The sequence below is a fragment of the Rhodoferax sp. XS2R6 genome, from assembly GCF_056521365.1.
Window position 1 is genome coordinate 1,288,266 of sequence record NZ_JBWMAY010000001.1, and the last position, 56,350, is coordinate 1,344,615.

Sequence of the window (56,350 nt, forward strand, 5' to 3'; positions counted from 1 at the left end):
CCGTACCCAAAGCCGACTTTGTGGTGATGAACCCCACCCACTTTGCGGTGGCTATCCGTTATGACGAGAAAACCATGCATGCACCTCGGGTGGTGTCCAAGGGTGCCGACCTACTGGCCATGAAGATCCGGGATGTGGCCAAGCAACATTCGGTGCCAGTGCTGCAGTCCCCCATGCTGGCCCGCGCACTGTATGCCAACGCAGAACTGGACCAGGACATCCCCTCCGCGCTCTACACCGCCGTGGCGCAAGTGCTTGCCTATGTCTACCGCGTGCGTGTCGCATTGCGCGGCGAAGGCAGCATGCCGCAGGACGTGCCCCAACCTTATGTCCCCCCTGAACTGGATCCCCAGTCCAACACCCTGAAGGCGACCACCGCATGAACGCGCAAATCAAATCGCTGCAACAGTGGCTGGGCAATAACTCCACCGCCTTCCAGGGTGCAGCCGCCCCCATGCTGGTCGTGGCCATTCTGGCCATGATGGTGCTGCCCCTGCCACCTCTGTTGTTGGATGCATTTTTCACCATCAACATCGCCGTGGCGCTGATGGTGATGATGGTGGCAGCCTATATGGTTCGCCCGTTGGACTTTGCCGCCTTTCCGTCAGTCCTGTTGCTCACAACCTTGATGCGCCTGTCGCTCAACGTGGCCTCTACGCGGGTGGTGCTGCTCGAAGGCCATACCGGACCGGGTGCCGCCGGTGCCGTGATTGAGGCCTTTGGCCACTTTCTGATTGGCGGCAACTTTGCAGTCGGTCTGATCGTTTTTGCAATTCTCGTCGTGATCAACTTTGTGGTGGTGACCAAAGGCTCCGAGCGGATTGCCGAAGTGTCAGCCCGCTTTACCTTGGACGCGATGCCCGGAAAGCAGATGGCGGTGGATGCAGACCTGAACGCGGGCCTGATTGACGAAAAGGAAGCGAAACGCCGCCGCGCCGAAATTGGCGAAGAGGCCGAGTTTTTTGGCTCCATGGACGGTGCATCCAAGTTTGTACGCGGTGATGCGGTGGCCGGCATTTTGATTTTGCTGATCAACATCTTTGGCGGCTTCGCCATCGGCATCCTGCAACACGACCTGAGCGCCAGCCAGGCGGCCAACTCCTACATCCTGCTGGCGGTTGGTGACGCTCTGGTTGCCCAGATCCCTGGCCTGCTGATCTCGGTGGCTGCGGCCATGGTGGTCTCGCGCGTGGGCAAGGACAAGGACATCGGCAAACAGATTGTCGGGCAGATGTTTGTATCGCCCCAGGTTTTGGGTGTCACAGCCGTCATCATGTTCATCCTGGGCATCATTCCCAACATGCCGCACTTGGTGTTTTTGAGCATTGCCGCAGTGCTGGCCTATGGCGCCTGGGTCTTGGCCCACAAGCCGATTCCCGTGGATCCACAGACCCAGGCACCGCCGCCCGTGGGTGACGGTGAAGCGTCCTGGGATGACCTGCAACCCGTGGATCAGCTGGGACTGGAATTGGGCTACCGCCTCATTGCACTGGTCGACAAAACCCGCCAAGGTGACCTGCTCAATCGCATCAAAGGTGTACGCCGCAAGTTTGCGCAAGAAGTGGGCTTCCTGCCCCCTGCCGTCCATGTGCGTGACAACCTGGAGCTCAAACCCAGTGCCTACCGCATTACCCTGCGCGGCGTCATTGTGGGTGAAGGCGAGGCGTTTCCCGGCATGTACCTGGCGATCAACCCCGGCGGCATTACCACCCCGCTGATAGGCACTGCCACCACCGACCCCGCCTTTGGCTTGCCCGCCCACTGGATCGACGAACGCCAGAAGGAAGCGGCGCAAATGGCGGGATTTACGGTGGTTGATTCCGAGACTGTCATGGCCACCCATTTGTCACACTTGATGCAAGTTCAGGCCTCCAAGTTGCTGAGCCGAACAGAGACACAACAACTCGTGGAACACGTGGCAAAACTGGCCCCCAAACTGATCGAAGAAGTCGTACCTAAAATGGTCTCGGTCGCAGTTTTCCAAAAAGTATTGCAGCTGCTGCTGGACGAATCGGTGCACATCCGCGACATCCGGACCATCATCGAATCGATTGCCGAACACGCGACTGCGACCACCGACCCGGTCGAGCTGGCAAAACGCGTGCGTATTGCGTTGTCGCCCGCCATCGTGCAACAAATCTACGGTCCGACTCGGGAGCTCAACGTGATTGCCATTGACCCAGGCCTGGAGCGCCTGCTGGTACAGGCCCTGGGCAGCGCCTCCGGTCCTGCACTGGACCCCGGGGTGGCCGACATGCTGACCCGTACCGCAGCAGAAACCGCGCTCAAGCAGGAAGAAATCGGTGTCCCCGCCTGTCTGCTGGTACCTGACCCCATCCGCGGCGCCATCTCGCGCCTGGTGCGCCGTGTGGCGCCACGCCTGCAAGTGCTGGCCCACAGCGAAATTCCTGAAACCCACACCATCCGCATTGGTCCGATTCTCCGAGGTGCCACACCATGAACATCCAACGTTTTACCGCCGCAACCTCCCGCGAAGCCTTGGCCAAGGCCCGACTGGCCTTTGGCGAGGGCACGCTGATCCTGTCCAACCGTCCCACTGAGCATGGCGTGGAAGTGGTCGCGACCGCAGAGGACACCTTGGCCAGCCTGGATCGCGCAGTCGCGCCGGCATCCGGCAAACCCCAAACCGCACAGCGCCGCCCAAGCCCACCCGCAAGCTACCAAGAGGTCGCGAGCAAGGTGGAAGAAGACGCAGAGCAATTGGCCATGAGCACCTTGTCTTTTCAGGACTATGTGCGCGAGCGCATGCTGCGCCGCCGGCATGAAGCGGGACAAGGCGCAGCCCCGGAAACCCTGCCAGCTCCAGCGCCAGCAACCCCGGAGCGCCCGCGCCCCCCAGCGCTGACACAGCGCATTGCCGTTGATGTGGCACCAGCCGCACCCAGGCCAGTTGCCGTGCGCAAACCCCAAACCCTGCCCGCCACCGCAGCCGTGAGCAAAGGCGTGATGGATGAACTCCATGCCATGAAGGAACTGATTGAAGACCGTTTCAACACCCTTACTTGGCTGGGACAGGCGCGCCAGAACCCCATCCAGTCCAACATGATGCTCAAGATGATTCGCGCCGGGTACTCCCCAACCCTGGCGCGCGCTATCTTGGAACGGATGCCAGAGGATATGGATGCGGCGGAGTCGGTGCGCTGGGTGATGGATGTACTAGAACGTAACCTGCGTACCGATGCGGGAACGCCAGCCCTGCACGAAGAGGGTGGCGTATTTGCCCTGATCGGCGCCACGGGTGTAGGCAAAACCACCACCGCCGCCAAACTGGCGGGCTTGTGCGCACGTACCCACGGCCCCGGCAGTGTGGGGCTCATCACCCTGGACACCTACCGCGTAGGCGCCCACGAACAGCTGCGCGCCTACGGCAAGATGCTGGGCGTGGTAGCCCACTTGGCACACGACAAAGCGGCCCTGCAAGACCTGTTGGGCCTGCTGTCGAACAAGAAGATGGTGCTCATCGACACCACCGGCATCGCGCCGCGGGACCCACGCAAACGCGAACTCATGGAACTGCTGGACCTGCCCGCCATCAAACGGTTGCTCGTACTCAACGCCGGTGGCCATGGCGACACGCTGGACGAGGCCGTCAACTGCTTCAAAACCAACACCTCACAGCAAGCCATCTTCTCCAAGATTGACGAAGCCGTGAAGTTGGGCCCCGCCATTGACGCCGCCATTCGCCACCAGTTGCTGTTGCGCGGCATCACCACAGGCCAGCGGGTTCCGGAAGACTGGGAGTCCGCAGTGGCAGCCAAGCTGGTGCGCATGTCCATGCGCACCGCAGGTATCTCGGCCTACGACCCCAAGGTCAGCGACCTGGGCTTTTTCTTCAGCCAGCCCGCCAGCAGCAGCCAGGGTGCAGCCAAGGGGCGCATGGATGCTTGAACGCCCCAGCAACCAAGCAGCAGGCTTGTTGGACCTGGCGGTGACGCCAAGCCCCAAGCTCATGGCCATGGTCGCGCATGGCGACGAACAGGCAGAGCTGCCCTTGCTTTTGCGCCTGTGCGCCGCATTGGTAGGTTTTGGGTACCCCGTTGTCGTGCTGGACGGCACCGTGCGCGAGAGCACCGACAACCCCGGGCTGGAACAGTTGCTGGACTACAGCCATGCCCCCGATGCGCTATCAGACGCGCCCTCTTGGAGTGTTATTCCCGCGGCTTGGGGACTGCAGTCTCTGGCTCATAAACAGGCGCCCCACAGCCAGACCCTGACCGATACCGGCTGGATGTTCCCGCATGAAAGCGTAGTTATTGTTTACAGCACAGCGCAATCCTTGGTTCCCCTGCTCACAGGCAGCTCGGTGCGGCCTGTCCTGACCGTCTCAACGGCCAAGGCCTCGCTGCTAACCAGCTATTTGGCGCTCAAGCGTTTGTTGCTCAAAGGCAGGCTTGAGCCTACTATTGTGAATGTGCTCCCTGCCCCACATGCCGTATCCTCACAGCTTGGCATACAGACTGCGAGCAACGGCTTGCGTGACTACGCCAAGTATTTTTTGGATTACGAAGTGAATGCATTCACGATCCCCGCGCCCGGGGCAGATGACCGCCCCAGCGCCAGCACCGAGCGTCTGGCTTTGGGCCTGCTAGAAAACGCCATGCCCTTAGATGCTGCCTGGGCGCCCGCATCTGGCGCAGCACACCTGGGCAGTGCCCGCTTGGTGGGGAGACATTGATGTACACCGCCAAAGGCCAGCTAGACCGCAGCGCGCTGATCAAGCAGTACCAGCCCCTGGTGCGGCGTTTGGCCCACCACATGATGGCAAAACTGCCACCCAGCGTCGAGGTGGACGACTTGATCCAAGTCGGTCTGATCGGACTGTCTGATGCATTGACCCGGTACGAAGCGTCACAAGGGGTTCAGTTCGAGACCTTTGCCACGCAGCGCATTCGCGGCGCCATGCTCGATGAGCTGCGTGAAAACGACTGGATGTCGCGCGGCTCACGCAAGAGCCAAAAAGAAATTGAAGTGGCCCTGCGCCGCCTGGAACACAAATTGGGCCGCAGCCCTGCGGAGTCAGAAATTGCGGCGGAGCTGGGCATGAGCCTGGCCGACTACCAAAGCCTGCTGGGCAAGGTCCGTGGAACGCAGCTGGTCTACCTGGAAGATATGTCACGTCGCGATGACGATGACGACACCTTTTTGGACCGGCACGTGGCCGATTCCGATGCAGACCCCCTCAACATGCTGCGTGACCAGCGGCTGCGGGAATCGCTGGTGGCGGCCATCAAGACGCTACCCGAGCGTGAACAGTACATCATGAGCATGTACTACGAGCAGGACATGAACCTCAAGGAAATTGCTGCTGTGCTGGAGGTGACAGAGTCGCGCATCTGCCAACTGCACAGCCAATCCATCGCCCGCTTGCGGGCCAAGATGCGCTCCCACTGAGCGCGGCCACCTCAGGCGCTGAATGCCTGAAATCGTCCGGATGATTGGGTTCCGCGACCGTATGGCCCAGCGGCGGCGGCATACACCGGGGTGTGCAAGGCAGGAACCACCATATGCAGCGCCTGCTCCACCAGCGCCTGGCGACGCAGCATGTGCTCCCTCACCCGGGCCAGCCCCGCGCCCAAGGCACGCAAACGGGCCGCGTCGACCTCTTGCATATGGGCACCCAAAGGTTTCCACGGCGCCAACAAGGCATTGGCCTCCACAACCAGCGACTGGAACTGTTGGGCCTGGAGCGCCATGTCGTCGACCGCGCCGTCTTTCAGTGCCAACGACAAAAGACCCAGCTGCGACTCAAGCGCACTGAGCGTGGTTTTCAGGGTGGGTTGTGACATATCAGGTACCTCGCACTTCAATGAGTGCGCAGGTCCTGTTTACCGCGCGGAGCGGTTCAGCATTTCCTGCGCGTTGGACAACAATTTGTCGGCAATGGCTTCGGCGTTGACCACGTAGGTGCCATCCTGGATGGAGGCTTTCACGCTTGCCACTTTCTGGGTGTCGATGTCTGCCGACTCGCTGCGCTCGGTTTTCTCCAGCGAACGGGCCAACGTGGAAACGGTCACGGCCACGCCCGCCGCGCGAGTGCTTTGTGTCGCTTTGCTGGTAGCAGCAGTGCTCGCATTGGCGTTTTGGGCTGCTTTTTGGGCGGCACCAGACACCGTGGGCGACACGGAAGCGGGGATTTCTGGGGGTTGACCTATTTTCATCGCGTTCTCCAAAACTACGGTAGGCGTAGCCTCGTACAGTAGTTATCGGCCGCATCATGACTGACTTTAGGGTTTTTTGCACAAATAAAGCCGCTTAAAGCTCAATTTTGACTGTGCGTACATCCAGTACCACACCCGATGCGACGCGTCCGTTTTCCATCCGTACGCGGGCCAACTGACCCACAACGCCGGCTGACAGGGCTTGGGCCTGGCTGCTGACCTGAAAACCAGGCCCCTGTGCCAGCACCCGCACGGAGGCCCCGGCCTGAAATACCTGCGCCGGTTTGACCATCCCCTGCCGAAGGGTTTGCCCGGTACTGAGCAAGCGCGACGCCGTTTGCCCCACCCACAACGTGCGATCAGCCAGCACCGGACTGGCGTCTTCAGCCCAGTCCACCTCGGACTCCATCACGTCCGCCTCCGTCACCATCGCACCCGCAGCGACATGGCCACGCATGACCCAGGCTTTTCCGGTCGCCTTGACCACCAGGGGTAAGCTAATGTTCCAGCGCGTCACCCCGTCCACACAACGCAGGCCCACACGGCTGCGCCCCCACAAGCGGCTCCCTGCTGGCAAATGTGGCTCGATGTTGCCGCACACCGCCAAGCGCAAGCGGCTGTCCAGCGGCCCGACTTCGGCCTGCATGCGCAGATTCGCGCCGGGAGGCTGCGACTTCTGCACCGCCTCATTCACCCAGCGCTGAGCCTCAAGCCGCAAGGCTTCCAGACTTGCATCCTGCGCCTGCGCCCAAGGCAGCCCGGCACAGGCCAGTGCAAACACACCCAAACCACGCGCAAAGGCATGGTGTTTGAGCACAGAAAAAAGCGGCATGGTGAACTCCAGAGTGGAACCTGTGTGCCGCCCCGCACTACGACGGGGGCGGGACACCTCAGGCCATCACTATAGGTAGCAACACCCAACACGAGGGCTGCAAATATGCCCCATTCACCCCGCTATTCCGCGTCTAAAAAATTCAAGCTTTTCCCATAATTGCCGCACGCCCCAAGCCCTACACCCGTAGTGCAAGGACGCTCTTCGCTGAGGTATGCCATGTTCGCCAATCTGACCAACGCCCTGGACTTTCAATCGAAAGCTTTGGTGCTGCGCGCCGAACGCCAGCGGGTGATTGCCAGCAACATTGCCAACGCCGACACGCCCGGCTACACCGGACGCGACATCAATTTCAAACAAGCTATGGGCCAGGCCCTGGGTGATTCCGGCATGACACTGGCCCCCAGCACCAGCCAAAGCATGACTTCTGCGGGAACCACCCACACCCGCCACATTCCATTGCCCAGCAGCGCAGCAGACAGCTCTGGCGGCAGCGGCAAACTCGACTACACCGTGCAGACCCAACCTGCCATGGATGGCAACAGTGTGGACCTGGACCGCGAGCGGGCCAGTTTTGTTGACAACTCGGTGCGCTACGAAGCCACCCTTCGCTTTATTAACGGCTCTTCCCGGACGATCTTGAGCGCCATCCAGGGGCAATGAAGCGACCACCTGATCCACGAGGCCCACCATGTCCATGTTTTCTATCTTCAATGTGTCTGGCAGCGCGGTCAGCGCGCAATCCCAGCGTCTGAACGTGGTTGCCAGCAACCTGGCCAACGCCGACGCGGTAGCAGGGCCCGATGGGCAAGCCTACAAAAGCCGCCAGGTTATTTTTGAAACCGTTCCCATGGAATCCCCGGCGTCCTCGGGCGTCAAGGTCAGCTCCATCAAAGAGAGCAACGAGCCCTTCAAACGCGTGCACAACCCCATGCACCCCGCAGCGGACGCGGAGGGTTACATCACCCAATCCAACGTGAACCCGGTAGAAGAAATGGTCAACATGATCTCTGCCTCCCGCTCTTACCAAAACAATGTGGAAGTCATGAACACAGCCAAGACACTGCTGCTCAAGACCCTGCAAATGGGTCAATAAACCAGGAGACCACCATGGTTACCAGCGTCAGCTCCTCCACCGATGTCAACGCACTGGTCAACACCAGCAGCACCAGCAAACAAACCGACGCGGCCGCCCAGCAAGACCGCTTCCTGAAACTTCTGGTGGCCCAGCTGAACAACCAGGACCCCATGAACCCCATGGACAACGCCCAGATGACCAGCCAGATGGCGCAGATCAACACGGTCTCGGGCATCCAGCAGCTCAACGACACCATGAAGAGCATGTCCACCCAGTTCAGCGCCATGCAGGTGCTGCAGGGCGCATCGCTGGTGGGCAAAGGCGTGCTGATCGAGTCCAACACCCTCACCATCAAGGATGGTGTGGCAGCGGGTGCGGTAGACCTGGCCACCAAGGCGGACAAGGTGACCGTGCAAGTGTTGTCCCCTGGCGGGCAGGTGCTCGACAAGTTCGAACTGGGCGCCCAAGACGCTGGCATGCATGGTTTCCGGTGGGATGCATCCACCTACCAAGGCACGGGCGCCCCCACCTTCAAGGTCACGGCCACACTCAAGGGCGTCGCCGTCACCAACACGGCGCTGGCCCATGACACGGTAGTGGCCGTCGGGTCCAGCAACGGCAACATGACGCTGGAACTGGCAGGCCGCAACGCCGTGGCCTACACCGACGTCAAGTCGATTCTGTAACTCTCACCAACCGCACCCCAGAGGAAACACCATGAGCTTTCAAACAGGTCTCTCCGGCTTGAACGCCTCCAGCAAAAGTCTGGACGTGATTGGCAACAACATCGCCAACGCCAACACTGTCGGCATGAAATCGTCCCGCGCCGAGTTCGCCGACCTGGTGGCGTCATCGCTGGGTGCCGCCGGTGGCGCCTCCAAAGGTGCGGGCATCGGCGTGTCGGTGGCCACCATTGCACAGCAGTTCTCACAAGGCAACATCAACATCACCGGCAACAGCCTGGATGTCGCCATCAACGGCGGTGGCTTCTTCCAGGTCACCATGCCCGACGGATCGACCGCTTTCACCCGCGATGGCCAGTTCAAGCTGGACCGCGATGGCAACATCCTCACCAACACCGGCGCCAACGTGATGGGCTACCCCACCGACTTGCTGGGCAACGCCACCAGCGTGACCCCGCAAATCATCTCCATCCCCACAGGCGCCCCCATTCCGGCACAAGTTACGACGGAAATCACGGCTGAATTCAACCTGGATGCCCGTGCACGCGTCGCAGCAAGCGTCACCCCGCCCACGCCTATCAGCACCTACGGCACCTCCCTCACCGCCTTTGACTCCCAAGGTGTGGAAGTCCCAGTGAGCCTGTACTTTGTCAAAACCGGACCTGACCTGACCGCCAACCCCGCCGTCGCTACCGATACCTGGGAGGTCTTTGACTCCACCACCCTGGCGGCAGGCACAGCGGCCTTGGCTACCAACGCCGCCACCTACGCCACGCACAACGCCAACACCACCTGGAACACCGCCAACCCTGGCCCAGACCAGCGGGCCACGTTTGCCGCAGCAGGTACCGGTATTTATGGCGCAGATCCTCAATTGACCACTGTGGCCGCGGGCAGCCTGTTCCAGATGACATTCGATGTCAACGGTGGCCTGGTTACCCCCGCCGCACCACAGACATTGACACTGACCTCGCCCAACGTGGCGATCGGCCCCTTCAACGCCACGCTGGACCTGAGCGGCGCCACGCAATACGGCACGGCCTTCACCGTGTCCAACCTGACGCAAGATGGCTATACCGCTGGCGAACTGACCGGTATCAGCATCGATCCCTCGGGCGTCATCATGACCCGCTACTCCAACGGTGAAAGCCAGGCGCAGGGCAAGATTGCACTGGCAGACTTCCGCAACGTGCAAGGCCTGACCCCTACCGGCGGTGGCAACTGGGTGGAGACTTTTGCCTCCGGACAACCCGTATTGGGCGAGCCCGGCATCGGCAAGTTTGGCGAGCTGCGCGCTGGCGCGCTGGAAGACTCCAACGTCGACCTGACCGCCGAACTGGTCAACATGATGACCGCCCAGCGCAACTACCAGGCCAACGCCCAGACCATCAAGACGCAGGACCAGATCATGTCGACCCTGGTCAACCTGCGCTAACCGGAGCTAACGCACCATGGACCGTTTGATCTACACGGCGATGACGGGAGCCAATGCGGCTGCGAACCGCCAGGCGGTCCTGTCCAACAACCTTGCCAATGTCTCCACCAACGGCTTTCGGGCCCAGCTGGCCACCTACCGCGCCGTTCCATTGCGTGGAGAGGGGGCCACCACACGGGTTTTCGCCCTGGAAGCATCGGCCGGGCACTCCACCAAACCCGGCCCCGCCATGCGTACCGACCGCGCCCTCGATGCCATGGCACTGGGAGACGCCTGGTTCTCGGTGCAAGGCCTGGACGGCAACGAGGCTTACACCCGCAACGGCCACTTTGAAGTGAATCCCGAAGGTGTGCTGACCACGGGCAACGGACTGCAAGTGCTCTCCAGTGACGGCTCGGCCATCACCGTCCCGGCAGGGGCCGATGTGAGCATCAGCCCAGACGGCAACATCAGCGCCAAGATTGGCAACCAGCCCGCCAACAGCGTGGGCCGCCTGAAGCTGGTGGTACCCACCGCCGAAGACCCGCTCAAACGCGGAGACGATGGCCTGTTTCGCGCCTTGTCCGGTGAACCGCTCAACACCGAAGACACCGCGCGCGTACACCCCGGCATGCTGGAAGGGTCCAACGTCAACGCCATCGAAGCCATGGTGGGCATGATCCAGACCGCCCGCCAGTTCGAAGCACAAATGCGCCTGATGCAAACCGCCGAATCCAACGACCGCGCAGCCGGCCAACTGCTGAGCCTGCAAGGCTAAACCACCAGGAAAAGCTGTGAACCCCCGCGCTCATTCACATTCGCTGCCCCCCAAGGGGGCGCATGCCTCCTTTGAGGCGGCTCTACAGGAGACATAACATGATCAACTCGCTCTGGATCTCCAAAACCGGCATGGAAGCCCAGCAAATGCAGCTGGATGTCATTTCCAACAACCTGGCCAACGTGTCCACCAACGGTTTCAAAAAATCGCACGCGGTGTTTGAAGACCTGATGTACCAAAACCTGCGCCAGGTTGGCACCGCCGTGAATGAACAGGCGGTCCTTCCCACCGGCCTCCAAATCGGTCTGGGCGTACGCACGGTCGCCACCAGCCGCTCCTTCTCACAGGGCAATCTGCAGCAGTCCAGCAACAACCTGGATGTCGCCATCCAGGGCAACGGCTTCTTCCAGGTCACCATGTCCGACGGCACCGTGGGCTACACCCGCGATGGCGCCTTCCAGCTCGACAACCAGGGCCGCCTGGTCACCTCGGGCGGGCTGCCCGTGCTCAACGGCATCACCGTACCGGCCAATGCCACCAGCCTGGCCATTGCGCAAAACGGTGAAGTCACCGTTCAGGTCCCCGGCAACACGGCGCCCCAACCTGTGGGCACCATCACCCTGGCCAGCTTCATCAACCCCGCCGGCCTGGAACCCAAGGGCCAAAACCTGTATGCCGAAAGCGTCGCCTCGGGCCAGCCCAATGCCGGCAATGCTGGCGAGAACGGTCTAGGCGGCCTGATGCAAGGCTTTGTGGAAACGTCTAACGTGAACGTGGTACAGGAACTGGTGACCATGATCCAGACGCAACGCGCCTACGAGATGAATTCCAAGGCCATCCAGACTTCTGACCAGATGCTGCAGAAGCTCGGCCAGCTCTAACCCTGCGAGTTAAGCCATGACCCACACGCCCCAGGCCTGCACCGCGCTGCGTTCGCTGCGCACCACGGCCGTGACCGCTGCCGTTGTGCTACTGACCACCGCCTGCCAGCAACTGCCGCAAAAAGTCACCGTGGACTTTGCCGAGCCCCGTGTCGCGGCAGCCCCTGCCACCACACAAGTCGCAGCGCGGCCCAACACTGGCAGCCTGTACCAAACCGTGGCGTACCGCCCGGCCTTTGAAGACCGACGGGCACGCCAGGTGGGTGACACCGTCACCATCCAGATTGTGGAAAACGTAACCGCCAGCCAGAAGTCCACCTCCACCGTCAACCGCAACACCTCGGTCGATGGTGCCGTCACGGCACTGCCGTTCAACGACCTCTCCGGGCTGGCCAAATTCAACGTCGGGGCGACCACCAACAACAACTTCTCGGGCAAGGGTGGCACGGAGAGCGCCAACACCTTCGCTGGCTCCATCACCGCCACCGTGGTGGAACTGCTGCCCAACGGCCACATGGTGGTCACCGGTGAGAAGCAGATCGGTGTGAACCAGAACGTGGATGTGTTGCGCTTCTCCGGCACAGTGGACCCGCGCATGGTGCAACCCGGCAGCGTGATCAGCTCCACCCAAGTGGCCAATGTGCGCGTTGAATCGCGGGGTCGTGGCGCCCAGGGCGAAGCCCAGACAGTTGGCTGGTTATCCCGGTTCTTTTTAAACGTTAGCCCCTTCTAAAGATCTCCAGAATAGTGCCGAGGGGTAACAGGTCCAGTCGGACCGTCCCCGTTACCGACTCTGCACATGAAACACTGGAACCCAACAGCAATCACCTCCGGCCGCCGCTGGCTGGGCGGTCTGTGTGTGGCGCTTGTCATGGCAGGCAGCGGGCCGGCCATGGCCACGCGCATCAAAGAGGTCGCCTCCATCGAGGGCGTGCGCAGCAACCAGCTCACCGGCTTTGGGCTGGTGGTGGGCCTGGACGGCACGGGTGACCAGACCACCCAGATGCCCTACACCACCCAGGGCCTCAAAAACTACATGGAGCAGCTCGGCCTCACGCTCACCGCAGCGTCCCAAGCCCAGCTACAGATGAAAAACGTGGCTGCGGTGCTGGTCACTGCCCAACTCCCCGCCTTTGCGCGCCCAGGTCAGATGCTGGACATCAACGTCTCGTCGCTCGGCAACTCCAAATCCCTCAAGGGCGGCACCCTGATTGCCACCCCCCTCAAGGGCGCAGACGGTGAGGTATACGCCCTGGCCCAGGGCAACCTGATCGTGGCCGGTGCCGGTGCCGCCGCGGGCGGCAGCAAGGTGCAAGTCAACCACCTCAGCGCGGGCCGCATTCCGGACGGAGCCCAGGTGGAACGCAGCGTCCCCACCGCCTTGCAGGAAGGCACCACCATCAACCTGAGCCTGAGCGCCTCGGACTTTCAGACCGCCCGCAAAGTGGCCCAGTCCATCAACAACCGCTTTGGCAACAGCATTGCCCAAGCGCTGGACGGCCGCACCGTACAGGTCAAAGCGCCCACCAGCCCGAATGAGCGTGTGAATTTCATTGCCGAGATGGAAGAACTCACCGTGGAGAACTCGATCGCCGCGGCCAAGGTCATCATCAACTCCCGCACCGGCTCCATCGTGATGAACCAGGCCGTGACCCTGGGCCCCTGCGCGGTGGCGCACGGCAACCTGTCCATCAGCGTGTCCTCCACCCCGGTCATCAGCCAGCCCAATGCCTTGTCGGGCGGGCAAACCGTGGTCGGCGAAAAGGCCAACATCGACATCAAGCAGGAAGCTGGCAAGCTGATCCAGCTACCCGCAGCCACCCAGCTCACCGACGTAGTGAAGGCCCTCAACTCACTGGGCGCCACACCACAAGACCTGCTGGCCATTCTGCAAGCGATCAAGTCGGCCGGTGCGCTGAACGCGGAGCTGGAGGTCATCTGACATGGGCTACGGCAACAGTCTCGGAACGCCTTCACTGGGCAACATGCAAAGCCTGGCGGTAGACACCCAGTCGCTGGGCAACCTGAAGCTGCAAGCGGGCAAAAACTCGCCCGAGGCCATCAAGGAAACCGCCAAACAATTCGAGTCCCTGTTCATGCGCGAGCTGGTCAAAAGCATGCGCGAGGCCACCATGAAATCCGGCATGCTGGACAACCCTGGCAGCGACTTGGGGCAAGACCTGCTGGACCAGCAACTGGCCGTCAGCATGTCCGGCCAGCCCGGTGGCCTGTCGGACCTGATTGCGCAGCAGCTGACCCGCCAAATGGGCATCACCGCAGAACCTGGCACCGATGCCGCCACGCCCATACGCCCCCAAACACTGGGCAGTGCCACACCGTCCACCGCCCCACGGGCCACGGCTTCAGATGCCACCCTGCCACCGGTCAAGATCAAACGCACGCCCACCGAGAGCCAGGCCAGTTTTGTACGCCAGCACTCCGACGCAGCCAGCAAGGTCGAAAAGGCCACTGGCATTCCCGCCAGTTTCATGCTGGGCCAGGCGGGCCACGAAACCGGCTGGGGCCGCGCCCAGATCAAGACCAAAGGCGGCGGCAACTCCTTCAACCTGTTTGGCATCAAGGCCGGCGCCAGCTGGACTGGCAAGGTCGCCGAGGTCACCACCACCGAATACGTCAACGGCGTGGCACAGAAGCAGGTGGCCAAGTTCCGCGCCTACGACTCGTATGAAGACTCCTTCAAGGACTATGCCCGCATGATCTCCGAGAGCCCCCGCTACGCCAAAGCCCGGGCCCAAACAGGCTCGGCCCAGGCCTTTGCGACAGGCCTGCAAAAAGCCGGCTACGCGACCGACCCCGAGTACGCCGCCAAGCTGAGCCGCGCCATCAACACCACCCTGCACCTGCGCCGCCTGCAGGTGTAACCGGACGCCACCATGAGCATTCTCAACATCGGCACCCGTGCACTGCAAGCCAACCAGGTGGCGCTGCAGACGGCAGGCAACAACATTGCCAACGTCAATACGCCCGGCTACTCGCGTCAGACCGTCACACTGCAAACGGTGCAGGGCCAGTTCTCCGGTGGCGGCTACATCGGCAAGGGCGTGGATGTGCAAACCATCCAGCGCAACTTCAGCGCCTTCCTGACCCGCCAGTCCACATTGGCCAGCTCGGTGCAGTCGGCCGACGTCACCCGCTCCGACAAGCTCAGCCAGCTCGAAGGCATCTTCCCTGGTGGCACCAGCGGACTGGGGGCCGCCATCAGCGAGATGTTGAACGCGTTTTCGGACGTGGCCAGCGCCCCTACCGACCTGACCGCCCGCACCGTGGCGCTGACCCGGGTGGACGAAACTGCCTCGCGCATGCGCGCCGCCTCGCAGGCGCTGGACGACCTGCAACAGGGCGTGGACCAAGAGCTGCGCCAGAAGGCAGACGCCATCAACACCCTGGCCCGCGGCATTGCCGACGTGAATGACGAGATTGCCCGCGCCCAGGGCACCGGCCAACCGCCCAACGACCTGCTAGACCGCCGCGACCAACTGGTGCGCGAACTCAACCAGTACGTGCAAACCACCTCCATCCCGGCCGATGACGGCACGGTGGGTATTTTTCTGGCCAGCAGCCAGGCCCTGGTGTTGGGCACCACGGTGTCGCCCGTCTCCATCGTGAGCGATGACTTTGGTGACACTCTGAAAAACAAACTCGCCATCACCCGCAACGGCCTCACCGTGGTGTTGGATGAAAACGCGCTGGGCGGCGGCGAGGTGGCCGGCCTGCTGCGCTTTCAAAACAGTGACCTGGTGGAAGGCCGCAACCTGCTGGGGCGCCTGACCATGGCCGTGAGCACCGCCATGAACGCGCAACACCAACTGGGCCTGGACCTGGATGGCAACTTTGGCGGCAACCTGTTCACCCCGGCCACCTTCAATGGGCAAAACATTCGCCAGCCCGTGCCTCCGGCCACGCTGAACACCGGCACCGGCGGCCTCACCCTCGCCATCACCGACGTCAGCAAGTTCGCCGCGTCGGACTACGAGATCAACTTCAGCTCCGCCACCTCGGGCTCCATCACGCGCCGTTCCGACGGCCTGGTGGTCAGCTTTCCACAAACGCCCGCCCCCGCCTCCGGCGCCTTGGCCAATGTGGATGGGCTGGACATCTTCGTCTCGGGCACGCCCAACGTGGGCGACCGATTCCTGCTCAAACCCTTCAGCACCTCGGCCAGCAATATCGACAGCGTGTTCTCCACCCCGCGCAACCTGGCCGTAGCCAGCCCGATTGCGGGCTCCATGGGCAGCACCAACCAGGGCAGCCTCAAGCAAGTGTCCATCAGCGCGCGCACCCTGCCCATGTCGCTGGCCACGCCGGTGGTGTTTACCTTCACCGGCACCAACACCTACACCCGAAGCGACGAAACCCCGGTGGCCAACACCACTGTGTTCACCTACACGCCGGGCCAGGCCATTGAGGCCGAATACCCCAACAACTACCCCACGCTGCCGCCCACCTACAACGATCCGCTGACCGGCTGGACCTTTACCTTGCAAGGCTCGCCCAAGCCCGGCGACACCTTCACCGTCATCGACATCAAAGACCCGGCTTACGGCGTGGACTACAAGCTCAATGCAGGCAACGCCACCGCCATGATGAACCTGCGTGATATGGCCATGTTCGATGGCGCCGCCCTGACCGACGGCTACGCCAGCCTGATCTCGCAAATTGGCATCCGCAGCCAAAGCGCTGCCTATGCCGCCGAGGTGTCCAGCTCCATCGCCACCAACCTGGAGAAAGACCGCACTGGCGTATCGGGCGTGAACCTGGACGAAGAAGCTGCCAAACTGTTGCAGTACCAGCAGGCCTACCAGGCCTCGGCAAAAATGATCCAGATCGCGCAAAGCATTTTTGACACCCTGATGCAAGGCCTCAACCGCTGAGGCCCCGGAGGACGACCACCATGGCCACTTCTTTATCTCGCCTGGGCACCGCCAACACCTACGACCTGGCCATGCGCAACCTCACGGCGCGCCAGACCAAGCTGGCCGACCTGCAAGAAAACCTCACCTCGGGCAAACGCGTGGTGCGCCCCAGCGACGACCCCACCGGCGCCGCCCAGGCCGAGCGCTCGCTCACCCGCCTGGCCCGCATTGCCACCGACCAGCGCGCGCTGGAGGCACAAAAAAACTCCATCGCCTCGGCCGAAAGCACGCTGGGTGACATTACCAGCGCACTGCAGCGTTTTCGCGAACTCACCGTGTCGGCTGGCAACGGCAACAACACCGCCGCCGAACGCCGCACCATTGCCGTGGAACTGCAAGGCCTGCGCGAGCAGGTGCTCACCATGGCCAACCGCAAAGACAACAACGGCCTGCCTTTGTTTGCCGCCCTGGGCAGTGGCCAAGTGCCTTTTGCCGGCCCCAACTCGCCGCCCACCGACTACAGCTTTCTGGGGCTGCCCGGCCAGGCCGCCGCCAGCGAAAACGCCATTCCCGGCACGCTGGATGGCGAGAGCGCCTTCATGCTGCAAGGCCGCCGCGATGGCGCCTACAACGTCACCCTGTCCCAGATTCCGACCGACCGCACGCTGCAAACAGGCCCCGTCACGGTGGTCGACCCCACCCTGGTCAACGGCTCCAGCTACTCCATCACCATCGATGCCGTGTCTACTGTGGCTGGCACCACCACCGTCACTTACAGCGTGGCCGAAGGTCCACCCGTGGCCGGCCCCACCCAGTCGGGCCTGACCGCCTCTTTCCCGTCCAACCTGGCGCCCAGCTTCACCATCACGGCCATGCCCGGCCTGTCCATGACCGTGAACGGCCTGCCCGTGGCCGGCGACGCCATCACCATAGACACCAGCCCCAGCATCTTCAGCGTCATGGACGACGCCATCCGCGACATCGGCACCGCCGTCAATGCCAACGCCGCCTCACAAGCTGTAGCCCAGGCGCTGGGCAATCTGGACATCGGCATGGAGCGGGTATCGGCCGTGCGTGGCCAAGCCGGTGACCTGCTCAACCGCGCCGACCGCATCACCTCCACCCAAGAGTCGCGCAGCATCCAGCTGGAAGCCGACCGCTCGCGCGCCGAAGACCTGGACATGATCAAAGGCATTGCCGACTTCCAGAACCAGCAGACCGGCTATTCGGCCGCGCTGCAGTCCTATGCCCAGGTGCAAAAGCTGTCGCTGTTCAACTTCATTGGATAAGCCATGAGCAACTCCGTGCTGGGCAGCGTGACCATGGGCTACCAGCCTGTGTGGAACGCGTGGCGCCAGCGCTGCGCCACGCGCCTGGTGGTGGAGCCCCACCTCAGCGGTGCGGTGGACGCACAACACCTGCTGCACACCCTGCACGAACTCTGGCCCGCCAGCCTGGAGGCCCAGATCCTGGTGGTGCGCACACCCGCCTTGCTCAGCGACCTGCTGGACCACACCCCTGCCCAGAGCCTGTGGCTGGAAGTGCCCGACGCCTGGCTGGGCGACGCCCTGCTGGCGGGCCGCGTGCGTAAAGCCCAACAACGCGGGGTGCGCCTGCTCTGGCGCGGCGAAGCGGGCCAGCCACCGGCTGCCGAGTTGCAGGGCCTGTTTCACAAAACCCTGCGCAGCATCACCCCGCACGATGCCCTGGCCGCCCTACGCGCCGCATTGCAACGCAGCCATGACGGTGGCACTGCCGGCCCCGGTGCCTGGGTATCGCCCATCGTGCCCGGCGCCCTGTACGAAGGTCTGGCCAGCCAGGCCCTGGTGGAGCACGCACTGGACCACCAGGCCGTCTGGGGCGTGGCCGGTTGGCCCACCGAGGAAATGCTCTACGGCTACCGCTACAAACAAATCCAACCCGCGCGCCAGCTGCTGCTGGACCTGGTGCATGCCATCGACGCCGACGAATCGCTGGAAGCGCTGGAACACCGCATGGGCAACGAGCCGCTGCTGAGCTACCGCTTTCTGCGCTACGCCAACTCCGCCGCCCTGTCCTTGCGCACCGAAATCGGCAGCGTGCGCCAGGGCCTCATGACCCTGGGCTACAGCCGCCTGCGCGCCTGGCTCATGGAACAAATGCCCCACGCCAGCAGCGACGCCAACCTGCAACCCATCCGCGCCGCCATCGTGCTGCGCGCGCGCATCATGGAACGCTTGGCCGATGCGGGCATTGAAGACGAGCTGCGCCGCGAGGTATTTTTGTGCGGCATCTTTTCGCAGGTGGACCTGTTGCTGGGCGAAAACCTGGGCGCCGCCCTGCACCGCCTGCCCCTGCCCGGCCGCGTGGCCTCCGCCATCCTGGGCCAGACCGGCCCCTACGCCCCTTGGCTGGAAGCGGCCAGCGCCCTGGAGAGCGGCAACACCAAAGTCATCCGCGATGTCTGCCGCGCCCACGACCTGCAGGCCGACGAGGTCAACCGCGCCCTGCTGCGCTCGCTGGCTGGCTGCGCAAGCCTGAATTTCAAGCCTTTTAGGGCTCTGGCCCAGGCGGAATATGCGCAAGCAGCTATTAAATTAATAGCAAATCAAACTCAACGGAACACCGGGCGAAAAAACGTGCGCTCGTAGCTCACGATGCAACGTGTCTCTTCGGCATACCGAAACGCGGCCTGGCATTCGGCGTCGTGGAACGACTGCTGGCGGTAGGTCTCGTAGGCCGCAAGGCTGGGAAAGCTGAACATGGCCAGCGCGATATTGTTGGCGCCCTCGGACGGCAAGAAGTAGCCATGGTGCTGGCCACCAAAACGCTCCACCAGCGGAATCCACAGCTTGCCGTAGTGCTCGAACTCGGCCAGCTTGTAGGGGTCGATCACGTAGCGCAAATAACAGGTCACCATCTTTGTTTCCTCACATTCGGTTGTTACTTAGCCACCGACGTGGCCTTGCCCAGTTGTTCATCACGCAGCCGCGCAAAGGTCTTCCAGAACTGGGCCTCTTGCGTGCTGGCAAAGTTGATGCGCATCAGGCTGCTGGGCGTGCGCTGGGCGTGGAACAGCGCACCGGGCGCCAGCAGGTAACCCTCGTCCAGCATGCGCTGGCTCAGGGCGTCGGTGTCTACGCCGGTCTCCACCCAGCCAAACAGGCCCACCGGGTCGGACGCGAAGGTACAGCCATGGGCCAGCGCCAGTTTCACGCTGCGCGCACGGGCCCCATCCAGCTGGGTGCGGATGCGCTCAGCGTGGCGGCGCAGCTGGCCTTGGTCGATGCACCAGGCCAACGCCTTTTCCAGCAGCGCGGGCGTGGTCAAGGTAGACAGCAGCTTGGTGTCCAGCAGGCGCTCGGCTAGGTCTTTGGGGGCGGCCATGTAACCCACGCGCCAATTCGGCGCCAAAATTTTGGCAAAGCCGCCCACGTAGATGGTGCGCTGCAGGCCGTCCAGCGCACACAAGCGCGTGGAATGGTCGGGGGCAAAGTGGCTGTAGGTATCGTCTTCAACAATGTGAAAGTCGTGCTGGTTGGCCAGCTGCAGGATGCGGTAGGCACTGCTGGGCGAGAGGCAAAACCCCGTGGGGTTGTGGAACACGCTCACACTCACAAACAGCTTGGGGCGGTGCGCCTCGCAGTAACGCGCCATCACCTCCAGGTCCGGCCCCTCGGCACGGCGCGGCACCGGCAGGATACGCATGCCCAGCGAATCGAGCCGCGCGAATTCAATGGCCCAGCCGGGCTCTTCCACCATCACGTAGTCGCCCGCGCGCAGCAGCGTGCGACTCACCACGTCCAGCGCATTGGTGGCACCCACGGTGGTAATGATTTGCTCGGGCGCGGCGTGTACCGACAGACCGGCCAGCTTGGTGGACAGCGCGCGGCGCAGCCCGGTATCGCCGGCGGGCTCGCCGTATTGCAGCGAAAACGCATTCAGCGCCTCCACGCTGCAGCTGCGCCGCACCGCGGTGGCCAAAAAGGTGGACTGCAACCACTCTTTGGGCAACACGCCCATGCCGGGCTGGGGCTTGTTGCTCACGCCCTTGAACATGCCGCGGATCAGCGCCGTGGCGTTGAGCGGCGCGTAGCGCTGGGGCACGGTGAGCATCAGGTTGGCGACGCCATGCGCTCCCGATTCGATAGCAGCTTGCGCACTCCCCACGGCCACGGATGGCAATTCGCGCACATAAAAGCCGCGGTTCTTGCGCGCCTCTACCAAGCCCTGGGCCAGCAGCTGGTCGTACGCGCCCACCACGGTGGACGGGCTCACGCCCTGCTGCTGCGCACACAGGCGCACCGAGGGCAGGCGCGCGCCAGGCGCCAGCAGCCGGTCGCGGATACGCTGGGCAAACAGCGCCGCCAGTTGTTCGGCCAGGCTATGGGCCGCGGTTTTCATGAGCATGGGGTGTCCTCTGTGCTGGCCGTGCCAGCAATACAGTTTGGTTTCTGTTCACACAAACTGTACTGCAAGTGTGTTGTTTTTCCAAGTACAGTGAATCGCATGTTCACCACCTTTACCGCTGCCGAATTCACGGCGCTGCTGCTGCTCTCCACCGCGGCCAGCTTCACGCCGGGGCCCAACACCACGCTGTCCACCGCACTGGCGGCCAACCGAGGACTGCGTGGTGCGCTGCACTTTGTACTGGCCGTGCCGCTGGGCTGGGGCCTGCTGTTCACGCTGTGTGCGGGTGGCCTGGGTGCGCTGGTGGTGGCCTTGCCGCTGTTGCGCAGCGCCATCCAGTGGCTGGGCATAACCTACCTGCTGTGGCTGGCCGTCAAGCTCGCCCGCGCCAGCAGCCTGGGGGAGGCGGACGCGAGCCGCCTCAACGTCACCTTCTGGCAGGGTGTGGCGCTGCAGTTTCTCAACATCAAGGCCTGGATGCTGGGCCTGACGGTGACCGCCGGCTGGCTGGCCGGGCGCGAGGATGTGCTGGCGCGTTTTGCCATCACGCTACCGCTGATGCTGGCCTTTGGTTTCTTCAGCAACCTGCTCTACGCCGCCATTGGCTCCCTGCTGCGCGACTGGCTCAGTGGCCCGGTGGTGGCCGGTGTGGCCACAGCGCAGCGCCTGCGCTGGTTCAACCGCGGCATGGCTGCGGTGCTGGTGGCCACGGCCGCCTGGATGGGATCGTTATGACAACAACCAACCTCAAAAAGGGCCTGTGGCTGGGCCTCTTGGGCATCACCATTTTTGCCATGACCCTGCCCATGACACGCCTGGCCGTGGGCACGCCTGAAGCGCCGCTGATGTCGGGCCTGTTCATCGCCGTGGGCCGCGCCGTGGTGGCGGGCTTGCTGTCGGCGCTGTTCCTCTGGTGGGGCAAGGCGCCGCTGCCACCGCGCGACACCTGGGGCCCGCTGGTGCTGGTCGCTTTAGGTGTGGTGTTTGGGTTTCCCATCTTCACCTCCATCGCCATGCGCCATGTGGAGGCCGTGCACGCCAGCGTGATGGTGGGCGTGCTGCCCCTGGCCACCGCGGTGGTGGGCGCCTTTTTGAACCGGCAGCGTCCGTCTACCGGCTTCTGGGTCTGCGCACTGGCCGGCACGGCGTTGGTGGTGGCGTTTGCTGTTCTGCGCTCGGGCCACAGCGGCCTCTCACTGCAAACGGCGGATGTGCTCTTGCTGCTGGCCATGGCCTGTGCGGCCGTGGGCTACGGCCATGGCGGACGGCTCTCGCAGCGCATGCGGGCTGAGCATGTGATTTGCTGGGCGTTGTTGATTTCCTTGCCCATCAACCTGCCGCTGGCCGTGTGGCAGTTCCCCAGCGTGGCCCTGCCCGCCAGCGCCTGGGTGGCGTTTGCCTATGTGTCAGTGTTCTCCATGTGGCTGGGCTTTTTCGCCTGGTACAAAGGCCTGGCCCTGGGTGGCACCGTGCGCGTCAGCCAAGTGCAGCTGCTGCAGCCGTTTTTGGGCATGTTGTTTGCCGTGCCGCTGCTCGGTGAGCGGCTGGACGCGGTGACCGTGGGTTTTGGCGTCGCGGTGATTGCCACCGTCTTTATCGGCCGGCGCATGCCGGTGCAAACCTCTTTGAAAGCCGCCACGGCATGAACCACGAGCTGATGATCGCCGCCGCCCTGTTCCTGGTTGTGAGCTCCATCACGCCGGGCCCCAACAACACCATGCTCATGGCCTCGGGTGTGAACTTCGGCGTGCGCCGCTCGCTGCCGCACCTACTGGGTGTGCAGATCGGTTTCACCGTGATGCTGCTGTGCGTGGGCCTGGGCCTGCATGCGGTGCTGGACCGCTTTCCGGCGCTCTACCAGCTGATGCGCTGGGGCGGCGCGGCCTACCTGCTGTGGTTGGCCTGGAAACTGGCAACCGCCCGCCCGGCCAGCGCTGACCCCGAGGCACCCGCAGCGCAGCCGCTGGGTTTCTGGGGCGCGGCCGCCTTCCAGTGGATCAACCCCAAGGCTTGGGTGATGATCGTCACCGCCATGAGCGCCTACCTGCCACCCGACGCCAGCGTGCCCCAGGTGCTGCTGCTGGCGCTGATGTCGCTGGTACTGGGCAGCCCCTGCTCGGCGGTCTGGGTGGGGTTTGGCCAGGCCATGCGCGGCCTGCTGCAAGACCCGCTGCGCCTGCGCATTTTCAACATCACCATGGCGCTGGCCCTGGTGGCCTCGCTCTACCCTATGCTCATGCCTTGAACCTGATTTTTTGAGAGAAGACAACCATGACGAACTCCACCCACTGGACCCTGGCCGAACGTGCCGCCAAGATGAACCCCTCGGTGATCCGCGAGATCCTCAAAGTGACCGAAAAACCCGGCATCATCAGTTTTGCCGGCGGCCTGCCCAGCAGCAAAACCTTCCCCGTGGCCGAGTTTGAAGCCGCCTGCGCCAAGGTGCTCAAAGACGACCCGGCCGGTGCCCTGCAATACGCGGCCAGTGAAGGCTATGGCCCGCTGCGCGAACTGGTGGCCACGCAGCTGAAGGCGCAAAGCGCCGCAGCCGGGGTGACCTGGAACGTAGACCCCGCCCAGGTGCTGATCACCACCGGCTCACAGCAGGGCCTGGACTTGGTGGCCAAAATCCTCATCGACAAAAACAGCAAGGTGCTGGTGGAGTCCCCCACTTACCTGGGCGCCGTGATGGCTTTCACCCCCATGGAACCCAATGTGGTGAGCGTGGCCAGTGATGACGAAGGTGTGGACATTGCCGACCTGCGCGACAAGTCCCAAGACGCGCGCTTTCTGTATGTACTGCCCAACTTCCAAAACCCCACCGGCCGCAGCATGACCGAAGCACGCCGCGCCGCCCTGAGCGCCGAAGCTGCCCGCAGCGGCCTGCCGCTGATGGAAGACAACCCCTATGGCGACCTGTGGTTTGACCAGGCACCGCCCGCCCCGCTGACCGCACGCAACCCCGAGGGCGGCATTTACCTGGGGTCGTTTTCCAAGGTGCTGGCACCCGGCCTGCGCATGGGCTTTATCGTGGCGCCCAAGGCGGTGTACCCCAAGCTGCTGCAGGCCAAACAAGCGGCCGACCTGCACAGCCCTGGCTTCAACCAGCGCTTGATTTTTGAGGTGATGCAAAACGGTTTCCTGGACCGCCATGTGCCCACTATCCGCGCGCTCTACAAGTCGCAGCGCGATGCCATGCTGCAAGCACTGGCCCAGCATTTCCCCGAATCGCAGGGCCCGCACGCGGCCAACGCCGACAGCACCTTCACGTGGAACACCCCCGCGGGCGGCATGTTCCTGTGGGCACGCCTGCCAACCGGCATGAACGCGGTGGACCTGCTGCCCCACGCGGTGGACAAAGGCGTGGCCTTTGTGCCCGGGGCACCGTTTTATGCCGGCAACGCCGATGCGCGTTCCATGCGCCTGTCCTTCGTCACGCCCAGCGTGGAAGAAATCCACCGCGGTGTGGCCGCGCTGGCGGAAGCTATCCACGCCCAACGGAGCTGACCATGGCCGTGCACATCTGGGGGCGCCTGAGTTCGCTCAACGTGCGCAAGGTGGTGTGGGCCGCGCAAGAAACCGGCGTGGCCTTTACCCGCAGCGATGCGGGCATGGCTTACGGCGTGGTCAAAACCCCCGCGTACCTGGCCATGAACCCCAACGCCCTGGTGCCCACGCTGCAGGACGGCGACTTTGTCTTGTGGGAAAGCAACGCCATCGTGCGTTACCTGTGCGCCAAGTATGGCAATGAGCAGCTCTACCCCCAAGACTTGGCCGCACGCTTTGATGCCGAACGTTGGATGGACTGGCAACAAACCACGCTGAACCGCGACAGTGGCGGAGCCTTTGCGCAGTGGTTCCGCACCCCGGCCGAGCAGCGCGATGCCGCAGTGATCGCCCGCTCCACCGCCGCTACCGAGCCGGCCATGGCCCAACTCAACGACCACCTGGCCACCCTTGCCTATGTGGGCGGCGCGCATTTCAGCATGGCCGACATTCCCGCTGCCTGCGATGTGCACCGCTGGTTTGGCCTGCCCCAGCCCCGGCCGGCCTGGCCGCACCTCGAACGCTGGTTCGCCAGCGTCCTGGCCCGCCCGGCCACCCGCGGCGTGCTTGACCTTCCCCTTTCATAGTTCTCCTTACTTTCAGAAAGCCACCCGTGTCCCAACAGCGCCCCTTCGCCCAAGTCGATGTGTTCACCGCCCAGCCGTATCTGGGTAACCCCCTGGCCGTGGTACTGGACGGCGCGGGTGTGAGTGACGAGGCCATGCAGGCCTTTGCGCGCTGGACCAACTTGAGCGAGACGACGTTTTTGCTGCCGCCCACGGCCGAGGCGGCGGCGCAGGGCGCGGACTACCAGGTGCGCATCTTCACGCCCGGGCTGGAGCTGCCATTTGCTGGCCACCCCACGCTGGGCAGCTGCCACGCCTGGCTGGAGGCGGGTGGCAAGCCCAAGAACGCCAAACGCATCGTGCAGCAGTGCAAGGGCGGGCTGGTGCAAATCTGCCGCGATGGCACCCGCCTGGCGTTTGCCGCGCCAACCCTGCAACGCAAAAATCCCAGCCCCGGCCTGCTGGCCCAGGTGGCTGCCGCACTGGGCCTGAAGGCCGCGCAGGTGGTGGCCGCCCAGACGCTGAGCAATGGCACCGACTGGATGGGCATCCTGCTGGACGACCGCCAGACCGTGCTGCAACTGCAACCCGACCACCTGGCACTCAAACACCTGGGCATCAAGGTCGGCGTGGCCTCCATGCCCGCGGCCGCGACCACCCAGCATGGCGTCGCCAGCGAAATGGAAGTGCGCGCCTTTGCCCCCATGGAGGGTATTCAGGAAGACCCGGTGAGCGGTAGCCTGAACGGCAGCCTGGCGCAGTGGCTCATCGAAGACGAGTACATGCCCAAAAAGTACGTGGTGGCGCAGGGCACCTGCGTGCAGCGCGAAGGCCGCGTCCACATCGAGCAGGACAGCAGCGGCCAGGTCTGGGTGGGGGGTGACTCGGTCACCTGCATCCGCGGCACTGCCGCCCTCTAAATCCACACATCCCCTTCGGGAGTCCTCCAATGCGACTACGCCTTTTCAAGCAGGTGGACGTGTTCACCGCCCAGCCCTACCTGGGCAACCCCCTGGCCGTGGTGCTGGACGGCAGCGACCTCAGCACAGAAGCCATGCAAAGCTTTGCGCGCTGGACCAATCTGAGCGAGACCACCTTTCTGCTGCCGCCCAGCCCCGAGGCCGCGGCCCAGGGTGCGGACTACCGCGTGCGCATCTTCACGCCGGGTGACGAGCTGCCCTTTGCCGGCCACCCCACGCTGGGCAGCTGCCACGCTTGGCTGCAGGCGGGTGGCACGCCCCAAGCGCCGGATGTGATCGTGCAGGAGTGCGCCAAGGGCTTGGTGAAGCTGCGCCGCGACGGCACACGCCTGGCCTTTGCCGCGCCAAGTCTGCAACGCAGCGCCCCCGATGCCGCGCTGCTGGCGCAGGTTACGGCCGCGCTGGGCCTGCAGGCCCAGCAAATTCTGGCTGCACAGTGGCTCAACAACGGCCCCACCTGGCTGGGCTTGCTGCTGGACAGCATGGAGACGGTGCTGCAGTTGCAACCCGATGCCGCCGCCCTCAAAGGTTTGGTGCCTGGTGTGGGTGTAGCCGGCATGGACAGTGCGCCAGCAGCTCCTGATTTGATAGTGCGCAGCAACCGCGAGGCGCGGGCCTTTGGTGCCCGGGATGCCGCAGCGGCCTCTGGAGACGACGACACACCGTCCGTGGAAGTACGCTTTTTCGCGCCCGACATTGGCGTGCTGGAAGACCCGGTCACTGGCAGCTTCAACGCCAGCCTGGCGCAGTGGCTGATTGCCGACGGCGTTACGCCCCCGCGCTACGTAGCTGCCCAAGGCACCTGCATAGGCCGCGCCGGGCGCGTCACTATCGAACAAGACGATGCCGGCCAGGTCTGGGTCGGTGGCGATTCGGTCACCTGTATTGAAGGAAAGGTTTTGCTATGAACGCCCAGCTCCCCACCCTGCACGACATCGAAGCTGCCGCGCAAGTCATCTACCGCGAATTCGGCCCCACCCCGCAATACCGCTGGGGCCAACTCGCCAGCCTGCTGGGCACCACCTGCTGGGTCAAACACGAGAACCACACGCCGGTGGGTGCCTTCAAGATCCGCGGCGGCCTCACCTACTTTGACCAACTGGCCCAGCGCGGCGCGCTGCCGGCTGAGGTCATCAGTGCCACCCGCGGCAACCACGGCCAAAGCATCGGCTGGGCCGCACGCTCCCACGGCGTGCCCTGCACCATAGTCGTCCCCCATGGCAACTCGGTAGAAAAGAACGCCGCCATGCGCGCGCTGGGCGTTTCGCTCATCGAACACGGAACCGACTTTCAGGAGAGCCGCGAATACGCCATGGGCCTGGCCAAAGAGCGCGGTGCCCACATGGTGCCCAGCTTCCACCCCGACCTGCTGCGCGGCGTGGCCACCTACTGGTGGGAACTGCTCAAGGCCGCCCCCGCGCTGGATGTGATCTATGTGCCCATCGGCCAGGGCAGCGGTGTCTGCAGCGCCGTAGCCGCCAAACGCGCGCTGGGGCACCAAGCCCGCATCGTCGGTGTGGTCAGCGCCCACGCCACCACCTACGCGGATTCACTCAAGGCCGGCAAGGTCGTCGAAGCCCCAGTCACCACCCAGTTGGCCGACGGAATGGCCTGCCGCGTGGCCGACCCCGAAGCGCTGCACATCCTGATGGGAGAAATCGACCACATCGTGCAAGTGACGGATGCCGAAGTGGCCCAGGCCATGCGCGACATCTTCGCCTGCACCCACAACGTGGCCGAAGGCGCCGGCGCCGCCAGCTTTGCCGCGGCCATGCAGGAACGCGACACCCTGCGCGGCCAGACCGTGGGGATTACGTTGTGCGGGGGGAATGTGGATTCGGCGGTGTTTGCCGACGTGCTACAGAATTAGGAGCTGGTTGCGCAGCCTCCACAAGGGCCAGTGGCCATTTTTACCCCTAACGTGGTGCCGTAAACGCCGATAACTCTTCCGGCAGCTTGCCTGCCGCTTGTATTGACTGGCGCTTCCCACAAAACAAAAACATCGATCAGTTTCTTGCGCTTGCGGAGGAGTCCATATACGAACTGTTAGGCGGCACTGCGGCCACGACGCAGTGCAAGTGCCAAGCCTATAAGGAACCACACCGGACCGCCGACCACAAACATAAGATTCAGCAAGCGGTCAAAACCATCGGCTGATTGCCCCCAATGCCGAATGCCAAGAACAAACAGCCACGCTCCCCAACAACTGATCCCGACGCCTGCCAACCGTCGCAGCCATCCGCCAGCACGTACCAGCCTGGAACCATCGGGTATGGGCGCGGCCGTGTCGCCGGGCTCGCCACGAAGCAGCCCCCAGCACCCTGCCGCGCAGAGGACAAGCATGAGGCTCATGGCCCGGAACTGGGTCCATTCCGACTTGCCGTAAGGCCCGGGGTGGGGCCATGCGTACGACCCTTTGTAGGGTCCGAACAGGTGGATTACCAGCCCCACCGCGGCAATTCCGACGAACAGGCCCAGGCCCTCCATCCATAACCCCGGGGAATCCCGGCGCATCCGGCGCTCCAGCGCCGACCGTGGTCGAGGCGGAGATGACTTTGCACAAACGAACAATGCGAACGCGATGCTGGGCAAGAGCCAGCAAAGATAGACCGCCAAGTAGCCAACACTCCGCGGCGGACTGATGAGAACCCAGAGGTGCATCCCCGCGCCGAGGGCGAAGACCGTTGCGAATGCGATTCGTGGGCGCATGAAGAAGTGGTTTTTTTACAGCCTCAACGTTTGAGTTGAGTCGCAGACCGAGGCTTGCCGAGGGCTGTAGGTTCGAACGACTGGTTCGGCCTCACGCTCTGCGCGAATGACGGGCGACGTACTGTTGCAACACGCCATCCATCCGCGACTGCCAGCCCTCGCCAGTGGACTTGAAGTACGCCACCACCTCAGGGCTGTAGCGAACAGACACCAGCAACTTCTTGTTTTCAGACCTGGGACGACCACGCACCGCCTTGAGCGGAACCATGGCCTGCAATTGCTTGGGCGTCAGTGGCTGCGCATCAGGATCGGCTTTGGCCGCTGCCGTGATGGCTTTGTCTTCAGCCTCGGTCGGAATGACAACTGTTGGCCGCTTAGTAACTTTGGACATAGTGCTTCACCTCGCGTCGATTGGCTTTGCGCAAGCTGATGATCCTTCGGGCATCACCGCGATCCACAAACGCCACGTAGTACAGGATCCCGGTATCGGGTGCGAGAGCGATCATGCGCAACTCGCCGTACTCGTACCGATCATCAACCCACACCAGAGCCTCATCCCAGTCGAGCCCTGACGCCAGCGCAAGTGACAGGCCATGTTTCTCTTGATTGGAAGAATCTTTGGCTGGGTCAAATTCAATCCGCATGTTTAATTGTAGCTACATAAATAAAGCAAAACAAGCACTGAGAACTGCAGTCTTTGATGGGGCCGAAGGTGGGAGTGATCGGACGCCAAAGGCGGTCCACTCGAATGACGCAGATTGATCGACCATCATGGCCAACCGGGTTCACCCCACACCGATAGACGCCGATAACTCTTCCGGCTCTCTTGCAGCCGCTTGTATTGACTGGCGCATCGGTGACGCAGACTCCATGTCGGCACGGGACATTAACGATCCCACCTCAGATGCCGGATATACGACTGCAGGCGCTTCCCCAACAGCCAATACATCGGTCAGTTTCTTGCGCTTGTGGGGGAGTCCATATATGAGTTGTTAGACGTCAACTACTATGCAAAGAACCTATCAATCCCAAGCAGCGGACTAGATCTGTCCGAGTACATGGACTTTGACACGACGTATCCGACTATTGTGCATCTGGCCATGAGACATATCTGGTCGCTATGTCCAGATTGTTTGAGGCCAAGGTAAAGACCATTCAGACCATCTGTAATTTGATCTGCGGCTGAGCCTGTTTTTAATCTGTTGAGCCCGCCCTTGAAGCTGGATGCAGGAACACCTGTCCTTTGCACAAAATTTTGGATGAACTTGTAGTCGCTCAGGCTCGCAGCATCCAGTTCATATTCAATCACTTCATTAGTTGCGCCATAGTTTTTACACAACGCACCATAAAATCTACATCCGGCCATCATTAGTATGTGATTCAACCCGTGCTCGGCGGGCAGCTTGGATGCAAATTTTGAGAAGTTATCGGTGCCTGCGCCTGCACGATCAGCCGCCTCTAGCCAGAATATTTGCTCTTTTGCGGTAGGGTGTCCTGCAGCGGCTGCCTTGTAGTAGCAGTCAGCCGCGAAATCCACGTCGTACGGGCTGATGTAGCCACCGCCATTCAAAATAGCCAAATTGTGGAATGCGGACACATGCCCGGCTGTTGCTGCTTGCCTGAAGCGCTTGTCAGCCCCATAAAAATCGTTCTGCGAAAGACAGCGGACACCGTCTTCGTACGATCCTTCCATTTTCTTGTCGTCGCTTGTGAAGAACGGCTTGCCGAATAGAGCCATTTATGTTCCGATCAGATTGAGAGAATGTCTGGATTGACTTCTAACGCCGAGTTCATCGGCAGTTTTTAAGTTGCGGTTTTGTGGAATACTTTTGCGCAGCAAAACCACAAAGCCGCGACTTAAAAACTGTCCAGCACGCGGAGCGTGCGAGCTGCAACGATTTGTTATGCATTTTTACCTTGAACCCAATTAATTATTCTATTCTGGTAAATATCTTCCGTGCATGCTGGGACCGGATAATTATTTAAAGTAGATAATATTGTTGATATCAAAAAGTCACCGCTTGCGACTTTAGCAACCAAGGAAGAAACATTATTTTTAAAAAAAGTTTCATTAAGTTTTATGTCTAAACACCCTGTCATTCCAACTGAAAGACTATGAGCTATTTCATTTCTTGCCACACGCGCACTATGAAGTATAACTTTTTCGATATTTTCGATTGGAAGCGAATTTATGCTTTTATTCAATGTTGAGTATTCATTTAGCAGCTCATTTGCATAACTTTCAAATTCACCATCAGTTAATATAACTGCACATGATGTTTTTATTTTTAAAAATTTCGCTGCATGGCCACATAGATTGTCAAATCTTGTAGAAATTATTATGCAGCGCCCAAAAATAGCATGAAGTTCTTCTGTATTTTCAGTAATTTCAAAATCATCAATAAATATATCTGAATTCATGCTGCGACCATTAGTGCATAACTTGATATATGAGTGAAGCCTGTCTTATCAACAAAGTCGATTTGAATCATGATGGCACTCCCAAAAGTTGTAAGTCATGGATTTATAACCGAGCAACGATAGGTCACTGATGCAGCCACTGGATAAATTCAGGATAAGCCTGCAAAACCGCAGGATAAAACGCCCCCGCTGCTCAACACCGACGTAGCGCACTCGGCAAAGCCTTGACCCTATTGGCCCGCATCGCGCCACCGTTTGGTACAGCGTGGTCAAGCACCTGCTTTGGTGTTAACCGACCAACAACAACTCAGCTCGTAGTCCGCACCAGCCGCCGCATCAACACCGACGCCATGTCGCGGCGCACATCGACGATCAGGTGCACGAACACCGTGTCTCCGCGCACCTCGTAAATGATTCGGTTTTTGCCGGACAACACTTGGCGGTATTGCACCAGTTGCAAGGACTCCAATGCTTCGGGGATGCCGCCCAATAAGGGAAAGCGAGCCAGATGGCGTATCGCCTGCTTCAAGTCACTGTAGGTGGCTTGCCAGGTCGCCACCGAGAAGTTCTTCACCAGATACGCGCGCAACTCTTGCAGGTCCTGCTCCGCCGACGCGAGGAGGACGATCTTCATTCCGGGTCAGCCGCATCCAGACGGGCAAACACGTCCTCCGCATCACTGAACTTGCCTTGCTCAATCTCCCGGTTGCCCATGGCCAGCACTTTGAGCAGCGCCAGGGTTTCTTCGCGCTCTTGGTAGCTCTTCACATCCAAGACCACCAACGTGGCTTCCCCGTTCTGGGTGATGACCATAGGCTCGCGGCTTTCCGTCAATTCCTTGACGATCTGCGCAGCATGGCTTTTGAGGTAGCTAATAGGTTTGATGTGGGTGTGGAGTTGCATGGCGCGATGTCCTGAAACATTCGAATGGAGCTATCGGACCGATTTTAGTTCTTTTATGGTCCGACTCAATTGCTACTAAATTCATAGCTGCTGTCGCAAGCGCAACAAGCGCCAAGTGCCAATTCGGCTTAAATTCTCCCCATGGGAAATCTCTATTTGGTGCGGCACGGGCAGGCTTCGTTTGGAGCCGCAGACTACGACAACCTCAGCGAGCTGGGCCACCGGCAGAGCGTGCGGCTGGGGGAATACTTCGCACACAAGGGCTTGCAGTTTGAGGCGGTGATGGTGGGCACCCTGCGCCGCCACGCGCAGACCTGGGCCGGCATTGCCAAGGGCGCGGGGCTGGCGCACGAAGCGCTGGAATGGCCGGGTCTGAACGAGTACGACAGTGCGGCGGTGGTCCAGGCGATCCACCCTGCACCGCTGCCCAAGGCCGACACGCCCGAGATGTACCGCCACCACTTTCGCCTGCTGCGCGATGGCCTCACGCAGTGGATGAATGGCGTGGTGAGCCCGCAGGGCATGCCCAACTACCCCGACTTTGTGGAAGGCGTGACCAGCGCGCTGGACCATGTGCGCCAGCGGCACACGGGCAACGTGCTGATTGTGAGCAGCGGCGGGCCCATCTCCACCGCGGTGGGCCATGTGCTGGGCACCACGCCCGAGACGACGATTGAGCTGAACCTGCGCATCCGCAACAGCTCGGTCACCGAATTTGCCTACACCCCCAAGCGCCACATGCTAGTGACCTACAACACCTTGCCGCATCTGGACGATGCGCCCTACGCCGACTGGGTGACCTACTCCTGAACGACCGGGGCCTCGCCCCGCGCCGACTGGCACGGCTTGTGCTTTGAGGCCTCTGTTGGACCGCACAGAGGAAAACAATGCACCGATTCGGAACGAAGTGGGTAGCCCCGTGTTTGGGGATTTTGTTTTTGGCCTGGAGCCTGGCGGCTCCTGCACAAACAACGGCCAGCGGCACCGTGGCCGATGCGCCACCCGCCGCCGCACCAGCGCCTGCGGCAGCCCCGACCCCGGAGCCCCCCGTGGCCACGCCGGCGGCCGCAGCGCCCACACCCGATAGCGCACCGCCGGCCCCACCCGCACTCACCAAACCCGGCCTGGTAGCCCAAAGCAGCCTGAACGCGGCCGACACCGCCTGGATGATGACCAGCACCGCGCTGGTATTGCTGATGACGCTGCCCGGCATTGCCCTGTTTTATGGCGGCATGGTGCGCAAGAAGAGCGTGATCAACACCATGGCCAGTGTGGTGGCGATTGCGGCACTGGTAAGCCTGCTGTGGTTTGCGGTGGGTTACTCGCTGGCGTTTACGCCCGGCAGCACCTGGCTGGGCGGTACCGACCGGCTCTGGTTCACGGGTCTTAACTACATGAAGGATGCAGGTCAGGTGGCCGTGAGCCATATAGCGCCGAACATTCCCGAGTCGGTCTATGCCATGTTCCAGCTCACCTTTGCCATCATCACGGGCGCACTCATTGTGGGCGCCTTTGTAGAGCGCATGCGCTTCTCGGCCATGTTGTGGTTCATTGGCATGTGGTCCATCGTGGTCTACGCGCCTATTGCCCACTGGGTGTGGGAGCCCGGTGGCTGGCTGGTGCAAATGGGCGTGCTGGACTTTGCCGGTGGCTCGGTGGTGCACATCAACGCCGGCATGTCGGGCCTGGTGTGTGCCTACATGCTGGGCGCACGCAAGGGTTATGGCCGCGAGCCGTTTGAGCCCTTCAACCTGGGCCTGACCATGGCCGGCGCGGGCCTGCTGTGGGTAGGCTGGTTTGGGTTTAACGCTGGCTCGGCCGTGGCGTCTGACGGCCGTGCAGGCCTGGCCATGGCGGTCACCCACATTGCGGCGTCTGCCGGGGCCATGGCCTGGATGTTGGGCGAGTGGATCATGCGCGGGCGCCCTTCGCTGTTGGGCCTGTGCTCGGGTCTGGTGGCAGGCTTGGTGGCCATCACCCCCGCAGCGGGTTTTGTGACACCGGGTGCGGCGGTCATTTTTGGTGGCGTGGCGGGCCTGGCCTGTTACTGGGGTGCCACCGGGCTCAAGCGCATGCTCAATGCCGACGACTCGCTGGACGTGTTTGGCGTGCATGGCATTGGCGGCATTGTGGGCTCCTTGATGACGGGCTACTTTGCCAGCAAGAATATTTCAGGCGTCAGTGGCAGCGTGGCCACCCAGGCGCTGGGAGTGCTGGTGGTGTTGGTCTACAGCGGGCTCATGAGCTGGGCGCTGCTGTGGGTGACCAAGGTGATTGTGGGCCTGCGGGTGGACGAGAACTCCGAACTCACAGGCCTGGATGTATCCCAGCACCGGGAGCACATGGGAACCTGACGGTCAAACTCAAAGGAGTGTTGCATGTTGAACAGTGAAAAGCTGGCGATTGCCGCCCATTTGCACGTGCTGCTGCGCCGCAAGACCGGCCGCGTGACCGACACCGAATGGATGGCCAGCAACACCGAATATGCCGCCGAGATCGTGCGTTTTGCACGCGCCAGCGCCCAGGAAGATGGCCACGCCGACCTGGGTGAATGGGCGGCCAAACTGGAACTGGCCATGGTGCCGGCGCCACCACAGCGCCCGGCGCGCGAACGTTTGTTTGGTGTGATTGGCGGCAACACCAAACCTGCCCCCCTGCCTGGCGCCTCTGACTCACTCTTCGGCGCCAGCGACAACGAGGCGCACCGCTACATTCGCGGCATTCGTTAAGCCGCCGCGGGGCGATACTGATACAAACTCAGTGTTTACCCTATAAGCAAAAAAAGTATCAATGAATGCCCCCCCGCGCAGTAGTGGGGATGGGGTTCCGTTCGTAAGCTATGGGCATTGAATCGCCACAAGCAACAACGAATTGGAGACTGGCAATGGCCCCTTACCTGGAATTGGTCGGGATACAGGAACAAGAGTCCTTCAAGGTGTGGACACACGGCTACCCGTACGAGACGGTGCGCTGGCACTTCCACCCCGAGTACGAGCTCAACCTGATCACCCACACCTCAGGCCGCTTTTATGTGGGCGACCACACGGGCACCTTCGAGCCAGGCCAGTTGTACATGGTGGGCCCCAATGTGCCGCACAACTGGATCAGCGAAGTGCCGGACAACCAACCCGTGCCCGAGCGTTGTGTGGTGCTGCAGTTCTCCGGCAAAAGCATCATGGGTGGTATCGAGGCCTTCCCGGAGCTGGGCCAGCTGGAGCGCCTGCTGGCCGATTCGCAGCGCGGCATCCTGTTTTCCAAAGCAGCATCGACCAAGGCCGAGCCCCTGCTGAAGGAGCTGCTGCACGCCAAGGGTTTTCAGCGCGTGCACAAGTTCCTGTCGCTGCTGGAGCTGCTGGCCACGGCGCACGACAGCACGCTGCTGGCCACGCCCACCTTCCGGCCCGACCCGCAGGGTTACCAGTCGTCCACCATCAACCAGGTGCTGAGTTACCTGGCCGAACACCTGGAAGAACAGCTCAGCGAATCGGACCTGGCGCGTTACGCCGGCATGGAGCCCAGCGCGTTCTCGCGTTTCTTCCGCCGGCATACCGATGTGCCCTTCATCCAGTACCTGAACCGCCTGCGCATCAACAAGGCCTGCGAGATGCTGATCTCCAGCGACACGCCGATTACCGATGTTTGTTACGCCTGCGGGTTCAACAATGTCTCCAACTTCAACCGCCAGTTTCTGGCGCAGAAGAACATGCCACCGTCACGCTTCCGGCGTTACTACCGCCTGAACGACGACTGTGAGGCCATGGGCTAACGCCCCGGCGCCCCCCACCACCACCTGCTCTCCAAATTCGGCTGCCGCTGGCAGCCCGGGGAGCGCTTTGCCCGAATTTTTCTTAACCACTGTCTCACCATGAACCCAGATCGCACAGAAACACTCGCACTACACGGCAAAGTTGCCGCCATCACGGGCGCCGCCTCGGGCATAGGCCTGGAATGTGCACGCGCCATGCTGGATGCCGGTGCCACCGTGTTTCTGGTGGACCGCGCAACGGACCGGCTCGCCACGCTGTGTGCCGAGCTGGGCGAGCGCGCCATTCCGCTCACCGTGAACCTGCTGGACGCCGCCAGCGTGGCCACCATGGTGCCGGCCATTCTGGCGCGCGCTGGTCAGTTGGACATCTTCCACGCCAATGCCGGCGCCTACATCGGCGGCGACGTGAGCACGGGCGACCCCGACGCCTGGGACCGCATGCTCAACCTCAACATCAACGCCTGCTTCCGCTCCATCCAGGCGGTGCTGCCACACATGAAGGAACGCCGCACTGGCGACCTCATCGTCACCAGCTCCATCGCCGGCATCGTGCCCGTGGTGTGGGAGCCGATTTACACCGCCTCCAAATTCGCAGTGCAGGCCTTTGTGCACACCGTGCGCCGCCAAATTGCACCGCACGGCGTGCGCATCGGTGCGGTCGCCCCCGGCCCCGTGGTGACCGCGCTGCTGGACGACTGGCCCAAGGCCAAGATGGAAGAGGCCCTGGCCAATGGCAGCCTGATGCAGCCCAAGGAAGTGGCCGACTCGGTGATGTTCATGCTGACCCGCCCACGCAATGTGGTGATCCGCGACCTGGTGATCCTGCCGCTGAGCGTGGACCTGTGAACATGACCACCGCTGCTTACGTCATTGGTGTCGACATCGGCACCCAGAGCACCAAGGCCGTGCTGGTGAGCACCGCCGGTGCCATCGTGGCCCAGCACTCCCACGCCTACCAGGTGGAGACCCCCAAACCCCTGTGGGCCCAGCAGTGGCCCGATGTGTGGCTGGAAGCAGTAGAAATATGCATAAAAGGGGTTCTAGCCCGCACCAGCATTGCGCAAGCTGCTATCAAATCTGTATGCGTGAGCAGCCTGTATGGCGGCAGCGGCATCCCCGCGGACACGCAGGGCAAGGCCCTGTATCCCTGCCTGATCTGGATGGACCGCCGCGCCAACGACGAAGTGGCCTGGGTGCGCAAGCATGTGGACCTGGAACGCCTCTTTGATATCACCGGCAACGGCGTGGACAGCTACTACGGCTACACCAAGATTCTGTGGCTGCGCGAGAACGAGCCTGCCGTGTGGGCCCAAACCCAGCAGTTCCTGCCACCCAACAGTTATGTGAATGCGCGCCTGACCGGGCAGATGGCGGTGGACCACAGCTCGGCCGGCAACATCGGCGGCGTGTACGACGTGAAAGCCCGCACCTGGTCCGACGAGGCCTTACAGATGCTGGGCATTCCGCGCCACATGATGCCCAACCGCCTGGTCGAATCCAGCGATGTGGTGGGCCCGCTGCTGCCCCACTGGGCCGCGCGCCTGGGGCTGCAGGCCGGTACGCCGGTCGTAGCCGGGGGTGTGGACGCCGCCGTGGCCACGTTGGCCGCAGGCGCTGCCCAGCCCGGCAACCATGTGGCCATGATGGGCACCAGCATGTGCTGGGGCACCATCCGCCCCAGTGTGGACGCGCGCCACGGCCTGATCAGCATGCCGCACGTGTTCAACGGCGCCCAGGACCTGTATGTGTTTGGCGGCGCCATTGCCGCCGGGGCCTCGGTCACCTGGTTCCGCGAGACCTTTTGCCAGGCCGAGATTGCCGCCGCCAAAGCCCAGGGCGTGGACCCCCACAGCCTGCTGGAAAAAGACGCGGCGCCCCTGCCCCCGGGCAGTGACGGCCTGCTGTTCCTGCCCTACCTGATGGGGGAGCGCAGCCCCGTGTGGGATGCCAAGGCCAGCGGCGCCTTTATTGGCCTGGGCCTGCACCATGGCCGGCCCAACCTGTACCGCGCAGTGCTGGAGGGCGTGACCTACGCGCTGCGCCACAACATCGAAGCCGGCGTCAAAGGCCTGGACGGCATTGCCACGCTGGACGAACGCCTGGTGGTGGTTGGGGGCGCCAGCCACTCCAACCTCTGGATACAGATCATTGCCGACGTGACCGGCCGCCCGGTTTACACGCTGCAAGAAGACGTGGAAGCCTCGTTGGGTGCAGCCCTGCTGGCGGCCTATGGCGCCGGGCTCATCACCGCCGACGCGGTGCGCCAGGGCTGGGTCACGCCGGTGCCCCGCACCACCCCCAACCCACAGGCCCACGCGGCCTACAACAACCTGTTCGCCCAGTACGTGGACCTGTACCCCGCCCTCCAACCCGCCATGCACCGCCTGCGTGGCAGCCCTTTAGCCCCAACCTGAGGAGAATGCACCCCACCAACACCCCATGCCCCTGCCCCGCCTGTTTTTGTATTGCTTTGAGACACTAAATAAATTGGAGATGACCATGCAAGTAAGTACCTGGAAATTCACCCGCGCCGCCGCGCTCACCACCGTTGTCCTGGGCGCCAGCGCCCTGTACGCCCAAACCATTGCCCCGGCCAAGATTGCTTTCTTGATGCCCGACCAGTCGTCCACCCGCTACGAGCAGCACGACCGCCCCGGTTTCGTGGCCGAGATGAAAAAACTCTGCGCCGCCTGCGAAGTGCTGTACCAAAACGCCGACGGCGATGCCTCGCGCCAGCAGCAACAGTTCAACTCGGTCATCGCACAGGGTGCCAAGGCCATCGTGCTGGACCCGGTCGACTCCACCGCTGCCGCCTCGCTGGTGAAAGCCGCACAGGCCAAGGGCATCAAGGTGATTGCGTATGACCGCCCCATCCCTGCTGCCAAGGCCGACTTTTATGTGTCGTTCAACAACGAAGGCATTGGCAAGGCCATTGCCGATTCCCTGGTGGCCTACCTCAAGGCCAAAGGTGTGTCTCCCAACGACGTGGGCCTGCTGCAGATCAATGGATCCCCGACCGACGCGGCCGCTGGCCTGATCAAGAAGGGCATCCACTCCAGCCTGGACAACAGCGGCTACAAAATCCTGGCCGAGTACGACACGCCTGATTGGGTGCCCGCCAAAGCACAACAGTGGGCCAGCGGCCAGATCTCGCGTTTCGGCAAAAAGATTGTCGGCGTGGTGGCTGCCAACGACGGCACCGGCGGTGGTGCGATTGCCGCCTTCAAGGCCGCGGGCATGAACCCCGTGCCCCCCGTGTCCGGCAACGACGCCACCATCGCGGCGCTGCAGCTCATCATTGCGGGTGACCAGTTCAACACCATCTCCAAGCCCAGCGAAATTGTGGCCGCCGCTGCGGCGCAAGTGGCCGTGAAGCTGCTGGCCGGCGAAACGCCCAAGGCCGAGATGATGTTGTACGACACCCCCTCGCAACTGTTCACCCCTGCAGTGGTGACGGCGGCGAACCTGAAGGCCGAAATCATCGACAAGATGGTCAGCGGCAAGCCGATCCAGACCGCGGCCGAACTCTGCGTGGACCGTTATGCAGAAGGCTGCAAAAAACTCGGCATCACCAAGTAAACAAACACCATGACCGCACAACCATTGCAACAACCCACTCCCGCGCGCGAACTTGTCCTTAGTCTTCGTGGAGTCTCCAAGCGCTTCGGCGCTGTGGCAGCGCTGACCGATATCGATCTCGACGTCCATGCGGGAGAGGTCGTTGCCTTGGTTGGCGACAACGGTGCGGGCAAGTCCACCTTGGTCAAGATCCTGTCCGGGGTGCACCAGCCCACCGCGGGCACCATGACCTTTTGTGGGCAGCCTGTCAGCCTGGCCGATCCCGGTGCCTCTTTGGCGCTGGGTATCGCCACCGTATTCCAGGACCTGGCCCTGTGCGAGAACCTGGACGTGGTGGCCAATATTTTTCTGGGCAAAGAACTCAACCCCCTGCAACTGGACGATGTGAGCATGGAGGTCAAGGCCTGGAAACTGCTTAACGAGCTCTCGGCCCGCATCCCCAGCGTGCGCATTCCCGTGGCGTCGCTCTCGGGCGGCCAGCGCCAGACGGTGGCCATTGCCCGCTCGCTGCTGATGGAGCCCAAGCTCATCTTGCTGGACGAACCTACGGCCGCGCTGGGCGTGGCCCAAACTGCCGAGGTGTTGGACCTGATTGAACGTGTGCGCGACAAGGGTCTGGGCGTCGTCATGATCAGCCACAACATGGAAGACGTACGCGCCGTGGCCGACCGCATTGTGGTGCTGCGCCTGGGCAAGAACAACGGTGTCTTCGCCCCCGACGCCTCCAACCAGGAGCTGGTCAGTGCCATCACCGGTGCCTCTGACAACTCGGTGTCCCGCCGCTCCCACCGCCGCCAATCCCAATCCACCCCGACCGAGCACGCACAAGCATGACCACCCCAACTCCCTCCACCGCCCCCGCCAGCGCGCTGCTGGACCGCAGCGACGAGCGTTACCAGGTCGACAGCGGCATTGGCGGCGCCATCCGCACCTTCATTGACCGCGTGCGCTCCGGCGACCTCGGCTCGCTGCCCGTCATCGTGGGCCTGGCCATCATCTGGACGGTGTTCCAGAGCATCAACCCCATCTTCCTGTCCAGCACCAACCTGATCAACATGTTGTTCGATGCGTCCACCATCGGTGTGATCGCCCTGGGCATTGTGTGCATCTTGATGGTGGGCGAGATCGACCTGTCGGTCGGCTCGGTCAGCGGTTTTGCCTCCGCCATCGTGGGCGTGCTCTGGGTCAACCAGGGCTGGCCTGTGGGCCTGGCCATCGCCGCGGCGGTGGCCACCGGCGCCGTGATTGGTTTGCTCTACGCGCAGCTGTTCAACCGTTTTGGCATGCCCAGTTTTGTGTCCACCCTGGCCGGCCTGCTGGCCATTCTGGGTGCGCAGCTGTACATCCTGGGCGGCACCGGCTCCATCAACCTGCCGTACGGCTCGCCGCTGGTGAACCTGGGTCAGTCGCTTTTCATGCCGGCAGCTTTTGCCTACAGCGTGGTGCTGCTCGCCGGCATCGTGATGTTTGTGACGGGTTACCGCACTGCCGCACGCCGCCGTGCCGCCGGGTTGTCGGGCGAGTCCCTGGGGCATCTGCTGTTTCGCACCGTCACCCCCACGGTGGTGCTGGAGCTGATTGCGCTCTACTTCTACCAGGACCGCGGCATTCCCTGGCTGTTTGGCATCTTCATTGGTTTGGTGGTCGGCCTGAACTACCTGCTCACCCGCACCCAATGGGGCCGCATGGTCCACGCCGTGGGCGGTAACCGCGAAGCAGCACGCCGCGCTGGCATCAACGTGCGGGCCGTGTACTCCAGCGCCTTTGTGTTGTGCGCGGTACTGGCAGCCTTTGGCGGTGTGCTGGCTTCGGCCCGCCTGGCATCGGCCAGCCAGCAGGCCGGCACGGGCGACGTGAACCTCAACGCCATTGCCGCCGCGGTGATTGGTGGCACCAGCCTGTTTGGCGGGCGGGGCAGTGCCTACTCCGCGCTGCTGGGCATCATCGTGATCCAGTCCATCTCCAGCGGCCTGACCTTGCTGGATCTGTCATCCTCGCTGCGTTACATGATCACGGGCGCTGTGCTGGCGATTGCGGTCATCGTGGATTCGCTGGCCCGCCAGTCCCGCGTGTCCCACGGCCGCGCCTAAGCCATGCGGGGACCGGTGCGCGCTGTGGTGTTTGACATGGATGGCGTGTTGATTGACTCCGAGGTCATCTGGCGCCGCGTGCGCGCGGACTACGCCGCCGAGCGCGGCCAGCAGTGGACTGAGGCCGACCAGATGGACCTGCTGGGCCGCAGCACCCCCGACTGGTCCGCCCGCATGCGCCTGCGCCTGCAGATCACGCACCTGAGTGCAGCCGAGCTGGCACAGGAGATCGTGCAGCGTGTGCTGCTGGCGTTTGCCCAGGACCTGCCGCAACGCCCTGGTGCCGCGGCGGCGCTGCAAGCCCTGGCCGCGCGTTACCCGGTGGCGCTGGCCTCGGGTTCGCCACGCGTGTTGGTGGAGTGCGCGATGGCCAGCACCGGCTTTGGCCCATATTTCCAGAGCATCTTGTGTGGCGACGATGTGCAGCACGGCAAGCCCCACCCCGAGATTTACCTGCGCAGCCTGCAGCGCCTGGGCACCACGGGTGAGCATGCCGCGGGCATTGAAGACGCACCCAGCGGTCTGCGGGCCCTGCGCGCTGCGGGCATGTGGGCCATTGCCGCGCCCTGCCCGGAGTTTCCACTGGACGCTGCCACCCAAGCGCTGGCGCATGCACACATCAGCACGCTGCACGACCTGACCCCGGCCCTGGTGGATGCCCTCGGGGCCTGAGGGCTGCGGCGCTGCCACAATGGGCCGCATGTTGCGTCCCATGCCCCCTTCCCCCGCCCCCGGTACCACCCTGCTGTGCGCCCTGCTGGCCTGTCTGGCCTTGCCTGCGACTGGAGCCACAGCGCCGGCCCAGCCCCGCAAACTCACCAACAGCCTGGGCATGACGCTGGTGCGTATTCCCGCAGGCACCTTCCACATGGGCAGCGACGAGCCGCTGGCCCGCCTGCAGAAGGCCTACCCGCTGGCCGAGCGCGAGCGCCTGGAGGCCCTGAAGGACGAAGCCCCGGTGCACCGGGTGCGCATCAGCCGTGCGTTTTACGTGGGACAGACCGAGGTGACCGTGGGGCAATTCCGGCGTTTTGTGCAGGCCTCCAGCTACGTGCCGGAGTCCGAGGCGGACGGCACCGGCGGCTACGGTTACAACGCCGACTACGACCCTGAAAAAAGTGTGCGCGGCGATGCCTTTGAAGGTCGCGACCCGCGCTACAGCTGGCGCAACCCCGGCTTTGCACAGGACGACAAGCACCCGGTGGTCAACATCACCTGGAACGACGCACAGGCCCTGGCCCGGTGGCTGAGCCAGCAGGAAGGCCGCCACTACCGCCTGCCCACCGAGGCCGAATGGGAGTACGCAGCCCGTGCTGGCACCCGCACGCGTTACCACAGTGGTGACGACCCACGCGCGCTGCTGCAAGTGGCCAACACCTTTGACGCGAGCGCCAAACCGCTGTGGCCCAAGTTCGCAGCCAACGCCCTGTCGGGGGACGACGGTTTTACCTTCACCGCCCCGGTGGCCCGCTTCCGGCCCAATGCCTTTGGCCTGTATGACATGCACGGCAACGCCTGGGAGTGGACCAACGATTTATATGGCGAGGACTACTACGCACACTCCCCCGCCAAAGACCCGCAGGGGCCCAGCGAGGGCCATGTGTATGTGCGCCGCGGTGGCTCGTGGCACACCTGGTCGCTGTACGCGCGCTCCAGCTACCGCAACTGGAATTCACCCCAGACCCGCTACACCCTGGTGGGCATGCGGCTGGTGCTGGACGCGCCGAAGTAAGGCTTAGTTGCGCAGCGTGTCGGCCGGCAGCTGGTGGATCTCGGCTAGCGTTTGCGCCAGCGCGCGGCCTGCGGCGTCCAGCACGGCACGGCCTTTCTCGGCCGTAGCGGCCGCAGCATTGCCCACGGCACCGGCTGCGTTGTAGTCCTGCATCTGCCAGCCCAGCTTGGCGCTTTTGCCATTACCCAGAATGGCAAAATTTTTAGCGCGGTCTTCGGAGGTGGACGCAAAGTTTTGCGCCTGGGCCATGGCTACCTGCTCGGGCGCCAGTGCCAGCATCATCGAAGTTTCAATCTCACCCGCGTGGATGCCAAAGCGGTGCTCGTGCGCGCTGAACAGCACATTCACGTCTTCCCCGGCCGGGCCCGTCAGCGGCAGGCCAAACCAGTTCACGCTGTAGACCAACATGCCGAGCCGCGCGCGCAGGTCACGCGCCACCACGTCCAGCAGGCCGACCTGACCGCCATGCGAATTGAGCAGCACCAGTTTCTTCACACCCGTAGTGGCCACACTTTCGCCCAGCTCGGTCCACAGGCGAATGACAGTTTCGGCCTTCAGCGTCAGCGTGCCCGGAAAACGCGCATGTTCGGGGCTGAAACCCACCGCCTGGGTGGGCAAAAACAGGGCGGGCACGTCCGCCGGAATGTGGGGCACGGTGGCGGCTACTACGCCGTCCACCAGGGCAGTGTCCACCCGCAGCGGCAGGTGCGGGCCATGTTGCTCAGTGGCAGCCACGGGCAACACGGCGATGGTGGAGCTCAGGCGGCCATCGGTCTGGCACTGCCCAAAGTCGCGCGTGCTCCAGTCGGCCCAAAAACGGGAAGGGTTTTGCATGCGCCTATCTTAGGCCAGGCTAACGCGCCAGGGCTTCGGGCTCGGGCTGGTCAAACGCCACCACCGGGGCGCTGCGCGGCAACGCCATGCTGAAGGTGGCACCCTGGCCGGGGCTGCTGGCCACATGCACGGTGCCCCCCAGGGATTTGGTGACCAGGTTGTAGACGATGTTGAGGCCCAGGCCGCTGCCGCCCTGGCCCAGTTTGGTGGTGAAAAAGGGGTCAAACACGCGGGCCAGGTGCGCCTGCGGAATACCGGCCCCGTTGTCGCTGACCAGCAGGCGCACCGCACCGTCGTTGGTCAGGGCGGCGCTGACCTGCACCGTGCCGCGCTCCATGCCCTCAAAGGCGTGCAGCAGCGCGTTGTTGATCAGGTTGGTCAGCACCTGGCCCAGCGGGCCGGGGTAGCTGTCCATCACGATGCCCTCGGCAATGTCGCAGTCCACCTGGTGGTTGGATTTGCGGATGGTGGGCCCCAGGGTGAGCAGGATCTCACTGACCGTGGCCTGCAGGTCGAAGCTGCGGCGGTTCAGGCTGGTCTGGTCCACCGCCACCTGCTTGAAGCTGGACACCAGCTCGGCGGCGTGTTGCAAGCCGCGCATCAGAATGCCGGCCCCCTGCCGGGTGTTGCCCACAAACTCCTCCAGCCGGCTGCGCGTGAGGCCCTGGGCCATGCCATTGGCAAAGCTGTTGGCGTGGTCTTGCAAGGTGCTGGCCACGGTCAGGCTGTTGCCAATGGGCGTGTTGAGCTCGTGCGCAATGCCGGCCACCAGCGAACCCAGGGCCGACATTTTTTCGGCCCGCACCAGCTCGCCCTGGGCCGCGGTGAGCTGGGCCAGCGTGGCAGACAGCTCCTGGGTGCGCTCTTGCACACGGTGTTCCAGCGTGGCGTTGAGCTGCAGGATGTTTTCTTCGTAGCGGTGTTTGGCGGTAATGTCGTCAAACGCCATGATGAGCACACGCTCCCCGCCCAACACCACCATGCGGCCCGACAACTCGCACAACATCTCGGCCCGGGTCACGCCGTGCAGCATCCAGGCGCGGTAGCCCGTCAGCTCGCCGCGTTCTTGCAGGATGCGGTTGCCCTCTTCGCGCTGAGCCACGTCTTTCCAGATGCCGGTGCGCGCACCATTGGAGCCAATGGCCACCTCCCGGTCCAGCCCGAACACGCGCACCCAGGCGCTGTTCACATCCATGGTCTGGATATCGTCAGTGCCCACACGCGACACCGACATGGACACGGGTGAGGCGTCAAAAATCGCCTTGAACTTGGTTTGGCTCACACGCAGCGCCTCTTCGGTGCGCTCGCGTTCGGCCAGCTCCAGCTGCAGGGCCTGGGTTTTTTGCTCGCGCTCGGCCATCAGGGCGGCCAAGTCGGTGCGCATGGTGTCCAGCGCGTGGGCCAGCTCGCCCATCTCGTCCTTGCGCTGGGGTGACAGCGGTAACGCCAGCTCGCCGCGCGCTAGGCGGCGAGCGTCTTCACGCAGCTCCAGCAGGGGTTTGAGCACGCGGCGGTTGAACAGCGGCCAGATCACCAAAAAGGCCAGCGCCATTTGCAACACCAGCGCTAGGCCAAAACGCAGCAGGTCCTGGCGCATCTCGCGCTCAATACGCTGAGAGGTCATCTCCACCGTCAGGCGGCCCACCCGGGTGCCGTTGTAAATGATGTCGCGCTGGTCGCTCAGCGTGGTGCCTGGCGGCAAGGCATCGTTGTGCTTGCGCACAAACACATCCTGAAACTCGTCGGTCACGGTCACGCTCACCACATCGGGGTTGCGCATCACCGCGTCCACCAGTTCGCTGGCCACACCGCGGTCCAGGTTCCACACCGCCACCGCCATGCCGCGCGACAGCACCTCGGCGTACTGGCGCATGGGCGCCTCCACCCGCAGGGCCACCTCGGTCTTGAGCTTGGCAGTGACCTGGAAATACGCCAGAAACAGCGCCGGCAACAAAATGCCCAGCGCCACGCCCAGCATCAGCGTCTGGCGCAAGGACAGGACGGGGAAACGCGCTGCAAAACCGGCTGGCTGGGGCAAAACTGCTCACTCCCTGGTGATGAAAGCTATGGTGCTCTGGGCAAAGTATCAACGCCCACCTTGGCCCCGGTCAAGCAAAAGGCATGCGCAAGGCGCCCACTATGATGCGCGCATGTCTGCCCCGCGCCCCCGCAATGCCACCGGCGACTCCTTTTTTGCCTGGGAGGGGGACACCCTGGTCGTCAACATCCTGGGCAAACCCGCCGCCAGCAAAGACGCCATTGGCAAACCCAAAGGCACCCAACTCAAGGTGAGCGTGACCGCAGCGCCGCAGAACGGCAAAGCCACCGACCACATGGTGCGCTTTTTAGCACCCTTGTTTGGCGTGGCTGTGTCCGACATCACGGTGGTGTTTGGCCAGGGAAATGTGAACAAGCAGCTGCGCATCCATGCGCCCCGCAAGTTGCCTACTGTATTTACCGCCACCACCCCACCCGCTTGAACGCCCCCGGAACTATTGGGCTCGCCGCAGCTCCCACCCCGCAATGACCTTGTTTTCTTTCCGATCCCTTCGCCCCGCCCTTTGGCGCGCCAGAATCGCTCTCTTTTTAATAGCTGCTTGCGCAATATCCACGGGCTCTAGAGCCCAATTTGACACAAAAACCGGGGTTGCCACGGCGGTGGTACAGACCGAACAGGTGCGCGCCGAGCTGTTGGCCTACGCGCCCCAGGGCGTGGCGCCGGGCGCCCAGGTATGGCTGGGCCTGCAACTGCAGCACCAACCCCAGTGGCACACCTACTGGAAAAACCCCGGCGACTCCGGCCTGCCCACCACGCTGACCTGGACTCTGCCTGCGGGCGTGACGGCAGGCGACATTGCTTGGCCCACGCCGCACAAGATTGCTATTGGCAGCCTGGCCAACCTGGGCTTTGAAGGCACGGTGCTGCTGCCTGTGCCGCTGACGATTGCGCCCGACTTCCGCCCCAGCGGCTTGGCGCAGGACCTGGAGGTGCGCCTATCCGCCAGCTGGCTGGTGTGCCGCCAGGAGTGCATTCCGCAAGAGGGGGAATTTGCGCTGCGCCTGCCGCTGCGTGGCTCCACCGCGCTGCACCGGGCCAGTTTTGAGGCGGCCTGGGCCGCCGCCCCCAAGCCGTTTGCCGGCACGGTGCAGGCCACGGTGTCCAACACCGGCGTGGCGCTGCGCGTGAGCGGCTTGCCAGTCAGCTGGCGCGGCAAGGCCATCAACGCCTTCCCCGAAACCCACGAGCTGCTGCACACCCCCGCCCTGCCCGGGGAGGGTGATGGGGTGAAGTCCAGTGCCGCGGACCAAGCAGGCACCCAAGGCTGGCAAGACGGCGTGTGGACCGCCCAGGTGCCGCACTCGGCCCAGCGTTACACCAGCCCCAGCACTGTGGCCTGGGTGCTGGTGTTGGGCAACGAGCGCCTGCGTGCCGAGGCCGCCGTACAAGGCGCGTGGCCCGCCACCACCGCCCGCGCCGAAGTGCCCGCCGCGCTGCAGGCCGCATTGGCGGCCAACGCACAACAAGCCCAGACCAGCGCCCCTGCCGTGCCCGGCAGCCTGCTGTGGGTTCTGGCCACGGCGCTGCTGGGCGGGTTGATCCTCAACCTCATGCCCTGCGTGTTCCCGGTGCTGGCGATCAAGGTGCTGGGCTTTGCCACGCAGAGTGGCCAGTCACGCTCTGCCCAACGCGCACAGGGCCTGGCGTACACGGCCGGCGTGGTGCTGTCGTTTCTGGCGCTGGGCGGCCTGCTGCTGGCGCTGCGCGCGGGCGGTGAGCAGCTGGGTTGGGGCTTTCAGTTGCAGACGCCCGGCGTGATCGTGGCGCTGGCGCTGCTGTTCACACTGATTGCGCTGAACCTGGCCGGTTGGCTCAACGTGGGCAGCGTGCTGCCGCAGCGCCTGGCCACGCTGCAACTGCGCCACCCGGTGGCCGAGGCCTTCTTGTCTGGCGTGCTGGCGGTGGCGGTGGCCTCGCCCTGCACCGCGCCGTTCATGGGCGCGTCGCTGGGCTACGCCATCACGCTGCCAGGCGCGCAGGCACTGGCCATTTTTGCGGCGCTGGGCCTGGGCCTGGCGCTGCCCTATCTGCTGGCCAGTTGGGTGCCTGCGGTGGGCCGCTGGCTGCCCAAGCCCGGCGCGTGGATGGACACGCTGCGCCACTTGTTGGCCTTCCCGATGGCGGCCACGGTGGTGTGGTTGGTGTGGGTGCTGGGGCATTTGAGTGGGGTGGACGGCGCGGGCAGCCTGTTGTTGCTGATTCTGGGCGTGTGTATGGTGGTCTGGTCGCTGAACCTGCAAGGCCGCACGCGCACCCTGCTTGCTACCATTTCGATAGCTGCTTGCGCACTGTTTACTTGGGCTAGCGGCCCATATCTCTTGGGTTTTGCGGATGCCACGGTAGAAACCAGCGCCTCCACGGCCAGCGCCGACGGCTGGCAGCCTTGGGCGCCGGGCAGCGTGCAGGCCGCGCTGGCGCAGGGCAAGCCGGTGTTTGTGGACTTCACCGCGGCCTGGTGCATCACCTGCCAGGTGAACAAGAAAACCACGCTGGCCAACGCCGAGGTGCAGGCCGACCTGGCCGCCAAGCAGGTCACGCTGCTGCGCGCCGACTGGACCCGGCGCGACCCCGCCATCACCCAGGCGCTGCAGGCGCTGGGCCGCAGCGGCGTGCCGGTGTATGTGCTGTACGCGCCTGGCAAGGCCCCGGTGGTGATGTCCGAAATCCTGACGCCCGGCGAGCTGCGCCGCGCTATTGCCACCCTTTAAGACACCCCCATGAACGCCCCCCTGACCGAAGCCCAGACCATTGCCCAACTGGTGGCCCAGCCCCTGACCGTGGCCGTGGTGGGCCTGTCGCCCAAGCCCCACCGCGACAGTTTTGGCGTAGCGCAGTACATGCAAGCGCACGGTTGGCGCATCGTGCCCATCAACCCCAATGCCAGCGAGATCCTGGGCGAAAAGGCCTACCCCACGCTCACCGAGGCCGCACAACACACCCGCATTGACCTGGTCAACGTGTTCCGCAACAGCGACGACGTGCCGCCCGTGGTGGACGAGGCGATGGCTATTGGCGCGCCCGCCCTCTGGCTGCAGCTGGGCATAACGCACGAGTTGGCAGCGGCCCAGGCCCGCGCCGCCGGCCTGCTGGTAGTGCAAAACAAGTGCCTGAAGGTGGAGCACGCGCGCCACGACTGAGCCCGCCCGGGCCTTGCGCCAGCGCAAGGGAGTGCCTGGCCTGGCCTGCGACAATCGGTCTATGACCGACACCAACGCTTCCCTGTCTTTCGACACCCTGCACAACCCCACGTTTTTGCAAGCCTGCATGCGCCAGGCCACGCCCCACACCCCCGTGTGGCTGATGCGCCAGGCCGGCCGCTACCTGCCCGAGTACGTGGCGACGCGCGCCAAAGCCGGCAGCTTCATGGGCCTGGCCACCAACCGCGACTACGCCACCGAAGTGACCCTGCAGCCGCTGGACCGCTACCCGCTGGACGCGGCCATTTTGTTTAGCGACATCCTCACCGTGCCCGACGCCATGGGCCTGGGCCTGAGCTTTGCGCAGGGCGAAGGCCCCCGTTTTGCCAGCCCCATCAAGACCGAAGCCGATGTGGCCAAGCTGGAAGTGCCCGACATGGCCAAGCTGCAGTACGTGTTTGACGCGGTCAGCAGCATCCGCAAGGCGCTCACCCAGGACGGCAAAGGCCGCGTGCCGCTGATTGGTTTTTCCGGCAGCCCCTGGACGCTGGCCTGTTACATGGTCGAGGGCAAGGGCAGCGACGACTACCGCTTGGTCAAAACCATGCTCTACAGCCGCCCCGACCTGATGCACAAGATGCTGCAGATCAACGCTGACGCGGTGGCGGCCTACCTGAATGCACAAATTGATGCGGGCGCCCAGGCCGTGATGATTTTTGACAGCTGGGGCGGCGTGCTGGCAGATGGCGCATTCCAGCAGTTCAGCCTGGCCTACACCGCACGTGTGTTGGCCCAGCTCAAGCGCCATGGCGCCGACGGCAAGGTGGTGCCGCGCCTGGTGTTCACCAAAGGCGGTGGCCTGTGGTTGCAGGACATGAAGGCACTGGACTGCGACGTGCTGGGCCTGGACTGGACTGTGAACCTGGCCAAGGCGCGTGCGCTGGTGGGCGGTTTAGAAAATGGCCCCGGCAAGGCACTGCAAGGCAATATCGACCCCAACGTCCTGTTTGCGCCACCAGCTGCTATCCAAACCGAAGTGGCCAAGGTGCTGGACAGTTTTGGCGCGCCTTACCAAGGCAGCGGAACCGGTCCCACCCACATCTTCAACCTGGGACATGGCATCAGCCAGTACACCCCGCCCGAGCATGTGGCGGCGCTGGTGGAAGCGGTTCATTCCCACTCCAAACGCCTGCGTGGGTAATTTCTTTACCACGATTCATGCACCAAACCGAAGTTGTCCAAACTTACTTATGCACAAAAATGGGGGTCCTAGGGTTATCCCTTCCCCCACATGGGGGATGGCCGCTATCAAAGAAATAGCGCCCGTAAGTGCTTGATTCATAAGGAGTTTGAAGTTTGCTTTTTTTCTGGGCACCGCAAGCAAACCCTTGATTTACAAGGCTTCGGCCCCTGCGGGGCATAGATATCAACAAAGTTATCCACAGAAAACGTGAACGAACTGTAAAGTACTTTGAAATCAACCACTTAGGCTTTATTTCGCCAGTTCACATCAATAAATTACCCCAAGTGCCACGTCACCTCCCTTCCGCTGCTTTCGGCCCGGTGCCCACCCCATGAGCTGCTGGCTGCCCGTGCTGGTGAACACGCCCGCGCATGCCGCGCTGGGGCCGGTGCTGACCTACCAAAGTGAGCAGCCGCTCCCGGCCGGCACGCTGGTGCGTGTGCCCCTGGGCAACCGCGAAACCCTGGGCGTGGTGTGGAACAGCGGCGGGGCCGAGGCCACCGGCGAGTTCGACCCGAGCAAGGTGCGCGCGATTGCAGGCGCGCTAGAGGGCATTGCGCCGCTTTCGGCCCAGTGGCAACAACTGCTTACATTCACGGCCAGCTATTACCAGCGTTCGGCCGGCGAAGTGGCACTGGCCGCCCTGCCGCCGCAGCTGCGGGAGCTGAGCCCCGAGCAGATGGCGCGCCGCCTCAAGCGCAAGAAACCGGTGGAAGGCGCGACCGGCGCCGTGCTGGCCGCCCCGGTGCTGACGCCCGAGCAGGCCACGGTCATCAGCCAGATCGACGGCCACCCCGGGCCCTTCCTGCTGTTTGGCGCCACCGGCAGCGGCAAAACCGAGGTGTATTTGCACTGCGTGCACAAGCTGCTGGCGGCCGACCCGGATGCCCAGGCACTGGTCATGGTGCCCGAAATCAACCTCACGCCCCAGCTGGAAGAACGTTTCAAGGCGCGTTTTGCGCCGCTGTATGGCGAACACGCCGTGGTCAGCCTGCACAGCGGCATGACGAACCCGCAGCGGCTCAAGAGCTGGCTGGCCGCCCATGGCGGCGCGGCGCGTATTGTGCTGGGCACGCGCATGGCGGTGTTTGCCAGCTTGCCCAAGTTGCGCCTCATCGTGGTGGACGAGGAGCACGACCCCAGCTACAAAAGCAGCGAGGGTGCACGTTACTCCGCACGCGACCTGGCCGTGTACCGCGGCAAGCTCGAAGGCGCCCAGGTCATCCTCGGCTCGGCCACACCGTCGCTGGAGAGCTGGCACCACAGCCGCCCTTCTGAGGACGGCGGGCGCTACCTGCGCCTGCACATGCCCAGCCGCGTGGGCGAAGCCAGCAAGCTGCCGCTGGTGCGCCGGGTGGACATGAACCACCAGCCGCGCAAGGCGGTGTTTTCGCTGCCGCTGATCGACGCCATCAAGGAACGTGTGGCGCGCGGCGAGCAGTGCATGGTGTTTTTGAACCGGCGTGGTTACGCCCCGGTGCTGGCCTGCGACGACTGCGGCTGGAAAAGTGAATGCCCGCACTGCAGTGCCTTCCGCGTCTTCCACAAGATCGACCGCACGCTGCGCTGCCACCACTGCGGCTTTACCGAACGGGTGCCGCGCGCCTGCCCGGACTGCGGCAATGTGGACATTGCGCCCCTGGGCCGCGGCACCGAGCAGCTGGAGGAACACCTGGCCGAGCTGCTGGTGGACGTGCGGCGCGCCGGCTCGGTCACGCCACAAAACCCCAGGGGTGAGCACCTGCGCATTGCCCGCATCGACGCCGACTCCACCCGCCTGAAAGGCGCACTCGAAGAACAACTGGCCGCCGTGCACGCGGGCGATGTGGATGTGCTGGTGGGCACGCAGATGATTGCCAAGGGCCACGACTTCCGCCGCATCACGCTGGTGGCGGCGGTGAACCCCGACAACGCGCTGTTCAGCAGCGACTTCCGCGCGCCTGAACGCCTATTCAGCCTGCTCATGCAGGCGGCAGGCCGCGCCGGGCGCGATGCGTCGCTGGGTGCGCAGAGCGAGGTGTGGATACAGACCTTCCAGCCCACCCACCCGCTGTACGCCGCGCTCAAGCGCCACGACTACCCGGCTTTTGCCGAGCAACAGCTCAAAGAACGCGAACCGGCCGCCATGCCGCCCTTCAGCGCCCAGGCCCTGGTACGCGCCGACGCCAAAACGCAGGAAGCTGCGCAAGCGTTTTTGAACGCCGCAAGAACCTTCGCGCAAACCGAGATGCTGGAATGGGACGGCTGGGCCCCGCTGCTGGACCAGATCACCCTGTACCCCGCCGTGCCCATGACCATTCAGCGCATCGCCAATGTGGAACGCGCCCAGATGCTCATCGAGAGCCCCTCACGCGCAGCGCTGCAGCAGTTTCTGAACGGCTGGCAAAACGTGCTGCACGCCACGCGCAGCCAGCCCGAATGCAAAGGCCTGATCCGGTGGGCGATTGATGTGGACCCGCTGGCGATTTAGAGTCTTTTAGGGCTCTAGCCCTCGTGGAATATGCGCAAGCAGCTACTGTTTGTATAGCAAACTGCTAACGCCCGTCCGCACCTGGCCCGTAGGGCAAGGCCTGCTCATCCCGCACCTCGTGGGCTTGCACATCGACCACGTCCACCACCTCACCCGCTGGCGAAAACCCGCCACCGGTGGCGGGGCCTGTACCCCAGCCGCCGCGTTTGAACTGCTGGCGGGCTTGGTTGAAGTGCTGGAAGGTGGTCACAAACGCGGGTTTGCGGCCGGTGAGCAGGGCCTTGAGCAGCACAAACGCCAGGCTGAGCAGCGCCACACACAGCAGGCTCAGGGCAAACACGGCGGCGGCGACGATCAACAGCAGCTTGAGGGCCAGGCGGGTGATGGTGGAAACAAGATGGGAAAGTACGTCCATGCGCCTATTGTGCAGCGGCAGGCAAAGCCACCACCAAACCTGGGGGCAGCGCCATTTTTAAGCCAAATGGGCCTTCAGCCCTTGTGGAATATGCGCAAGCAGCTACCAAAACAGTAGCAATCAAATCCCCACCATCAAGGCCACAGCCCCGGAGAAGGTAAAAAATGCCGCCGCGGTGGAGACCAGGATGATACGAGCGATGCGGCCGTTGTCGGCGCCAAACCGCTCGGCCAAGAGCGACACATTGCTGGCGCTGGGCAGTGCGGCCAGCAGCACCAGCACGGTGAGGGCAAACTTGTCGATGGGCACACCCAGGCTCACGGCCGACACGCCCACCAGCAGCACCAGCAGCGGATGCAGAAACAGTTTGATGAGTGCTACGGGCACGTACTCCTGCCAGTGCACCTCGTGCGACTTGTCGTCCTTGGCCAGCATTTGGGAGCGGGCCAGCACTGCGCCAATGGTGAACAGCGCCACGGGCGAGGCTGCATCGGCCAGCAGGCCCACCGTGGCGACCACCGGCTTGGGAAACTCGATCTGCAGGGCCGACACCAGCGCGCCCAACAGAATAGACCAGGGCATGGGATTGGCCGCCACACCTTTGAGGGCGTTTTTGGCGGCCTGGGTGGCAGACACACCACCGGCGGCCGTACTCTGTCCCAGACGCGAGAGCGCAATACACAGCGAAGAGGTGAACACCATGTCCACCAAAATGGTGACGATGGCCGGGCCCGCGGCCTTGGCGCCCAAGAGTGCCACCAGCAGCGGCACGCCCATGAAACCGGTGTTGGGAAAGGCGCCCACCAGCGCGCCAAAGGCTGCATCGTTCCAGCCAATGCGACCGTGCAACGTGACGGCCACCACAAAACCCACCATAACAAGGGCGCACACCAGGTAGGTGAGCGCCACGTGCACGTCCAGCAGCTCGGTTATCGGCGTGCTGGCGCCAAAGCGGTACAGCATGCAAGGCAACGCAAAAAACAGCACAAAGCCGTTGAGCCCTGGAATGGCCGCCAGCGGCAACATACCGCGGCGGGCGGCGAGGTAGCCGCACAGCACCAGGGCAAAGAAGGGGAAGGTGACGGTCAGGATGTGCAGCACGGGCTCCATTGTGGCGGGGTTTGGGCGCCAGGCCTGCCACCGGGCTGACAAGCAAGGCACCCGGGGCACGGGTTTTGCTGACCCGTTAAGATGGCGCGCCGGCCCCATCCGAGTCCTTCCGGCCGCCTTACCCGGTACTCCTTTTCCCTTCTTGCGTTTGCCATGTCTGCCCCCTCCTCCCCCAGCGCCAACCACGGCATGAACCCCGCCCAGCAAGAGGCGGTGAATTACCTGCACGGGCCCTGCCTGGTGCTGGCCGGGGCCGGTTCGGGCAAAACGCGGGTGATCACCCACAAAATTGGCCGCCTCATGCAAATGGGCATGCCTGCCAACCGCATTGCCGCCATCACCTTCACCAACAAGGCCGCCGCCGAAATGCGCGAGCGTGCCAAAACGCTAATTGGCCGCGCCGCCAAGGACGTGCTGGTGTGCACCTTCCACGCTTTGGGCGTGCGCATGCTGCGCGAAGACGGTGCAGTGCTGGGCCTCAAGCCCCAGTTCAGCATTCTGGACAGTGACGACGTCACCAGCATCCTCAAGGATGCGGGCGGCACCGTGGACGCAGCCACCGCGCGCCAGTGGCAATGGATCATCAGTGCGTGGAAAAGCGCGGGGCTCACATCCACCGAAGCCCTGGCGCAGGCGGCGGATGACAACGAACGCATCATCGCCACGGTGATGGGGCGTTACGAAGAGCGGCTGACGGCCTACCAAAGCGTGGACTTTGACGACTTGATCAGCCTGCCCCTGAAACTGCTGCGCGACTACCCCGAGGTGCGCGAACGCTGGCAGGCCAAGCTGGGCCATGTGCTGGTGGACGAGTACCAAGACACCAACGCCACGCAATACGAGGTGCTGAAGTTGCTGGTGGGTGAGAAAGCACGCTTCACCGCGGTGGGCGACGACGACCAGTCCATCTACGGCTGGCGCGGCGCCACGCTGGACAACCTGAAAAAGCTGCCCGTGGACTTTCCCACGCTCAAGGTCATCAAGCTGGAGCAGAACTACCGCTCCACCAGCGCCATCCTGCGCGCGGCCAACAACGTGATTGGCCCCAACCCCAAGCTGTTTCCCAAGACGTTGTTCAGCGAACTGGGCGAAGGCGAGCCGGTGCGCGTGGTGGACGCCGACAACGAAGAACACGAGGCCGAACGCGCCGTGGCCCGCATCCAGAGCCTGCGCGCCGAAGGCCTGGCCGACATGCAGGGCAAGCAGTACAAGGAGTTCCGCGACTTTGCCGTGCTGTACCGCGCCAACCACCAGGCCAAGCCGTTCGAGAAGGCGCTGCGCAAAGCCGGCATCCCCTACAAGGTGTCGGGCGGGCAGAGCTTTTTTGACCGCGCCGAGATCCGCGACCTGTGCGCCTGGTTTCGCCTGTGGAGCAACAACGATGACGACCCGGCGTTTCTGCGCGCGGTGACCACGCCCAAACGCGGCATTGGCCATACCACGCTGGGCACGCTGGGCGTGTACGCCAGCCAGTACAAGCTGAGCCTATTTGAGGCGCTGTTTTCCTCGTCCCTGGCCGCGGCCCTGAGCGCCAAGGCGCTGGGCAGCCTGCACGAGTTTGGCCGCTACATCAACGACCTGGAGTTCCGCGCACGCCACACCGAAGGCGCCGAGGCCGCCACCGCCTTCATGGCCGAGTGGTTGAAGGAAATTGGCTACGAAAAACACCTGTATGACGGCGA

Annotated in this window: 57 protein-coding genes (2 of these 57 only partly in view); 42 read left to right on the forward strand and 15 right to left on the reverse strand. The window is 63.3% G+C overall.

The features are described from left to right. The 5 genes in view from AC097A_RS06125 to AC097A_RS06145 are tightly spaced (each overlapping or abutting the next) and all read left to right on the forward strand, a layout consistent with a single transcriptional unit that may run on beyond the window. Positions 1–383 carry the 3' end of an EscU/YscU/HrcU family type III secretion system export apparatus switch protein gene (locus tag AC097A_RS06125; protein WP_479620132.1) on the forward strand. The gene continues 772 nt to the left of window position 1, outside the view, so only the last 383 of its 1,155 coding nucleotides appear in the window; its start codon lies beyond the left edge, outside the window; its stop codon occupies positions 381–383. Continuing rightward, positions 380–2,461 (forward strand): flagellar biosynthesis protein FlhA, encoded by a 2,082-nt coding sequence (gene flhA / locus AC097A_RS06130; RefSeq protein WP_105261432.1) that lies wholly within the window; start codon positions 380–382, stop codon positions 2,459–2,461. The genes AC097A_RS06125 and flhA overlap by 4 nt, the downstream gene beginning before the upstream one ends. After that, on the forward strand, positions 2,458–3,909 hold the full coding sequence (gene flhF / locus AC097A_RS06135; RefSeq protein WP_479620133.1) for a flagellar biosynthesis protein FlhF: 1,452 nt from the start codon (positions 2,458–2,460) through the stop codon (positions 3,907–3,909). Before flhA ends, flhF begins: the two co-directional genes overlap by 4 nt. Continuing rightward, positions 3,902–4,696 carry a hypothetical protein gene (locus AC097A_RS06140; RefSeq protein ID WP_479620134.1) on the forward strand — a complete coding sequence of 265 codons (795 nt, stop codon included), beginning with the start codon at positions 3,902–3,904 and terminating at the stop codon, positions 4,694–4,696. The genes flhF and AC097A_RS06140 overlap by 8 nt, the downstream gene beginning before the upstream one ends. Then, positions 4,696–5,412, forward strand: coding sequence for an RNA polymerase sigma factor FliA (locus tag AC097A_RS06145; protein ID WP_105261435.1), 717 nt, complete (start codon positions 4,696–4,698; stop codon positions 5,410–5,412). The genes AC097A_RS06140 and AC097A_RS06145 overlap by 1 nt, the downstream gene beginning before the upstream one ends. 11 nt (positions 5,413–5,423) lie before the next feature. On the opposite strand, the gene AC097A_RS06150 is transcribed toward AC097A_RS06145, so the two are convergent. The 3 genes from AC097A_RS06150 to flgA all read right to left on the reverse strand — a co-directional run bounded on the left by AC097A_RS06150 (position 5,424) and on the right by flgA (position 7,011). After that, entirely contained in the window at positions 5,424–5,807 is a 384-nt protein-coding gene (locus tag AC097A_RS06150; RefSeq protein ID WP_105261436.1) for a hypothetical protein, read from the reverse strand. A gap of 39 nt (positions 5,808–5,846) precedes the next feature. Continuing rightward, positions 5,847–6,179 carry a flagellar biosynthesis anti-sigma factor FlgM gene (flgM, locus tag AC097A_RS06155; protein ID WP_105261437.1) on the reverse strand — a complete coding sequence of 111 codons (333 nt, stop codon included), beginning with the start codon at positions 6,177–6,179 and terminating at the stop codon, positions 5,847–5,849. A 94-nt stretch (positions 6,180–6,273) separates the two neighbouring features. Beyond that, positions 6,274–7,011: a flagellar basal body P-ring formation chaperone FlgA gene (gene flgA, locus AC097A_RS06160; protein WP_479620135.1), complete on the reverse strand. Its 738-nt coding sequence runs from the start codon at positions 7,009–7,011 to the stop codon at positions 6,274–6,276. Between the two features lie 219 nt (positions 7,012–7,230). Between flgA and flgB the strand changes: the two genes are divergently transcribed. The 12 genes from flgB to AC097A_RS06220 all read left to right on the forward strand — a co-directional run bounded on the left by flgB (position 7,231) and on the right by AC097A_RS06220 (position 19,349). Next, positions 7,231–7,674 carry a flagellar basal body rod protein FlgB gene (gene flgB, locus AC097A_RS06165; RefSeq protein WP_105261439.1) on the forward strand — a complete coding sequence of 148 codons (444 nt, stop codon included), beginning with the start codon at positions 7,231–7,233 and terminating at the stop codon, positions 7,672–7,674. A 28-nt stretch (positions 7,675–7,702) separates the two neighbouring features. Then, positions 7,703–8,107: a flagellar basal body rod protein FlgC gene (gene flgC / locus AC097A_RS06170; protein ID WP_105261440.1), complete on the forward strand. Its 405-nt coding sequence runs from the start codon at positions 7,703–7,705 to the stop codon at positions 8,105–8,107. A 14-nt stretch (positions 8,108–8,121) separates the two neighbouring features. Then, on the forward strand, positions 8,122–8,775 hold the full coding sequence (locus tag AC097A_RS06175) for a flagellar hook assembly protein FlgD (protein ID WP_105261441.1): 654 nt from the start codon (positions 8,122–8,124) through the stop codon (positions 8,773–8,775). Positions 8,776–8,806: 31 nt separating this feature from the next. Next, positions 8,807–10,207 (forward strand): flagellar hook protein FlgE, encoded by a 1,401-nt coding sequence (flgE, locus tag AC097A_RS06180; RefSeq protein ID WP_315847786.1) that lies wholly within the window; start codon positions 8,807–8,809, stop codon positions 10,205–10,207. Positions 10,208–10,223: 16 nt separating this feature from the next. Further along, complete coding sequence (locus AC097A_RS06185; protein WP_105261443.1) at positions 10,224–10,964, forward strand: flagellar basal body rod protein FlgF; 741 nt, start codon at positions 10,224–10,226, stop codon at positions 10,962–10,964. A gap of 98 nt (positions 10,965–11,062) precedes the next feature. Then, positions 11,063–11,845, forward strand: coding sequence for a flagellar basal-body rod protein FlgG (gene flgG, locus AC097A_RS06190; RefSeq protein ID WP_105261444.1), 783 nt, complete (start codon positions 11,063–11,065; stop codon positions 11,843–11,845). Between the two features lie 16 nt (positions 11,846–11,861). Next, positions 11,862–12,578, forward strand: a complete 717-nt coding sequence (locus AC097A_RS06195; protein WP_105261445.1) for a flagellar basal body L-ring protein FlgH — start codon at positions 11,862–11,864, stop codon at positions 12,576–12,578. Between the two features lie 66 nt (positions 12,579–12,644). Then, positions 12,645–13,787, forward strand: a complete 1,143-nt coding sequence (locus AC097A_RS06200; protein WP_479620136.1) for a flagellar basal body P-ring protein FlgI — start codon at positions 12,645–12,647, stop codon at positions 13,785–13,787. 1 nt (position 13,788) lies between these two features. Continuing rightward, entirely contained in the window at positions 13,789–14,727 is a 939-nt protein-coding gene (gene flgJ / locus AC097A_RS06205; RefSeq protein WP_479620137.1) for a flagellar assembly peptidoglycan hydrolase FlgJ, read from the forward strand. 12 nt (positions 14,728–14,739) lie between these two features. Continuing rightward, positions 14,740–16,737 (forward strand): flagellar hook-associated protein FlgK, encoded by a 1,998-nt coding sequence (gene flgK, locus AC097A_RS06210; protein WP_105261448.1) that lies wholly within the window; start codon positions 14,740–14,742, stop codon positions 16,735–16,737. A gap of 20 nt (positions 16,738–16,757) precedes the next feature. Beyond that, complete coding sequence (gene flgL / locus AC097A_RS06215) at positions 16,758–18,008, forward strand: flagellar hook-associated protein FlgL (protein WP_105261449.1); 1,251 nt, start codon at positions 16,758–16,760, stop codon at positions 18,006–18,008. A 3-nt stretch (positions 18,009–18,011) separates the two neighbouring features. Further along, positions 18,012–19,349 (forward strand): HDOD domain-containing protein, encoded by a 1,338-nt coding sequence (locus AC097A_RS06220; RefSeq protein ID WP_479620138.1) that lies wholly within the window; start codon positions 18,012–18,014, stop codon positions 19,347–19,349. On the opposite strand, the gene AC097A_RS06225 is transcribed toward AC097A_RS06220, so the two are convergent. Both AC097A_RS06225 and AC097A_RS06230 read right to left on the reverse strand, forming a co-directional pair. Next, positions 19,313–19,618, reverse strand: coding sequence for an NIPSNAP family protein (locus AC097A_RS06225; RefSeq protein WP_479620139.1), 306 nt, complete (start codon positions 19,616–19,618; stop codon positions 19,313–19,315). The two genes, AC097A_RS06220 and AC097A_RS06225, sit on opposite strands and share 37 nt — an antisense overlap. A gap of 23 nt (positions 19,619–19,641) precedes the next feature. After that, positions 19,642–21,108 carry an aminotransferase-like domain-containing protein gene (locus AC097A_RS06230; RefSeq protein WP_479620140.1) on the reverse strand — a complete coding sequence of 489 codons (1,467 nt, stop codon included), beginning with the start codon at positions 21,106–21,108 and terminating at the stop codon, positions 19,642–19,644. Positions 21,109–21,207: 99 nt separating this feature from the next. Here AC097A_RS06230 and AC097A_RS06235 point away from each other — a divergent pair, with 99 nt between their 5' ends. Genes AC097A_RS06235 through AC097A_RS06270 form a run of 8 tightly spaced genes read left to right on the forward strand, consistent with a single transcriptional unit; the run spans position 21,208 to position 28,070 of the window. After that, a complete protein-coding gene (locus tag AC097A_RS06235; protein WP_479620141.1) occupies positions 21,208–21,843 on the forward strand; it encodes a LysE family translocator in 636 nt (211 codons plus the stop codon). Next, on the forward strand, positions 21,840–22,754 hold the full coding sequence (locus AC097A_RS06240; RefSeq protein ID WP_479620142.1) for a DMT family transporter: 915 nt from the start codon (positions 21,840–21,842) through the stop codon (positions 22,752–22,754). The genes AC097A_RS06235 and AC097A_RS06240 overlap by 4 nt, the downstream gene beginning before the upstream one ends. Next, a complete protein-coding gene (locus AC097A_RS06245; protein WP_479620143.1) occupies positions 22,751–23,353 on the forward strand; it encodes a LysE family translocator in 603 nt (200 codons plus the stop codon). Before AC097A_RS06240 ends, AC097A_RS06245 begins: the two co-directional genes overlap by 4 nt. A 26-nt stretch (positions 23,354–23,379) precedes the next feature. Beyond that, the gene (locus tag AC097A_RS06250) at positions 23,380–24,615 is read left to right on the forward strand and encodes an aminotransferase-like domain-containing protein (protein ID WP_479620144.1); all 1,236 of its coding nucleotides are present in this window, start codon (positions 23,380–23,382) and stop codon (positions 24,613–24,615) included. A 2-nt stretch (positions 24,616–24,617) separates the two neighbouring features. Beyond that, positions 24,618–25,241 carry a glutathione S-transferase family protein gene (locus tag AC097A_RS06255; RefSeq protein ID WP_479620145.1) on the forward strand — a complete coding sequence of 208 codons (624 nt, stop codon included), beginning with the start codon at positions 24,618–24,620 and terminating at the stop codon, positions 25,239–25,241. Between the two features lie 26 nt (positions 25,242–25,267). After that, complete coding sequence (locus AC097A_RS06260) at positions 25,268–26,140, forward strand: PhzF family phenazine biosynthesis protein (RefSeq protein ID WP_479620146.1); 873 nt, start codon at positions 25,268–25,270, stop codon at positions 26,138–26,140. A 29-nt stretch (positions 26,141–26,169) separates the two neighbouring features. Then, positions 26,170–27,108: a PhzF family phenazine biosynthesis protein gene (locus AC097A_RS06265; RefSeq protein WP_479620147.1), complete on the forward strand. Its 939-nt coding sequence runs from the start codon at positions 26,170–26,172 to the stop codon at positions 27,106–27,108. After that, entirely contained in the window at positions 27,105–28,070 is a 966-nt protein-coding gene (locus AC097A_RS06270; protein WP_479620148.1) for a threonine dehydratase, read from the forward strand. Before AC097A_RS06265 ends, AC097A_RS06270 begins: the two co-directional genes overlap by 4 nt. 930 nt (positions 28,071–29,000) lie before the next feature. On the opposite strand, the gene AC097A_RS06275 is transcribed toward AC097A_RS06270, so the two are convergent. From AC097A_RS06275 to AC097A_RS06300, 6 genes are all read right to left on the reverse strand, one after another. Continuing rightward, on the reverse strand, positions 29,001–29,300 hold the full coding sequence (locus AC097A_RS06275; protein ID WP_479620149.1) for a BrnA antitoxin family protein: 300 nt from the start codon (positions 29,298–29,300) through the stop codon (positions 29,001–29,003). Next, positions 29,284–29,553 carry a BrnT family toxin gene (locus AC097A_RS06280; protein WP_479620150.1) on the reverse strand — a complete coding sequence of 90 codons (270 nt, stop codon included), beginning with the start codon at positions 29,551–29,553 and terminating at the stop codon, positions 29,284–29,286. The genes AC097A_RS06275 and AC097A_RS06280 overlap by 17 nt, the downstream gene beginning before the upstream one ends. A gap of 362 nt (positions 29,554–29,915) precedes the next feature. Beyond that, positions 29,916–30,647 (reverse strand): hypothetical protein, encoded by a 732-nt coding sequence (locus AC097A_RS06285; protein WP_479620151.1) that lies wholly within the window; start codon positions 30,645–30,647, stop codon positions 29,916–29,918. A 164-nt stretch (positions 30,648–30,811) separates the two neighbouring features. Further along, positions 30,812–31,330: a hypothetical protein gene (locus tag AC097A_RS06290; protein WP_479620152.1), complete on the reverse strand. Its 519-nt coding sequence runs from the start codon at positions 31,328–31,330 to the stop codon at positions 30,812–30,814. 307 nt (positions 31,331–31,637) lie between these two features. Continuing rightward, entirely contained in the window at positions 31,638–31,964 is a 327-nt protein-coding gene (locus AC097A_RS06295) for a type II toxin-antitoxin system RelE/ParE family toxin (protein WP_479620153.1), read from the reverse strand. After that, on the reverse strand, positions 31,961–32,233 hold the full coding sequence (locus AC097A_RS06300) for a type II toxin-antitoxin system prevent-host-death family antitoxin (RefSeq protein ID WP_315496665.1): 273 nt from the start codon (positions 32,231–32,233) through the stop codon (positions 31,961–31,963). The genes AC097A_RS06295 and AC097A_RS06300 overlap by 4 nt, the downstream gene beginning before the upstream one ends. Before the next feature lie 141 nt (positions 32,234–32,374). On the opposite strand from AC097A_RS06300, the gene AC097A_RS06305 reads away from it, so the two are divergent. The 11 genes from AC097A_RS06305 (at position 32,375) to AC097A_RS06355 (ending at position 43,400) form a co-directional block, all read left to right on the forward strand. Continuing rightward, a complete protein-coding gene (locus AC097A_RS06305) occupies positions 32,375–33,043 on the forward strand; it encodes a histidine phosphatase family protein (protein WP_479620154.1) in 669 nt (222 codons plus the stop codon). 77 nt (positions 33,044–33,120) lie between these two features. Beyond that, positions 33,121–34,587: an ammonium transporter gene (locus tag AC097A_RS06310; protein ID WP_479620155.1), complete on the forward strand. Its 1,467-nt coding sequence runs from the start codon at positions 33,121–33,123 to the stop codon at positions 34,585–34,587. 24 nt (positions 34,588–34,611) lie between these two features. After that, positions 34,612–34,962, forward strand: a complete 351-nt coding sequence (locus tag AC097A_RS06315; protein WP_236635345.1) for a hypothetical protein — start codon at positions 34,612–34,614, stop codon at positions 34,960–34,962. 155 nt (positions 34,963–35,117) lie between these two features. Then, positions 35,118–35,999: a helix-turn-helix domain-containing protein gene (locus AC097A_RS06320; RefSeq protein WP_479620156.1), complete on the forward strand. Its 882-nt coding sequence runs from the start codon at positions 35,118–35,120 to the stop codon at positions 35,997–35,999. A gap of 99 nt (positions 36,000–36,098) precedes the next feature. Then, complete coding sequence (locus AC097A_RS06325; RefSeq protein WP_479620157.1) at positions 36,099–36,845, forward strand: SDR family oxidoreductase; 747 nt, start codon at positions 36,099–36,101, stop codon at positions 36,843–36,845. 2 nt (positions 36,846–36,847) lie between these two features. Beyond that, the gene (locus AC097A_RS06330; RefSeq protein WP_479620158.1) at positions 36,848–38,413 is read left to right on the forward strand and encodes an FGGY-family carbohydrate kinase; all 1,566 of its coding nucleotides are present in this window, start codon (positions 36,848–36,850) and stop codon (positions 38,411–38,413) included. Between the two features lie 85 nt (positions 38,414–38,498). Further along, positions 38,499–39,578: an ABC transporter substrate-binding protein gene (locus tag AC097A_RS06335; RefSeq protein WP_479620159.1), complete on the forward strand. Its 1,080-nt coding sequence runs from the start codon at positions 38,499–38,501 to the stop codon at positions 39,576–39,578. A 9-nt stretch (positions 39,579–39,587) separates the two neighbouring features. Beyond that, positions 39,588–40,412 (forward strand): ATP-binding cassette domain-containing protein, encoded by an 825-nt coding sequence (locus tag AC097A_RS06340; RefSeq protein WP_479620160.1) that lies wholly within the window; start codon positions 39,588–39,590, stop codon positions 40,410–40,412. Beyond that, entirely contained in the window at positions 40,409–41,668 is a 1,260-nt protein-coding gene (locus AC097A_RS06345; protein ID WP_479620161.1) for a sugar ABC transporter permease, read from the forward strand. The genes AC097A_RS06340 and AC097A_RS06345 overlap by 4 nt, the downstream gene beginning before the upstream one ends. 3 nt (positions 41,669–41,671) lie before the next feature. Continuing rightward, positions 41,672–42,340 (forward strand): HAD family hydrolase, encoded by a 669-nt coding sequence (locus AC097A_RS06350; protein ID WP_479620162.1) that lies wholly within the window; start codon positions 41,672–41,674, stop codon positions 42,338–42,340. A gap of 40 nt (positions 42,341–42,380) precedes the next feature. After that, a complete protein-coding gene (locus AC097A_RS06355) occupies positions 42,381–43,400 on the forward strand; it encodes a formylglycine-generating enzyme family protein (RefSeq protein WP_479620163.1) in 1,020 nt (339 codons plus the stop codon). 3 nt (positions 43,401–43,403) lie between these two features. Here AC097A_RS06355 and AC097A_RS06360 read toward each other — a convergent pair whose 3' ends face one another. Then, positions 43,404–44,234 (reverse strand): creatininase family protein, encoded by an 831-nt coding sequence (locus AC097A_RS06360; protein WP_479620164.1) that lies wholly within the window; start codon positions 44,232–44,234, stop codon positions 43,404–43,406. Between the two features lie 19 nt (positions 44,235–44,253). Next, complete coding sequence (locus tag AC097A_RS06365) at positions 44,254–46,272, reverse strand: ATP-binding protein (RefSeq protein ID WP_479620165.1); 2,019 nt, start codon at positions 46,270–46,272, stop codon at positions 44,254–44,256. Between the two features lie 112 nt (positions 46,273–46,384). Between AC097A_RS06365 and AC097A_RS06370 the strand changes: the two genes are divergently transcribed. The 5 genes from AC097A_RS06370 (at position 46,385) to priA (ending at position 53,143) form a co-directional block, all read left to right on the forward strand. Further along, on the forward strand, positions 46,385–46,714 hold the full coding sequence (locus AC097A_RS06370; RefSeq protein ID WP_479620166.1) for a DUF167 domain-containing protein: 330 nt from the start codon (positions 46,385–46,387) through the stop codon (positions 46,712–46,714). Positions 46,715–46,757: 43 nt separating this feature from the next. Then, entirely contained in the window at positions 46,758–49,001 is a 2,244-nt protein-coding gene (locus AC097A_RS06375) for a protein-disulfide reductase DsbD family protein (protein WP_479620167.1), read from the forward strand. Between the two features lie 9 nt (positions 49,002–49,010). Beyond that, complete coding sequence (locus AC097A_RS06380) at positions 49,011–49,430, forward strand: CoA-binding protein (protein ID WP_479620168.1); 420 nt, start codon at positions 49,011–49,013, stop codon at positions 49,428–49,430. A gap of 82 nt (positions 49,431–49,512) precedes the next feature. Beyond that, entirely contained in the window at positions 49,513–50,631 is a 1,119-nt protein-coding gene (gene hemE, locus AC097A_RS06385) for a uroporphyrinogen decarboxylase (protein WP_479620207.1), read from the forward strand. A 373-nt stretch (positions 50,632–51,004) separates the two neighbouring features. Then, positions 51,005–53,143 (forward strand): replication restart helicase PriA, encoded by a 2,139-nt coding sequence (gene priA, locus AC097A_RS06390; RefSeq protein ID WP_479620169.1) that lies wholly within the window; start codon positions 51,005–51,007, stop codon positions 53,141–53,143. A 64-nt stretch (positions 53,144–53,207) separates the two neighbouring features. Here the strand turns inward: priA and AC097A_RS06395 are convergent, their stop codons facing one another. Next, entirely contained in the window at positions 53,208–53,558 is a 351-nt protein-coding gene (locus AC097A_RS06395; RefSeq protein ID WP_479620170.1) for a hypothetical protein, read from the reverse strand. Positions 53,559–53,678: 120 nt separating this feature from the next. Next, complete coding sequence (locus AC097A_RS06400) at positions 53,679–54,659, reverse strand: AEC family transporter (RefSeq protein WP_479620208.1); 981 nt, start codon at positions 54,657–54,659, stop codon at positions 53,679–53,681. Positions 54,660–54,821: 162 nt separating this feature from the next. Between AC097A_RS06400 and AC097A_RS06405 the strand changes: the two genes are divergently transcribed. Beyond that, positions 54,822–56,350 carry the 5' portion of an ATP-dependent helicase gene (locus AC097A_RS06405; protein WP_315849450.1) on the forward strand. It continues 607 nt past the right edge of the window, so only the first 1,529 of its 2,136 coding nucleotides appear in the window; it begins with the start codon at positions 54,822–54,824; its stop codon lies beyond the right edge, outside the window.

Coding starts and splice junctions, on each gene's coding strand:
- AC097A_RS06320 (WP_479620156.1), top strand. CDS start 35,118: ATGGCCCCTTACCTGGAATTGGTCGGGATACAGGAACAAGAGTCCTTC.
- AC097A_RS06300 (WP_315496665.1), bottom strand. CDS start 32,233: ATGCAACTCCACACCCACATCAAACCTATTAGCTACCTCAAAAGCCAT.
- AC097A_RS06345 (WP_479620161.1), top strand. CDS start 40,409: ATGACCACCCCAACTCCCTCCACCGCCCCCGCCAGCGCGCTGCTGGAC.
- flhF (WP_479620133.1), top strand. CDS start 2,458: ATGAACATCCAACGTTTTACCGCCGCAACCTCCCGCGAAGCCTTGGCC.
- AC097A_RS06175 (WP_105261441.1), top strand. CDS start 8,122: ATGGTTACCAGCGTCAGCTCCTCCACCGATGTCAACGCACTGGTCAAC.
- AC097A_RS06200 (WP_479620136.1), top strand. CDS start 12,645: ATGAAACACTGGAACCCAACAGCAATCACCTCCGGCCGCCGCTGGCTG.
- AC097A_RS06240 (WP_479620142.1), top strand. CDS start 21,840: ATGACAACAACCAACCTCAAAAAGGGCCTGTGGCTGGGCCTCTTGGGC.
- AC097A_RS06250 (WP_479620144.1), top strand. CDS start 23,380: ATGACGAACTCCACCCACTGGACCCTGGCCGAACGTGCCGCCAAGATG.
- AC097A_RS06280 (WP_479620150.1), bottom strand. CDS start 29,553: ATGCGGATTGAATTTGACCCAGCCAAAGATTCTTCCAATCAAGAGAAA.
- AC097A_RS06370 (WP_479620166.1), top strand. CDS start 46,385: ATGTCTGCCCCGCGCCCCCGCAATGCCACCGGCGACTCCTTTTTTGCC.
- AC097A_RS06310 (WP_479620155.1), top strand. CDS start 33,121: ATGCACCGATTCGGAACGAAGTGGGTAGCCCCGTGTTTGGGGATTTTG.
- AC097A_RS06360 (WP_479620164.1), bottom strand. CDS start 44,234: ATGCAAAACCCTTCCCGTTTTTGGGCCGACTGGAGCACGCGCGACTTT.
- AC097A_RS06145 (WP_105261435.1), top strand. CDS start 4,696: ATGTACACCGCCAAAGGCCAGCTAGACCGCAGCGCGCTGATCAAGCAG.
- AC097A_RS06380 (WP_479620168.1), top strand. CDS start 49,011: ATGAACGCCCCCCTGACCGAAGCCCAGACCATTGCCCAACTGGTGGCC.
- AC097A_RS06295 (WP_479620153.1), bottom strand. CDS start 31,964: ATGAAGATCGTCCTCCTCGCGTCGGCGGAGCAGGACCTGCAAGAGTTG.
- AC097A_RS06225 (WP_479620139.1), bottom strand. CDS start 19,618: ATGGTGACCTGTTATTTGCGCTACGTGATCGACCCCTACAAGCTGGCC.
- flgG (WP_105261444.1), top strand. CDS start 11,063: ATGATCAACTCGCTCTGGATCTCCAAAACCGGCATGGAAGCCCAGCAA.
- AC097A_RS06140 (WP_479620134.1), top strand. CDS start 3,902: ATGCTTGAACGCCCCAGCAACCAAGCAGCAGGCTTGTTGGACCTGGCG.
- flgK (WP_105261448.1), top strand. CDS start 14,740: ATGAGCATTCTCAACATCGGCACCCGTGCACTGCAAGCCAACCAGGTG.
- flgJ (WP_479620137.1), top strand. CDS start 13,789: ATGGGCTACGGCAACAGTCTCGGAACGCCTTCACTGGGCAACATGCAA.
- AC097A_RS06220 (WP_479620138.1), top strand. CDS start 18,012: ATGAGCAACTCCGTGCTGGGCAGCGTGACCATGGGCTACCAGCCTGTG.
- AC097A_RS06185 (WP_105261443.1), top strand. CDS start 10,224: ATGGACCGTTTGATCTACACGGCGATGACGGGAGCCAATGCGGCTGCG.
- AC097A_RS06285 (WP_479620151.1), bottom strand. CDS start 30,647: ATGGCTCTATTCGGCAAGCCGTTCTTCACAAGCGACGACAAGAAAATG.
- AC097A_RS06235 (WP_479620141.1), top strand. CDS start 21,208: ATGTTCACCACCTTTACCGCTGCCGAATTCACGGCGCTGCTGCTGCTC.
- flgB (WP_105261439.1), top strand. CDS start 7,231: ATGTTCGCCAATCTGACCAACGCCCTGGACTTTCAATCGAAAGCTTTG.
- flgC (WP_105261440.1), top strand. CDS start 7,703: ATGTCCATGTTTTCTATCTTCAATGTGTCTGGCAGCGCGGTCAGCGCG.
- flgL (WP_105261449.1), top strand. CDS start 16,758: ATGGCCACTTCTTTATCTCGCCTGGGCACCGCCAACACCTACGACCTG.
- AC097A_RS06290 (WP_479620152.1), bottom strand. CDS start 31,330: ATGAATTCAGATATATTTATTGATGATTTTGAAATTACTGAAAATACA.
- AC097A_RS06245 (WP_479620143.1), top strand. CDS start 22,751: ATGAACCACGAGCTGATGATCGCCGCCGCCCTGTTCCTGGTTGTGAGC.
- AC097A_RS06395 (WP_479620170.1), bottom strand. CDS start 53,558: ATGGACGTACTTTCCCATCTTGTTTCCACCATCACCCGCCTGGCCCTC.
- AC097A_RS06375 (WP_479620167.1), top strand. CDS start 46,758: ATGACCTTGTTTTCTTTCCGATCCCTTCGCCCCGCCCTTTGGCGCGCC.
- flgM (WP_105261437.1), bottom strand. CDS start 6,179: ATGAAAATAGGTCAACCCCCAGAAATCCCCGCTTCCGTGTCGCCCACG.
- AC097A_RS06315 (WP_236635345.1), top strand. CDS start 34,612: ATGTTGAACAGTGAAAAGCTGGCGATTGCCGCCCATTTGCACGTGCTG.
- flgA (WP_479620135.1), bottom strand. CDS start 7,011: ATGCCGCTTTTTTCTGTGCTCAAACACCATGCCTTTGCGCGTGGTTTG.
- AC097A_RS06330 (WP_479620158.1), top strand. CDS start 36,848: ATGACCACCGCTGCTTACGTCATTGGTGTCGACATCGGCACCCAGAGC.
- AC097A_RS06195 (WP_105261445.1), top strand. CDS start 11,862: ATGACCCACACGCCCCAGGCCTGCACCGCGCTGCGTTCGCTGCGCACC.
- AC097A_RS06255 (WP_479620145.1), top strand. CDS start 24,618: ATGGCCGTGCACATCTGGGGGCGCCTGAGTTCGCTCAACGTGCGCAAG.
- AC097A_RS06265 (WP_479620147.1), top strand. CDS start 26,170: ATGCGACTACGCCTTTTCAAGCAGGTGGACGTGTTCACCGCCCAGCCC.
- flhA (WP_105261432.1), top strand. CDS start 380: ATGAACGCGCAAATCAAATCGCTGCAACAGTGGCTGGGCAATAACTCC.
- flgE (WP_315847786.1), top strand. CDS start 8,807: ATGAGCTTTCAAACAGGTCTCTCCGGCTTGAACGCCTCCAGCAAAAGT.
- AC097A_RS06150 (WP_105261436.1), bottom strand. CDS start 5,807: ATGTCACAACCCACCCTGAAAACCACGCTCAGTGCGCTTGAGTCGCAG.
- AC097A_RS06355 (WP_479620163.1), top strand. CDS start 42,381: ATGCCCCCTTCCCCCGCCCCCGGTACCACCCTGCTGTGCGCCCTGCTG.
- AC097A_RS06340 (WP_479620160.1), top strand. CDS start 39,588: ATGACCGCACAACCATTGCAACAACCCACTCCCGCGCGCGAACTTGTC.
- AC097A_RS06350 (WP_479620162.1), top strand. CDS start 41,672: ATGCGGGGACCGGTGCGCGCTGTGGTGTTTGACATGGATGGCGTGTTG.
- AC097A_RS06335 (WP_479620159.1), top strand. CDS start 38,499: ATGCAAGTAAGTACCTGGAAATTCACCCGCGCCGCCGCGCTCACCACC.
- AC097A_RS06305 (WP_479620154.1), top strand. CDS start 32,375: ATGGGAAATCTCTATTTGGTGCGGCACGGGCAGGCTTCGTTTGGAGCC.
- AC097A_RS06325 (WP_479620157.1), top strand. CDS start 36,099: ATGAACCCAGATCGCACAGAAACACTCGCACTACACGGCAAAGTTGCC.
- AC097A_RS06275 (WP_479620149.1), bottom strand. CDS start 29,300: ATGTCCAAAGTTACTAAGCGGCCAACAGTTGTCATTCCGACCGAGGCT.
- AC097A_RS06230 (WP_479620140.1), bottom strand. CDS start 21,108: ATGCTCATGAAAACCGCGGCCCATAGCCTGGCCGAACAACTGGCGGCG.
- priA (WP_479620169.1), top strand. CDS start 51,005: ATGAGCTGCTGGCTGCCCGTGCTGGTGAACACGCCCGCGCATGCCGCG.
- AC097A_RS06270 (WP_479620148.1), top strand. CDS start 27,105: ATGAACGCCCAGCTCCCCACCCTGCACGACATCGAAGCTGCCGCGCAA.